At 65.9% G+C, this 55678-nt stretch carries 56 protein-coding genes and 1 tRNA gene (1 of these 57 running past the window's edge); 16 read left to right on the plus strand and 41 right to left on the minus strand.

Annotated features, from left to right (window positions below; all coding sequences use genetic code 11):
* Window positions 1-16: 16 nt before the first annotated feature.
* Window positions 17-943, minus strand: coding sequence for a 4-(cytidine 5'-diphospho)-2-C-methyl-D-erythritol kinase (locus tag AB0O71_RS05130; protein WP_363742833.1), 927 nt, complete (start codon window positions 941-943; stop codon window positions 17-19).
* Between the two features lie 170 nt (window positions 944-1113).
* On the opposite strand from AB0O71_RS05130, the gene AB0O71_RS05135 reads away from it, so the two are divergent.
* Entirely contained in the window at window positions 1114-2808 is a 1695-nt protein-coding gene (locus AB0O71_RS05135; protein ID WP_363742835.1) for an MDR family MFS transporter, read from the plus strand.
* A 4-nt stretch (window positions 2809-2812) separates the two neighbouring features.
* Window positions 2813-3262, plus strand: a complete 450-nt coding sequence (locus tag AB0O71_RS05140) for a MarR family transcriptional regulator (protein WP_363742838.1) — start codon at window positions 2813-2815, stop codon at window positions 3260-3262.
* Here AB0O71_RS05140 and rsmA read toward each other — a convergent pair.
* The 4 genes from rsmA to AB0O71_RS05160 are packed head-to-tail and all read right to left on the minus strand — an operon-like array spanning window position 3243 to window position 7187.
* On the minus strand, window positions 3243-4154 hold the full coding sequence (gene rsmA / locus AB0O71_RS05145; protein WP_363742840.1) for a 16S rRNA (adenine(1518)-N(6)/adenine(1519)-N(6))-dimethyltransferase RsmA: 912 nt from the start codon (window positions 4152-4154) through the stop codon (window positions 3243-3245). The two genes, AB0O71_RS05140 and rsmA, sit on opposite strands and share 20 nt — an antisense overlap.
* Window positions 4151-5071, minus strand: a complete 921-nt coding sequence (locus AB0O71_RS05150; protein ID WP_363742843.1) for a TatD family hydrolase — start codon at window positions 5069-5071, stop codon at window positions 4151-4153. Before AB0O71_RS05150 ends, rsmA begins: the two co-directional genes overlap by 4 nt.
* Window positions 5068-6654: a methionine--tRNA ligase gene (gene metG, locus AB0O71_RS05155; RefSeq protein ID WP_363742845.1), complete on the minus strand. Its 1587-nt coding sequence runs from the start codon at window positions 6652-6654 to the stop codon at window positions 5068-5070. Before metG ends, AB0O71_RS05150 begins: the two co-directional genes overlap by 4 nt.
* A 56-nt stretch (window positions 6655-6710) precedes the next feature.
* Window positions 6711-7187, minus strand: coding sequence for an OsmC family protein (locus tag AB0O71_RS05160; RefSeq protein ID WP_363742847.1), 477 nt, complete (start codon window positions 7185-7187; stop codon window positions 6711-6713).
* 49 nt (window positions 7188-7236) lie between these two features.
* Between AB0O71_RS05160 and AB0O71_RS05165 the strand changes: the two genes are divergently transcribed.
* Window positions 7237-8607, plus strand: coding sequence for an aminotransferase class III-fold pyridoxal phosphate-dependent enzyme (locus tag AB0O71_RS05165; RefSeq protein WP_363742850.1), 1371 nt, complete (start codon window positions 7237-7239; stop codon window positions 8605-8607).
* A gap of 4 nt (window positions 8608-8611) precedes the next feature.
* Here AB0O71_RS05165 and AB0O71_RS05170 read toward each other — a convergent pair whose 3' ends face one another.
* The 14 genes from AB0O71_RS05170 to prmC all read right to left on the minus strand — a co-directional run bounded on the left by AB0O71_RS05170 (window position 8612) and on the right by prmC (window position 20930).
* Entirely contained in the window at window positions 8612-9688 is a 1077-nt protein-coding gene (locus AB0O71_RS05170; RefSeq protein ID WP_363742852.1) for a protein phosphatase 2C domain-containing protein, read from the minus strand.
* Between the two features lie 30 nt (window positions 9689-9718).
* Complete coding sequence (gene yaaA, locus AB0O71_RS05175; protein WP_363742855.1) at window positions 9719-10519, minus strand: peroxide stress protein YaaA; 801 nt, start codon at window positions 10517-10519, stop codon at window positions 9719-9721.
* 83 nt (window positions 10520-10602) lie between these two features.
* Entirely contained in the window at window positions 10603-10860 is a 258-nt protein-coding gene (locus AB0O71_RS05180) for a F0F1 ATP synthase subunit epsilon (protein ID WP_363742858.1), read from the minus strand.
* Window positions 10861-10863: 3 nt separating this feature from the next.
* Window positions 10864-12324, minus strand: coding sequence for a F0F1 ATP synthase subunit beta (gene atpD, locus AB0O71_RS05185; protein ID WP_363742860.1), 1461 nt, complete (start codon window positions 12322-12324; stop codon window positions 10864-10866).
* A 22-nt stretch (window positions 12325-12346) separates the two neighbouring features.
* The gene (locus tag AB0O71_RS05190) at window positions 12347-13237 is read right to left on the minus strand and encodes a F0F1 ATP synthase subunit gamma (protein ID WP_363742863.1); all 891 of its coding nucleotides are present in this window, start codon (window positions 13235-13237) and stop codon (window positions 12347-12349) included.
* 79 nt (window positions 13238-13316) lie between these two features.
* Window positions 13317-14945, minus strand: a complete 1629-nt coding sequence (gene atpA, locus AB0O71_RS05195; protein ID WP_363742866.1) for a F0F1 ATP synthase subunit alpha — start codon at window positions 14943-14945, stop codon at window positions 13317-13319.
* Window positions 14946-14999: 54 nt separating this feature from the next.
* Complete coding sequence (locus AB0O71_RS05200) at window positions 15000-15776, minus strand: F0F1 ATP synthase subunit delta (RefSeq protein WP_363742868.1); 777 nt, start codon at window positions 15774-15776, stop codon at window positions 15000-15002.
* A complete protein-coding gene (locus AB0O71_RS05205) occupies window positions 15776-16327 on the minus strand; it encodes a F0F1 ATP synthase subunit B (RefSeq protein WP_363742872.1) in 552 nt (183 codons plus the stop codon). The genes AB0O71_RS05200 and AB0O71_RS05205 overlap by 1 nt, the downstream gene beginning before the upstream one ends.
* 39 nt (window positions 16328-16366) lie before the next feature.
* Window positions 16367-16594 carry an ATP synthase F0 subunit C gene (gene atpE / locus AB0O71_RS05210; RefSeq protein ID WP_010157574.1) on the minus strand — a complete coding sequence of 76 codons (228 nt, stop codon included), beginning with the start codon at window positions 16592-16594 and terminating at the stop codon, window positions 16367-16369.
* 51 nt (window positions 16595-16645) lie between these two features.
* Window positions 16646-17449 (minus strand): F0F1 ATP synthase subunit A, encoded by an 804-nt coding sequence (gene atpB / locus AB0O71_RS05215; RefSeq protein WP_363742877.1) that lies wholly within the window; start codon window positions 17447-17449, stop codon window positions 16646-16648.
* Window positions 17450-17627: 178 nt separating this feature from the next.
* The gene (locus tag AB0O71_RS05220) at window positions 17628-18098 is read right to left on the minus strand and encodes a 3-oxoacyl-ACP reductase (protein ID WP_363742880.1); all 471 of its coding nucleotides are present in this window, start codon (window positions 18096-18098) and stop codon (window positions 17628-17630) included.
* A complete protein-coding gene (locus AB0O71_RS05225; protein WP_363742883.1) occupies window positions 18091-19299 on the minus strand; it encodes an MraY family glycosyltransferase in 1209 nt (402 codons plus the stop codon). Before AB0O71_RS05225 ends, AB0O71_RS05220 begins: the two co-directional genes overlap by 8 nt.
* Before the next feature lies 1 nt (window position 19300).
* Complete coding sequence (locus tag AB0O71_RS05230; RefSeq protein WP_363742886.1) at window positions 19301-19966, minus strand: L-threonylcarbamoyladenylate synthase; 666 nt, start codon at window positions 19964-19966, stop codon at window positions 19301-19303.
* Window positions 19967-20024: 58 nt separating this feature from the next.
* Window positions 20025-20930, minus strand: coding sequence for a peptide chain release factor N(5)-glutamine methyltransferase (gene prmC / locus AB0O71_RS05235; protein ID WP_363742889.1), 906 nt, complete (start codon window positions 20928-20930; stop codon window positions 20025-20027).
* A gap of 185 nt (window positions 20931-21115) precedes the next feature.
* On the opposite strand from prmC, the gene cysK reads away from it, so the two are divergent.
* Window positions 21116-22051 carry a cysteine synthase A gene (gene cysK / locus AB0O71_RS05240; RefSeq protein ID WP_363742891.1) on the plus strand — a complete coding sequence of 312 codons (936 nt, stop codon included), beginning with the start codon at window positions 21116-21118 and terminating at the stop codon, window positions 22049-22051.
* 38 nt (window positions 22052-22089) lie between these two features.
* Window positions 22090-22656, plus strand: a complete 567-nt coding sequence (gene cysE, locus AB0O71_RS05245; RefSeq protein ID WP_363742893.1) for a serine O-acetyltransferase — start codon at window positions 22090-22092, stop codon at window positions 22654-22656.
* Between the two features lie 32 nt (window positions 22657-22688).
* Here the strand turns inward: cysE and AB0O71_RS05250 are convergent, their stop codons facing one another.
* The 9 genes from AB0O71_RS05250 to AB0O71_RS05290 all read right to left on the minus strand — a co-directional run bounded on the left by AB0O71_RS05250 (window position 22689) and on the right by AB0O71_RS05290 (window position 34865).
* Window positions 22689-24080, minus strand: a complete 1392-nt coding sequence (locus AB0O71_RS05250) for an MFS transporter (RefSeq protein WP_363742895.1) — start codon at window positions 24078-24080, stop codon at window positions 22689-22691.
* Window positions 24081-24108: 28 nt separating this feature from the next.
* Complete coding sequence (locus tag AB0O71_RS05255) at window positions 24109-24648, minus strand: GNAT family protein (RefSeq protein WP_363742898.1); 540 nt, start codon at window positions 24646-24648, stop codon at window positions 24109-24111.
* Between the two features lie 71 nt (window positions 24649-24719).
* Window positions 24720-25793: a peptide chain release factor 1 gene (gene prfA / locus AB0O71_RS05260; protein ID WP_363742900.1), complete on the minus strand. Its 1074-nt coding sequence runs from the start codon at window positions 25791-25793 to the stop codon at window positions 24720-24722.
* Window positions 25794-25901: 108 nt separating this feature from the next.
* Entirely contained in the window at window positions 25902-28079 is a 2178-nt protein-coding gene (locus AB0O71_RS05265; RefSeq protein WP_363742903.1) for a hypothetical protein, read from the minus strand.
* Window positions 28080-28231: 152 nt separating this feature from the next.
* Window positions 28232-29188: a homoserine kinase gene (gene thrB / locus AB0O71_RS05270; RefSeq protein WP_363742905.1), complete on the minus strand. Its 957-nt coding sequence runs from the start codon at window positions 29186-29188 to the stop codon at window positions 28232-28234.
* The gene (locus tag AB0O71_RS05275; RefSeq protein WP_363742907.1) at window positions 29185-30504 is read right to left on the minus strand and encodes a homoserine dehydrogenase; all 1320 of its coding nucleotides are present in this window, start codon (window positions 30502-30504) and stop codon (window positions 29185-29187) included. Before AB0O71_RS05275 ends, thrB begins: the two co-directional genes overlap by 4 nt.
* Window positions 30505-30574: 70 nt before the next feature.
* On the minus strand, window positions 30575-32026 hold the full coding sequence (gene lysA / locus AB0O71_RS05280; RefSeq protein ID WP_363742909.1) for a diaminopimelate decarboxylase: 1452 nt from the start codon (window positions 32024-32026) through the stop codon (window positions 30575-30577).
* Window positions 32027-32292: 266 nt separating this feature from the next.
* Window positions 32293-33717, minus strand: coding sequence for an APC family permease (locus AB0O71_RS05285; protein ID WP_363742912.1), 1425 nt, complete (start codon window positions 33715-33717; stop codon window positions 32293-32295).
* A 44-nt stretch (window positions 33718-33761) separates the two neighbouring features.
* On the minus strand, window positions 33762-34865 hold the full coding sequence (locus tag AB0O71_RS05290) for a Zn-dependent alcohol dehydrogenase (protein WP_363742914.1): 1104 nt from the start codon (window positions 34863-34865) through the stop codon (window positions 33762-33764).
* Between the two features lie 162 nt (window positions 34866-35027).
* On the opposite strand from AB0O71_RS05290, the gene AB0O71_RS05295 reads away from it, so the two are divergent.
* Window positions 35028-36464, plus strand: a complete 1437-nt coding sequence (locus AB0O71_RS05295) for a helix-turn-helix domain-containing protein (protein ID WP_363742916.1) — start codon at window positions 35028-35030, stop codon at window positions 36462-36464.
* Between the two features lies 1 nt (window position 36465).
* Here AB0O71_RS05295 and AB0O71_RS05300 read toward each other — a convergent pair whose 3' ends face one another.
* Window positions 36466-37236 carry a hypothetical protein gene (locus AB0O71_RS05300; RefSeq protein WP_363742919.1) on the minus strand — a complete coding sequence of 257 codons (771 nt, stop codon included), beginning with the start codon at window positions 37234-37236 and terminating at the stop codon, window positions 36466-36468.
* Window positions 37237-37247: 11 nt separating this feature from the next.
* The gene (gene argS, locus AB0O71_RS05305) at window positions 37248-38918 is read right to left on the minus strand and encodes an arginine--tRNA ligase (protein ID WP_363742922.1); all 1671 of its coding nucleotides are present in this window, start codon (window positions 38916-38918) and stop codon (window positions 37248-37250) included.
* Window positions 38919-39016: 98 nt separating this feature from the next.
* Here argS and AB0O71_RS05310 point away from each other — a divergent pair.
* Window positions 39017-39089 (plus strand) — tRNA-Arg (locus AB0O71_RS05310).
* A gap of 436 nt (window positions 39090-39525) precedes the next feature.
* Here AB0O71_RS05310 and AB0O71_RS05315 read toward each other — a convergent pair.
* Both AB0O71_RS05315 and AB0O71_RS05320 read right to left on the minus strand, forming a co-directional pair.
* Window positions 39526-41142 (minus strand): molybdopterin-dependent oxidoreductase, encoded by a 1617-nt coding sequence (locus tag AB0O71_RS05315; protein WP_363742924.1) that lies wholly within the window; start codon window positions 41140-41142, stop codon window positions 39526-39528.
* A 509-nt stretch (window positions 41143-41651) separates the two neighbouring features.
* Window positions 41652-41870 carry a hypothetical protein gene (locus AB0O71_RS05320; protein WP_363742926.1) on the minus strand — a complete coding sequence of 73 codons (219 nt, stop codon included), beginning with the start codon at window positions 41868-41870 and terminating at the stop codon, window positions 41652-41654.
* A 182-nt stretch (window positions 41871-42052) separates the two neighbouring features.
* Here AB0O71_RS05320 and AB0O71_RS05325 point away from each other — a divergent pair, with 182 nt between their 5' ends.
* Window positions 42053-42805, plus strand: a complete 753-nt coding sequence (locus AB0O71_RS05325) for a glucose 1-dehydrogenase (protein ID WP_363742928.1) — start codon at window positions 42053-42055, stop codon at window positions 42803-42805.
* Here AB0O71_RS05325 and AB0O71_RS05330 read toward each other — a convergent pair.
* A complete protein-coding gene (locus AB0O71_RS05330; protein WP_363742930.1) occupies window positions 42740-43672 on the minus strand; it encodes a DMT family transporter in 933 nt (310 codons plus the stop codon). The genes AB0O71_RS05325 and AB0O71_RS05330 overlap by 66 nt on opposite strands.
* Window positions 43673-43958: 286 nt before the next feature.
* A complete protein-coding gene (locus AB0O71_RS05335) occupies window positions 43959-44168 on the minus strand; it encodes an Rv0909 family putative TA system antitoxin (protein ID WP_363742932.1) in 210 nt (69 codons plus the stop codon).
* A 195-nt stretch (window positions 44169-44363) separates the two neighbouring features.
* Between AB0O71_RS05335 and AB0O71_RS05340 the strand changes: the two genes are divergently transcribed.
* Window positions 44364-44792 (plus strand): VOC family protein, encoded by a 429-nt coding sequence (locus AB0O71_RS05340; protein WP_363742935.1) that lies wholly within the window; start codon window positions 44364-44366, stop codon window positions 44790-44792.
* A gap of 66 nt (window positions 44793-44858) precedes the next feature.
* Here the strand turns inward: AB0O71_RS05340 and AB0O71_RS05345 are convergent, their stop codons facing one another.
* Window positions 44859-44939 carry a four-helix bundle copper-binding protein gene (locus AB0O71_RS05345; protein WP_363743117.1) on the minus strand — a complete coding sequence of 27 codons (81 nt, stop codon included), beginning with the start codon at window positions 44937-44939 and terminating at the stop codon, window positions 44859-44861.
* Window positions 44940-45054: 115 nt separating this feature from the next.
* On the opposite strand from AB0O71_RS05345, the gene AB0O71_RS05350 reads away from it, so the two are divergent.
* On the plus strand, window positions 45055-45468 hold the full coding sequence (locus tag AB0O71_RS05350; protein WP_363743119.1) for a DUF4188 domain-containing protein: 414 nt from the start codon (window positions 45055-45057) through the stop codon (window positions 45466-45468).
* A gap of 213 nt (window positions 45469-45681) precedes the next feature.
* Window positions 45682-46323 carry a type II CAAX endopeptidase family protein gene (locus AB0O71_RS05355; protein ID WP_363742937.1) on the plus strand — a complete coding sequence of 214 codons (642 nt, stop codon included), beginning with the start codon at window positions 45682-45684 and terminating at the stop codon, window positions 46321-46323.
* A 1318-nt stretch (window positions 46324-47641) separates the two neighbouring features.
* On the opposite strand, the gene AB0O71_RS05360 is transcribed toward AB0O71_RS05355, so the two are convergent.
* Complete coding sequence (locus AB0O71_RS05360) at window positions 47642-48214, minus strand: DUF6434 domain-containing protein (protein WP_363742939.1); 573 nt, start codon at window positions 48212-48214, stop codon at window positions 47642-47644.
* Between the two features lie 53 nt (window positions 48215-48267).
* Window positions 48268-48738: a hypothetical protein gene (locus AB0O71_RS05365; protein ID WP_363742941.1), complete on the minus strand. Its 471-nt coding sequence runs from the start codon at window positions 48736-48738 to the stop codon at window positions 48268-48270.
* Window positions 48739-49238: 500 nt separating this feature from the next.
* Between AB0O71_RS05365 and AB0O71_RS05370 the strand changes: the two genes are divergently transcribed.
* The 4 genes from AB0O71_RS05370 to AB0O71_RS05385 all read left to right on the plus strand — a co-directional run bounded on the left by AB0O71_RS05370 (window position 49239) and on the right by AB0O71_RS05385 (window position 52062).
* Complete coding sequence (locus tag AB0O71_RS05370; RefSeq protein ID WP_363742943.1) at window positions 49239-49598, plus strand: ATP-dependent DNA ligase; 360 nt, start codon at window positions 49239-49241, stop codon at window positions 49596-49598.
* Between the two features lie 85 nt (window positions 49599-49683).
* Window positions 49684-50013: a hypothetical protein gene (locus tag AB0O71_RS05375; protein ID WP_363742946.1), complete on the plus strand. Its 330-nt coding sequence runs from the start codon at window positions 49684-49686 to the stop codon at window positions 50011-50013.
* Between the two features lie 54 nt (window positions 50014-50067).
* Complete coding sequence (gene glsA, locus AB0O71_RS05380; RefSeq protein ID WP_363742949.1) at window positions 50068-51003, plus strand: glutaminase A; 936 nt, start codon at window positions 50068-50070, stop codon at window positions 51001-51003.
* A gap of 177 nt (window positions 51004-51180) precedes the next feature.
* The gene (locus tag AB0O71_RS05385; protein ID WP_363742951.1) at window positions 51181-52062 is read left to right on the plus strand and encodes a manganese catalase family protein; all 882 of its coding nucleotides are present in this window, start codon (window positions 51181-51183) and stop codon (window positions 52060-52062) included.
* 29 nt (window positions 52063-52091) lie between these two features.
* Here AB0O71_RS05385 and AB0O71_RS05390 read toward each other — a convergent pair whose 3' ends face one another.
* The 4 genes from AB0O71_RS05390 to AB0O71_RS05405 form a co-directional block, all read right to left on the minus strand.
* Window positions 52092-52757, minus strand: a complete 666-nt coding sequence (locus AB0O71_RS05390) for a Pr6Pr family membrane protein (RefSeq protein WP_363742954.1) — start codon at window positions 52755-52757, stop codon at window positions 52092-52094.
* Between the two features lie 35 nt (window positions 52758-52792).
* Window positions 52793-54139, minus strand: a complete 1347-nt coding sequence (locus AB0O71_RS05395) for an APC family permease (protein ID WP_363742957.1) — start codon at window positions 54137-54139, stop codon at window positions 52793-52795.
* Window positions 54140-54203: 64 nt separating this feature from the next.
* Window positions 54204-54617: a hypothetical protein gene (locus tag AB0O71_RS05400; RefSeq protein WP_363742960.1), complete on the minus strand. Its 414-nt coding sequence runs from the start codon at window positions 54615-54617 to the stop codon at window positions 54204-54206.
* 49 nt (window positions 54618-54666) lie between these two features.
* A complete protein-coding gene (locus tag AB0O71_RS05405; RefSeq protein WP_363742963.1) occupies window positions 54667-55086 on the minus strand; it encodes a GNAT family N-acetyltransferase in 420 nt (139 codons plus the stop codon).
* Window positions 55087-55153: 67 nt separating this feature from the next.
* Between AB0O71_RS05405 and AB0O71_RS05410 the strand changes: the two genes are divergently transcribed.
* On the plus strand, window positions 55154-55678 hold the 5' portion of the coding sequence (locus tag AB0O71_RS05410) for a DUF1206 domain-containing protein (RefSeq protein ID WP_363742965.1). The gene runs 282 nt beyond the window's last position; only the first 525 of its 807 coding nucleotides appear in the window; it begins with the start codon at window positions 55154-55156; its stop codon lies off the right edge, out of view.

Here is a 55678-nt window from a genome sequence, read left to right on the forward strand (position 1 = left end):
AGCTCTGCGATCTGGCTCAGATGACGCGCGCGCCTGGCACCGGTCCCGTTACGATGAGCGCCCGAAAGCCCCGTCGGCCGAGCACGGCGCGCACTTCTGCCGCTTCCTGCGGCGTGCCCACCAAGAACGCAATGGTCGGGCCCGAGCCCGAAACGATGCCGGCGAGCGCACCGCGCGATTCCCCGAGCTCGAGAATCTCGGTCAGATCGGGTGCGAGTTTGAGCGCGGCGACCTGCAGATCGTTATGCATCGCATCGGCGAGCGAATCCGCATCGCCGACGCGCACGGCCTGCAGCACAGCGGTCTCCACCTTCACGAGGTCGGGCTGCGGGCCCAGTGCACTGGCGTGGCGATCACGGTGCTCGTCGAGAGTTCGGTAGACGACCGGGGTGCTGAGTCCCGAATCGGAGAGCGCGAGCACCCAGTGGAAGTCGCCCTGGGCGAGCGCCGGGCTGAGCTCGTCGCCGCGCCCGGTGCCCACGGCGGTTCCACCCTCCAGCGCGAACGGCACGTCGGCGCCGAGTTCTGCGGCAAGCGGGAGCAGCCCTGCACGCCCGAGTCCGGTGCCCCACAGCTCATCGCACGCGACGAGCGTCGCAGCTGCATCAGCCGATCCCCCGCCCATGCCACCGGCGATCGGCACTCGCTTGAGCACTGTGAGCGCGACGCCGCCTGTGTACCCCGTGCGCTGCGCGAGCAGTCTCGCCGCCGCAATCGCGAGGTTCGATTCGTCGAGCGGCAGGTGCGAGGCGTCGACGGGGCCGACGAATTGAATGGAGAAGTCGTCGGCAGGCACTGCGGTGACCTCTTCGAAGAGCGACACGGCTTGGTAGAGCGAGGCGACATCGTGGTAGCCGTCGTGCTGCAGCGCTCCGACGCGAAAGAACACATTGATCTTTCCCGGCGCGCGCACCGTGACCGGGCCCCCTCGGCTCCTACCCATGGTCCTACGCTAGCGCACGCGGGGCCCGTGATCGGACGCGCGCGGAACACGTGTTCTTTAGTTGACACCCATCAACCAAGTGCTATGGTTGACCCTCGTCAACAGTTGACTTGCATCAACCGACGCCGGTATGGCTCCGCGTCACACGCAGCACACAGAATCAGGAACTCATGTCTCTCCCCGCATCCGCACCCACGGAACCGCCGAAGATGACGCATCGCCAGGTACTCGAGGCACTCTCGGGGCTCCTCCTCGGCATGTTCGTCTCGATGCTGGCCTCGACCGTCGTGTCGAGCTCGCTTCCCGTCATCATCCATGACCTCAAGGGCGACCAGGCCGCGTACACCTGGGTAGTCACGGCGACCCTGCTCACCACGGCGATCTCGACTCCGATCTGGGGCAAGCTCTCCGACCTGTTTAATCGCAAGCTGCTCTTCCAGCTCGCCATCGGCATTTTCGTGCTCGCCACGGCCGCAGCGGGTTTCTCGCAGGATCCCGGCACCATGATCGCCTTCCGCGCCGTGCAGGGCATCGGCGCTGGCGGCCTCGCCGCCCTCAGCCAGGTGATCATGGCCGACATCATCAGCCCGCGCGAACGCGGGCGCTACATGGGACTCTTCGGCGCCGTCATGGCGCTCTCGACCGTCGGCGGCCCGCTGCTGGGCGGCGTCATCACCGATTCCATCAACTGGCGCTGGAACTTCTTCGTTGCGCTCCCGTTCGCCGTCGCGGCGCTGTTCATCGTGCAGAAGACTCTGCATCTGCCGAAGCGCCCCCGCAAGCGCACGAGCATCGACTACTTCGGCATCGTCCTGCTCTCGGCCGCCGTCTCGCTCCTCCTCATCTGGGTGACCAACGCGGGCCGGGACTACGACTGGTGGAGCCTCACAACAATCCTCATGGTCGGCGGCGCCCTCGTCGCCGCGGTGCTGTTCATCATCGTGGAGGTGCGCTCGAAGGAACCGCTCGTCCCGCTGACACTGTTCCGCAGCCGCACATTCACTCTGGCGGTCATCGCGTCGATCGCCACCGGCATCGCCATGTTCGGCTCCTCGGTGTTCTTGAGCCAGTACATGCAGCTCTCGCGCGGCGCCACCCCGACGCAAGCCGGCGTCATGACGATACCGATGATCGCGGGCCTGCTGCTCGCGTCGATCGGCGTCGGCGGGCTCATCACGAAGTACGGCAAGTGGAAGCCGTACCTCATCGTCGGCGGGGTGCTGCTCATCGCGGGATCGACGATGCTCTCGACCATCCACTACGACACGAACTTCGCGCTCGTTTCGCTGTACATGTTCCTGCTCGGCGCTGGCGTCGGCATGACCATGCAGAACCTCGTGCTCGTGGTGCAGAACACGGCGGATCCGGCGCAGATCGGCGTCTCGAGCTCCGGCGTCGCATTCTTCCGCAGCCTTGGAGGCACCATTGGGGTGTCGGTGATGGGAGCCGCGCTGGCCACCCGTGTCAGCGATCTCATGGGATCCGAATCGATCATGCGCAAGATGGGTGCAGCGATCCAGTCGCTCGGCGATGAGGGCCTTGCCGTCGCAGAGCAGCTGAAGTCGGGCGCACTGCCCGAGGTCTCGTCGATGCCCGAAGCGATCCGCGTGATCGTAGAAGACGTCTATGCGCAGGGCATCTCCCACTCGTTCCTCATCGCTGTGCCGTTCGCGGTGCTCAGCCTCATCGCGATCATCTTCCTGCCGAACACCCCGCTCACGAGTATGACGAACAGCGAGCGGGCGCACGCGTCGGAAGCGGACCTCGCAACCGTCAGCACCGCGGAGGGAATGGCGGTGCTGACGGCCACCGGGAGCATTCCGGTGATCGACGATGACGCTCCCGACCGGTCCTCGGGGAGGTAGCGACGTGTCCTCGCGTGCGCAGGCCTTCGAAGCGCTCGAGCGCGAGTTCGAGCTCATCTTCAATCAGTTCCGCCGATCGGCGATGGCGAATGCGGCTCAGGTGAGCGAGGGGATGCTGCCCGGCGCCTACAAAGTACTGACGACCATCTCACGGTTGGGCAGCGCCACCCTCTCCGAGCTCACCGAGATCCTCGTCACCGACAAGGGCCAGATGAGCCGCACGATTCGCGAGCTCGACGAGCGCGGGCTCATCGACCGGTCGCCCGATCCGAGTGACGGTCGTTCGATCCGGATCTCACTGAGCGAGTTCGGCGCGACCCGTCTTGCCGTGACGCGGGGCGAGAAGGAGCACGAGCTCCGCGATGCGATGGGCCGCTGGACGGTCGAAGACATCGTGCGATTCACGGAGTTGCTGCACGCCCTCGCGTTGGGCCTTACTCCGCGGACTCCGTAGCGTCAGCCGCGGCGCGGGCGATCGCGAGGAACTCGTCGACGGCGAGCTGCTCGGCTCGCGCTTCGGGGTTCGCGCCCGCTGCGATGATCACCGCTACCGTCCGGTCGAACCCGCCGAGTACCGGCTGCAGCGCCTGGCGCAGCATTTTTCGGCGCTGCGCGAAGGCGGCGTTGATGAGCTCGAAGGTCAGGCGCCGTTCAGCCTCCGTGCCTCGCGGCGCGTCGCGGCGCTCGTACCCCACGAGCACGGAGTCGACACCAGGCACGGGCCAGAAGATCTTGCGACTCACGGTGCCCGCGATGCGCCACCGACCGTACCAAGCCGCTTTCGCGCTCGGCGATCCGTACTCTTTCGATCCGGACGGCGCCGCGATGCGATAGCCCACCTCGGCCTGCACCATCACGAGCCCGCCGCGCAGTGCGGGGAGCAGCTCGAGCAGATGCATGAGAATCGGCACCGAGACGTTGTACGGCAGATTCGCCACGAGCAGCGCTGGCGCATCGTCTTCGGCGAAGTCGGAAGCGCTGACGTCGAGGGCGTCACTGCGCACCACGCTCAGGCGCGGCCGCTCGGCATCGGCGAAGACTTCGGGCTGCATCGCAGCGACCGTCGCGGGCAGCTCCGCCGCGAGCCGATGATCGATCTCGACTGCGGTGACGGCGGCGCCGGCCTCGGTGAGCCCGAGCGTCAGCGACCCCAGACCGGGGCCGACCTCGACCACGCGCTCCCCGCGCTCTACGCCGGCGAGCCGTACGATCTTGCGCACCGTATTGGGATCGATCACGAAGTTCTGACCGAGCTTCTTGGTCGGCGAGACACCGAGACGCTCGGCGAGTTCGCGCACGTGCGCCGGGCCGAGCAGCGTCGAGGCCTCGCGATGCTCTTCGCTCACGCCCCGTTCTCCGCATCGTCGGGCTGCCAGGTGCCGTACACGCGCTCCGTATTGGCCGCGATGAGCGCGCACACCTCGTCCAGCGGACGGCTGAGCGTGTCGGCCAGGCGACGCACCGTATACGGCAGCAGGTACGGCGCGTTCGGTCGACCGCGGAAGGGTTCAGGCGTCAAGAACGGCGCATCGGTCTCCATCAGCAGCAGGTCGGGCTTTGTGACGACGATCGCATCGCGCAGCGCCGGAGCGTTCTTGAAGGTCGAAGGCCCCGCTACCGACACGTACCAGCCGTGGTCGTTGCAGATCTTCGCGAGGCGAGCGTCGCCCGAGAAACAATGGAACACCGTGCGCTCCGGGGCGCCCACGCGCAACAGCGTCGCCACGACTTCATCGTGGGCATCGCGGTCGTGGATCTGCAGGGCGATGCCGTTCGCTTTTGCAATCTCGATGTGCGCCTCGAACGATTCGATCTGCGCGTCGCGGCCGTCCTCCCCCGTTCTGAAGAAGTCGAGTCCCGTCTCGCCGACAGCGCGCACCCGCGGCTGCGCAGCGAGACGCGAGATCTCGGAGAGCTGCTCGTGCAGCACCCCCTGCTCGGCCACCCTTGGTGCTTCGTTCGGATGCAGCGCAACCGCCGCCAGCACTCGCGGGTCGCTCGCTGCCAGCTGCGCGCTCCAGCGGCTCGTCTCGAGATCCGTGCCCACCTGCACCACACCGCGCACACCAACCGCTTCGGCCCGGGTCAGGGAATCCCGCGGATCGAGCTGATCCACGCCGTCTTCGAACTCGAGATGCGTGTGGTTGTCGTAGATGGGCAGTGGGAGCGGTTCTGGCGCCTCTGGTCGGGTGAGGTCGCGCCCGTCGGACTGGGCACGTTTGCGCAGCCCTCCCGCAGGTACCGCAGCAGCAGCCTCGCTCACTTGCCCGTCTCGTCGGTCTCGATGCGCGGGAAGAGCACGGCCAGCGCCTGCTGCTCGGTGCCGGGCGCGAGCTTGCCCCACACGGCAGCATCGCGAAGCGGTTGCTCATCGAGCGCGCCCAGGGTCGCCTCCGCACCGAGCGCCGCCCACAGTTTGTTCGTCGCGAGCGGCACCACCGGCGCGAGCAGCTCGGCGAGCACGCGCAGCCCCTCGGTCGCCGTGTAGAGCACGGTGCCGAGACGCGCGCGCTGCGCCGGATCCTTCGCGAGCGCCCAGGGCTCCTGCTCGGTGATGTACCCGTTCAGCGCATCGACGAGCTCCCAAATCGCGGCGATGGCCTCGTGGATCGCGAACGCTTCCATGCGATCATCGGCTCGCGCCGCAGCCGACGCCGCGAGTTCGCGAATCGCCTCGTCAGCAGCGACTTCATCGGCCGCCTCAGGCACTCGCGACTCGAAGTACTTCGCATTCATGGCGAGGACCCGGCTGGCGAGGTTGCCGAAGCCGTTCGCGAGTTCGGCCTGGTACCGGGCCGCAAGATCTTCCCAACTGAACGAGCCATCGTGCCCGAAGGAGATCGCCCGCATGAAGTAGTAACGGAACGCGTCCGATCCGAACGTGTCGGTGATCTCGTTCGGTGCAATGCCGGTGAGCTTCGACTTCGACATCTTCTCGCCGCCCACGAGCAACCAGCCGTGCGCGAAGACGTGGTTCGGCACCTCGAGCCCGGCGGCCATGAGCATCGCCGGCCAGATCACCGCGTGGAAGCGGAGGATGTCTTTGCCCACGAGGTGGTTCGCCGGCCAGCGGCGACCGAACTCCTCATCGTCCAGCCCGTAACCGATCGCGGTCACGTAGTTCAGCAGCGCGTCGAACCAGACATAGGTGACGTGCGACGAATCCCACGGAATCGGAATGCCCCAGTCGAACGAGGTGCGCGAGATCGAGAGGTCTTCGAGCCCCTGCTGCACGAAGGCGATGACCTCGTTGCGCGCGCTCGCTGGCTGCACGAAATCGGGGCGCTCCTCGTACAGCGCGAGCAGGCGATCCTGAAACGCGCTCATCTTGAAGAAGTAGTTCTTCTCCTGCAGCAGCTCCAACGGCTTGGAGTGGATGGCGCAGACCTTCTGGCCCACGAATTCCCCGGTGCCGTCGACGATCTCGCTTTTCGGCTTGAACTCCTCGCAGCCGACGCAGTAGAGCGCCTCGAACTCGCCCGCATAGACATGGCCGTCGTCGTGCAGCTTCTGCAAGAATTTCGCGACGCCAGCTTCATGGCGCGCATCGGTGGTACGGATGAAGTCGTCGTTCGAGATATCGATCAGGTCGAGCAGCGGCTTCCATGCCGATTCGACGAGGCGATCTGCCCATTCCTTCGGAGCGACGCCGTTCGCAGTCGCGGTGCGCAAGATCTTCTGGCCGTGCTCGTCCGTGCCCGTGAGAAACCAGGTGTCGTCTCCGGCCTGACGATGCCAGCGAGCGAGCACATCGGCGGCTACCTCGGTGTAGGCGTGCCCGATGTGCGGGGCGTCGTTGACGTAGAAGATGGGCGTCGTCAAGTAGAACGAGGAGGGGTTGGCCATGGGTTCCATTGTATTGGGAACCGGGAGCTGAGCTGGTCGCGCAGCCGCGCTCGACGTCACTCCCCCGCGGCGACCACGATCTCCGGCTCGTGCCTCACCGGGAAGTTCACCGAGTTCGCGATGAAGCACGCTGCGAAAGCGTCTGCGTGCGCCGCCCGCGCCGCGTCGACCATGCCGGATGCGGCAACCGTGACGTGCGGACGCAGCACGACCTCTTCGAAGGCGCCGCCGATCCCACGCTGCCGCATCACCCCGGTCGCCGCATCCGTGTAGGCCGTCACCACGACTCCGGCGCGCACCGCCATGTGAAGATACGACAGCATGTGGCACTGCGCGAGCGCCGTGACGAGCAGCTCCTCCGGGTTCCACCGGTCGCGGTCTCCGTGGAATGTGGGATCAGCTGAACCCTCGAGCGCCGCCTTGCCCTCGGCCCGGATCAGCAGTTCACGACCGTACGCGCGATACCCGCTCGTTCCCGAGCCGCGATTGCCCGTCCACTCGATGCCGATGCGGTACTCGTGCAGATCTTTCATGACCCCACCCTAGACGCTGACTCAGAACGGCGAGAGTAGGATCGAGATCATGAGTTCAGCGACCAGCACCGCGGCAGTCAGCACCGAATCGTCCGTTCCCCAGGAGCGTCTCGTGCGTACCGAGATCCCCGGGCCCCGCTCGAAGGAAATCCACGAACGACGCCGCGCAGTGGTGCCCCCCGGCGTGCACAGCGTGCTGCCCGTCTACATCGAGCGGGCGCACGACTCGATCCTCGTCGATGTCGACGGCAACCAGATCATCGACGTCTGCGGTGGCATCGGCGTCACCACGATCGGCCACACCGACGACCGCGTGGTCGCTGCGGCAACGGCGCAGCTGCAGAACGTGACCCACACGCTGTTCACGATGACGCCGTACGAGCCATACGTACAGGTCGCCGAGCATCTCGCAAAACATGTGCCCGGGTCGACCGCATCGGCCCCCTACAAGACGCTGCTCATGAACTCGGGCGCTGAAGCGGTCGAGAACGGCGTCAAGATCGCGCGCAAGTTCACCGGCCGCCCCGGAGTGGCCGTGCTCGAGCACGCGTACCACGGGCGCACGCTCCTCACGAGCAGCATGAACCACAAGGCCGCGCCGTACGCGCTCGGCTACGGACCGCGCGTCGGCGACATTTACAAGGCGCCGAATTCGTATCCGCTGCACGACGGGCTCACCGGTGCCGAGGCGGCGGCTCGCACCATCGCCTATCTCGAGAAGCAGGCCGGCGCTGCCGACCTCGCCTGCCTCGTGGTCGAGCCGATTCAGGGCGAAGGCGGCTTCATCGTGCCTGCAGACGGGTTCCTTCCGGCCCTCGCCGAGTGGTGCCGCGCGAACGGCATCGTCTTCATCGCTGACGAGGTGCAGGCCGGAATGGCGCGCACCGGCGCCGTCTTCTCGATCGAGCAATTCGGCGTCGTTCCCGACATCGTGCTCTCGGCCAAGGGCATCGCCGGCGGTCTGCCGCTCGCAGGAATCACCGGGCGAGCAGACATTATGGACCAGTCGCAGCCCGGCGGTCTCGGCGGCACCTTCGGCGGCAACCCGGTGTCATGCGCCGCAGCGGTCGCCGTGTTCGAGCAGATCGAGACGCTCGGGCTGCTCGACGAGGCGCGCCGCATCGAGGCAGCGTTCGGCGACGGTCTGCGCGCACTCCAGGCCCGCTTCCCCGCGATCGCGGAGGTGCGCGGCGTCGGCGCGATGCTCGCCATCGAGGTGACGAAGCCCGGCACCCTCGAGCCCGACGCCGATCTCGTCGCCCGCGTAATGGATGAGGCCGCGCAGCGCGGCGTGCTGCTGCTGAGCAGCGGGGTGCACAATCAGGCGATCCGCTTCCTGCCGTCGCTCAAGATGACCGACGCGATCATCGCCGATGTGATGAGCGTGCTTGACGAGTCCTTCGCCGCCGCGAGCGCATAGCGTCTCAGCGGCGGTTCGGCCTCGGAGCGGTCGGCGCATCGGGCAGGATCATGGGCTCGACGTCGTCGAAGTCCTCGTCGATCGGATCCAGCTCGCTCATCGACCGCCGCGCGGCCTCGTCGCTCTCACGCGCTGACTCGCTCGCAGCGCCGCCCGCGCCGTCCGTACCGTTCGGCGTGTGCACGGGCGCCGAGGTCACGGCGGCGGCGGCTCGACTGCGATCCGCCTCTCCGCAGGAGCTGCCGATCGTGTCAGCGAGATCGATTCCCGATGCTCCAATACTCCCGGTGTCGACGACGTCTCCCACCGCATGCACATCGATCACGACGACGGTCACATTGTCGCGCCCCGCGTTCTCGAGTGCGTGGTGCACGAGCGAACGGGCAGCGGCTTCTGCAGTGACTTCCGTCGCGAGGAAGTGCTGGATCCCGACGTCGGTCAGCTCCTTCGTCAGCCCGTCAGAGCAGATCAGCAATCGCTGACCCGGGATGAGCGCGAGCGACGTGTAGTCGGGAATCGGAGCCTCGTTGAATCCGACCGCCCGGGTGATCACGTTCGCATGCGGGTGGACCTCGGCCTCTTCCTCGGTGATCGCACCCGTATCGATCAGGTGCTGCACCACCGAGTGGTCGACGGTGATCTGACTGAGCGCGCCCTTGAAGTACTGATAGACACGTGAGTCGCCGATGTTGAAGACTTTCCAGGTCGGCTCGGGATCGGTGCCGAGCACCACACCCGTCACCGTCGTTCCCGCACCGAGCTCGGTGTCGCCGGCATCGAGCTCGATATCGTCGACCGCGTCGCCGAGAGTCTCGTCGATGTCCTGCTCGCTCACCAGGTCTTTACCGCCGAGTTCAGCGAGACGCCGCACTACCGCGGCCGAAGCGATTTCGCCGGCGGAGTGCCCACCCATGCCGTCCGCGATCGCGAAGACCGGCGGAGCCGTCACGTAGCTGTCTTGGTTGTTCTCGCGTCGTCTTCCGACGTCGGTCACCGCGAACCACGAGAGTTCAAGCTCGAGATCGCCTCCGGCACGGTAGTTCAGGCGTCGCCGAACTCCGTTCTCTCCGCGAGCCGTCACAGCTTCCCTCTCTTCGACACCCGAGCCATATTACCCTGCATCCGCTTGCGGCAATTGCCGCGCGCCCGGAGCGCCCAGGTCGGTCACCAGCATCAGTGTCCGTTCGTCGGCGCGCACGCCGAGCTCGAGCCCGGCCTCAGCGCCCCACGCGAGGAACGCATCCACATCATCGATCGCGGCCTGCGACTGCGCGAGCCGACGCACCAGGTCGCCCTTCGCAGCCTTGTTGAAGTGATTGAGCGCGCGCATCTCCCCTTCGGGCCCGCGCTGCGCCACCTGCACGGACCACCCCAGACCCGCGGGCAGCGGCGCGAGAGCGCCGTAGTCCTTCGAGCGGAGATCCAGCACGAAGCTCTGAGCATCGGCCCAGGGAATCTCTGCGTGCGCGGTGCTCCAGAGCCGCTTCAACGGCATCGCGAGATCGGGCAGGCGCGAACTCGCAGACAGCCGGTACGCCGGGATCTCATCCCCGGCGCCGATGATGCCGAAGAGCGCGGACTGCACAGCGACGTGACGGTCGAGCCAGCTCCGGGAGGATGCATCAAGCGTCGCGACATCGAGCGCATCGTAGAGCACACCGGTGTAGCGCTCGATGGCGGGCATCACGCCGCTCTCTCCGAGCTGGCGGTTGTGCGCGAGTTCCCCACGGTTCTTCACCCCGAGTTTCAACGCCTTGGCAGCCGCTTCCTCATCACGGCTCAGCGTTTCGAGCGCGTCGCGAACGCGGCTTCTGAACGTCGTCAGCTCGTCGGCGAAGCGCAAACGCCCCGGGTCGAATGCGCCGGCGCCGCCGGATCGCTTCGTCTCGGAGGGAGGAAGGATGACAAGCATCAGTGCCTTTCGTACCGTGAGCAGACGAAAGGCCGATCAGTGCTCCCGAAGGAGCACGACCGGCCTCTCGTCGTTGCTGAGGACTACGCTACGGTTGCGTTGCCCGCGACGATGGTGATGGTGTCGTGGTCGACCGAGAGGAACCCGCCCTCTGCCTCGACCGCGACCTTGTCGCCGCCCGCGGTGGTCACGCGGACCTCGCCCTTCGCCAGAAGCGCAAGCAGGGGCTCGTGGCCGCTGAGGATGCCGATCTCGCCTTCGACCGTCTTCGCGATGACCTGGGAGGCTTCACCCGCCCAGACCTGCCGCTCGGCCGAGACGACGCTCACGTTCAGCGCCATCGCTTAGGCCAGATCCTTCTGCATCTTCGCCCAGTTCTCCTCGACATCGTTGATGCCGCCGACGTTGAAGAACGCCTGCTCGGCAACGTGGTCGAACTCCCCCTTGGCGATGGCGTCGAACGACTCGATGGTCTCCTTGAGGGGAACCGTCGATCCTTCAACACCGGTGAACTTCTTCGCCATATAGGTGTTCTGCGAGAGGAACTGCTGAATGCGGCGTGCGCGCGAGACGGTGATCTTGTCCTCTTCGGAGAGCTCGTCGACACCGAGGATCGCGATGATCTCCTGGAGCTCCTTGTTCTTCTGCAGAATCGCCTTGACCGTGGTCGCCACGCGGTAGTGATCCTCGCCCAAGTACCGGGGGTCGAGAATACGCGAGGTCGAGGTCAACGGATCGATCGCGGGGTACAGACCCTTCGATGCGATCTCACGCGACAGCTCGGTCGTCGCGTCGAGGTGCGCGAACGTCGTTGCCGGAGCCGGGTCGGTGTAGTCGTCGGCGGGAACGTAGATCGCCTGCAGCGAGGTGATCGAGTGTCCGCGAGTCGACGTGATGCGCTCCTGGAGCACACCCATCTCGTCCGCGAGGTTCGGCTGGTAGCCCACAGCGGAGGGCATACGGCCGAGCAGCGTCGAGACCTCGGAACCGGCCTGCGTGAAGCGGAAGATGTTGTCGATGAAGAGCAGCACGTCCTGCTTCTGCACATCGCGGAAGTACTCCGCCATGGTCAGTGCCGAGAGTGCGACGCGCAGACGCGTTCCCGGCGGCTCGTCCATCTGGCCGAACACGAGAGCGGTCTTGTCGAAGACGCCGGCCTCTTCCATCTCGTGGATGAGGTCGTTGCCCTCACGGGTGCGCTCGCCGACGCCGGCGAACACCGACACACCACCGTGATCCTGCGCAACACGCTGAATCATCTCCTGGATCAGCACGGTCTTGCCGACACCCGCACCGCCGAAGAGGCCGATCTTGCCACCCTGCACGTAGGGGGTCAAGAGGTCGATCGACTTGATGCCCGTCTCGAAGAGCTCAGTCTTCGACTCGAGCTGGTCGAAGGCCGGCGGGGTGCGGTGAATGCCCCAGCGCTCGGTGACCTCGATGGTCTCTCCCTCGGGGAGGTTGAGCACGTTGCCCGAGACGTCGAACACCTTGCCCTTGGTGATGTCGCCGACGGGCACGCTGATGGGGCCCGCCGTGTCGAAGACTTCCTGTCCACGGACGAGGCCGTCGGTGGGCTTCAGGGCGATGGCGCGCACGAGGTTGTCGCCGAGGTGCTGCGCAACCTCGAGGACGAGCTTCGACGACGCGGTGCCATCACCGAAGTCGACGCTCGTCTCGAGAGCGTTGTAGACGGCGGGAATAGCATCGTGGGGGAACTCGATGTCGACGACGGGCCCGGTGACTCGAGCGATCCGCCCGACAACCTTGGTGGCCTCAGTCGCCACTGCGGCGGTTTCGGTCATGATTCTCTCTCTTCGTGCTGAATTAACCGGACAGCGCGTCAGCGCCGCCCACGATCTCGGAAATCTGCTGGGTGATCTCCGCCTGGCGCGCGTTATTCGCGAGGCGGGTGTAATCCCGGATCAGCGAGTCGGCGTTATCACTTGCGGACTTCATCGCCTTCTGCGTCGCGGCATGCTTCGCAGCCGCCGACTCGAGCATCGCGTTGTAGATGCGCGACTCGATGTAGGCGGGAAGCAGGCGGTCGAGCACGGTATCTGCGTCCGGCTCGAACTCGTACAAGGCCTCCGGTGCATCGGTGGCCTCGGCGACGCCTTCGACGATCTGCAGGGGCAGCAAGCGGTGCACCTGCGGCACCTGGCTGACCATGCTGATGAGGCGGTTGTAGACGAGATGGATCTCCTGCGCGCCACCCTCTGCGGCGGGACGCCCGAAGATCTCGAGCAGCGCTTCTGCAACTTCGCTGCCGGTCTCGAACGTCGGGTTCTCGGTGTCGCCCGTCCAAACGCGCTCAGAAGCACGGCGGCGGAACGAGAAGTACCCCTGGGCCTTGCGACCGATCAGGTAGTACACGACGTCCTTGCCTTCGCTCCGGAGCAACTCGCTGAGCTCCTCCGCTTCGCGCAGCACCTGCGAGTTGAAGGCGCCTGCGAGACCGCGGTCCGAGGTGAAGATGACGACCGCAGCGCGCTCGACCTTCTCGGCCTCGGTGAGCAGCGGGTGGTCGGAATTCGAGTGCGTGGCGACGGCCGAAACCGCGCGGGTGATCGCAGTGGTGTACGGCGTCGAAGCTTCGACGCGCGCCTTCGCCTTCTGGATGCGAGATGCCGCGATCAGCTCCATCGCACGGGTGATCTTCTTGGTCGTCTGGGCAGAACGAATTTTCTGCCGGTAGACCCGAAGTTGCGCTCCCATGTCTCTCCTGTAGTGGTTGGGGCTGGCTGGTGATCAAGGTTCGGGGAGGGTGGGGGCCGAAACCCCCACCCTCGGTTCCCTACTTCTTGGTGACGACCAGCTGCTCCTGCTGGATCTCGGCTTCGTCGATCGCGTCGAACTGCTCGGCCAGGCTCTGGCCGCTCGACGTGCGGAACTCGCTCGTGAACTTGCCGATCTGGCTCTCGAGCTCAGCGACGGTGTCGTCGTCGAGCACGTTGGTCGCGCGAAGCGTGCTCAGCACCTCGGAGTTGCGTCCGAGGTAGTCGAGGAACTCGCGCTCGAAGCGGAGGATGTCTTCAACCGGAACGTCATCGAGGAAGCCCTTGGTGCCCGCCCAGATGGAAACGGTCTGCTCTTCAACCGGGTACGGGGTGTACTGCGGCTGCTTGAGGAGCTCGGTCAGACGCGCACCGCGCGCCAGCTGCCGACGGCTGGTCGGATCCAGATCGGATGCGAACATCGCGAAGGCCTCGAGCGCACGGTACTGCGCGAGCTCCAGCTTCAACGTTCCCGAGACCTTCTTGATCGACTTCACCTGAGCGTCGCCGCCCACGCGCGACACCGAGATGCCCACGTCGACTGCCGGACGCTGGTTCGAGTTGAACAGGTCGGACTGGAGGAAGATCTGGCCGTCGGTGATCGAGATCACGTTGGTCGGGATGTAGGCAGACACGTCGTTCGCCTTCGTCTCGATGATCGGCAGACCGGTCATCGAGCCTGCGCCGAGCTCGTCCGAGAGCTTCGCGCACCGCTCGAGCAGACGCGAGTGCAGGTAGAAGACGTCACCCGGGTAGGCCTCGCGCCCCGGCGGACGACGCAGCAGCAGCGATACGGCCCGGTAGGCCTCTGCCTGCTTCGACAGGTCGTCGAAGATCACGAGCACGTGCTTGCCCGCGTACATCCAGTGCTGGCCGATTGCCGAGCCGGTGTACGGTGCGAGGTACTTGTAGCCCGCGGGATCGGATGCCGGCGAAGCGACGATGGTGGTGTACTCCATCGCCCCTGCGTCTTCGAGCGCGCCCTTCACCGAAGCAATGGTGGAGCCCTTCTGGCCGATGGCCACGTAGATGCAGCGCACCTGCTTCGAGACGTCGCCCGACTCCCAGTTCGACCGCTGGTTGATGATGGTGTCGATCGCGATCGCGGTCTTGCCGGTCTGACGGTCGCCGATGATGAGCTGGCGCTGGCCGCGGCCGACGGGGATCATGGCGTCGATGGCCTTGATTCCGGTCTGCAGGGGCTCGTGCACCGACTTGCGCTGCATCACGCCGGGAGCCTGGAGCTCAAGGGCGCGACGGCCTTCGAGTCCGGTGATCTCGCCGAGACCATCGATGGGCTTGCCGAGCGGGTCGACCACGCGGCCGAGGTAGCCCTCGCCCACGGGGACGGAGAGAACCTCGCCGGTGCGAGTGACCTGCTGGCCCTCTTCGATGCCGGTGAACTCACCGAGCACCACGACGCCGATCTCGTTCTCTTCCAGGTTCTGCGCGAGGCCCAGGGTGCCGTCCGCGAAGCGAATCAGTTCGTTCGCCATCACGCCGGGGAGCCCCTCGACGTGCGCGATGCCGTCAGCGGCGTCGACGACCGTGCCGACCTCGGTCTTACCAGCCTCGGTCGGTTCGTACGACGCTGCGAAGTCTTTCAGCGCGTTACGGATCTCGTCCGGGCTGATTGAGAGTTCTGCCATTTCGTTTCCTCTGTCTGTTCCGGAAGCGCAGCCCCCGGTGGTGAAAAGTTGTCGCTATGCAGCGAGCTGCTGTCGGAGATCGTCCAGTCGCGCGCGAACGCTTCCATCGATCACGTCATCGGCGATCTGCACTCGAATACCGCCGACCAGGTTCGGGTCGACCACAGTCGTGATGCGCACGGGGCGCCCCGCAGACTGCTCGAGTGCGCGTGCCAGACGCTGCTGCTGCTCCGCCGTGAGCGGCGTCGCAACGGTAACGGTTGCGAGCTCGCTTCCGGCCTCATCTGCCGCGAGGCGCGCTGCCTGACGCAGCGTGGCGTCGAGACGCCGACCGCGCGGGCTTGCGACGAGATGCGAGAGGACGGTCAGGGCCGAAGCCGAGGTCTTCCCCTGGAAGAGACGCTGCACGAGGGCGAGCTTGCCGGCGGGATCTGCCAGCTTGCTGCCGAGGCTGAGTTGCAGTTCATGGTTGCGGTCGATCACATCGACCACAGCGAGAAGCTCGTCGGAGAGCGCAGCATTCACGGCGCCTTCCGCACGGATTCCGAGCTCTTCGACTCCCGAGACGAACTCGGCGACATTCGACCACCGGGCCTGAACGGCAGCGGTGAGTACGGAGCGCGCGCCAGCGGAGAGACCGCTGAAGAGTCGCTCGACCAGCTGCGACTTCGGCTGGGCCCCGGCCGAGGCGTCGCCGAGCGCCGCCGCGAGCGCAGGGCTCTCGGCGATACGGCTCGCCGCCTGCAGCAGCTCACCGCCGGCGTTCGTGTCGAGACCCGACCCGAGCGCGGATCGCGCCTGAGCCAGTGCTTCGCGTGACGCGCTTCCCATTACTGAGCCGCCTTCTCGGATGCTTCGAGATCGGCCAGGAAGCGATCGACGAGCGCCGAAGCCTTCTGGTCGTCAGTGAGCGTTTCGCCGACGACGCTCGAAGCGAGGTCGATGGCGAGCGAGCCGACGTCCTTGCGGAGCGACACGACTGCGCTTTGACGCTCTGCCTCGATCTGCGCCTGCGCGGCATGGGTGATGCGCGCCTGCTCGGTCACCGCATCCTCCTTCGCCTTCGCAACGATCTTGTTCGCGTCCAGACGTGCCGACTCGCGAATCTCACCGGCCTCCTGACGAGCGCTGGCGAGCTGAGCGGTGTACTCCTGCAGTGCGGCCTCGGCCTTCGCCTGAGCCTCGTCGGCCTTGGCGATGTTGCCTTCGATCGCCTCTGCACGCGCATCGAGCATCGTCTGCATCTTCGGAAGGAAGACCTTCCAGAATGCGACGAGGATGATGGCGAAGACGACCGCAGACCACACGATGTCGTACGTTGCGGGGAGTAGCGGATTGAGGTTCGCGCCCTCCTCCGCTGCAACGAAGACTGCGTTATTCATCGAGCCTCCCTTTCGAGACTAGGGAAAGGTGGAAGCGGATTACGCAGCGAAGATGAACGGCGTTGCGATCGCGATGAACGCGAGCGCCTCGGTGAACGCGATGCCGATCCACATGAGGACCTGGAGGCGGCCGGCGAGCTCGGGCTGGCGGGCGACACCCTCGATGGTCTTGCCGACGACGATACCCACGCCGATGGCGGGTCCGATGGCAGCGAGGCCGTAACCGACGGTTGCGATGTTGCCCGAGATTTCAGCGAGAACAGACACGGTATGTGTTTCCTTCCGTATGTGAGTGCGGCGGTTGCCGAACCCGATTGGTTAGTGCTCTTCAGCCAGCGCGAGCTGGATGTAGACGGCGGTGAGAAGTGCGAAGACGTAGGCCTGCAGAACAGCGACGAGGATCTCGAAGATTGTGAACGCCGCGCCGAATGCGAACGTGCCCACGCCGAAGAGCTTGAAGAAGCCCTCGCCCGAGAAGAGGAAGAACTGCGTCGCCGCGAAGAGCAGGACGAGGAGGAGGTGGCCCACCAGCATGTTCATCAGCAGTCGGAGCGTCAGCGTGACCGGCCGAATGATGAACGTCGAGACGAACTCGATCGGCGTCACGATGATGTAGATGGCCTTCGGCACACCCGACGGGAAGAGCGCGTTCTTGAAGAAGTTGCCCGGGCTCTTCTTGATTCCGGCGTAGATGAAGGTCACGTACGAGACGACCGCCAGCGTGAGCGGGAAGCCGATCACCGAGCTCGCGGCGATGTTCAAACCCGGAACGATACCCGTGATGTTGAACGCCAGAACGGTGAAGAATATGGCGGTGAGGATGGGAAGGAAGCGGCGGCCGTCTTTCTTTCCGAGCAGGTCCTCCGCGATGTTGACGCGCACGAAATCGAGCGCCATCTCGGTAAGGGACTGCCCGCGCGTCGGGATGACACGCATCCGGCGAGTGCCGAGCCAGAAGAGGAGCAGCAGTACCACCATCATGAGGACACGGATCAGCATGATCCGGTTCATCGCGAACGGCGTACCTTCGAAGAGCACGATGTCGGGGAAGAACTCGGCCATCGTCGGCGCGTGGAATTCACCCTCTTCGGCCGCGAAAAGTACGGGGGCCACGAGGTGCATAGCGTTAGCGAACAGCGCCATTCTCCTGACTTCGGTGCGGCATCAGCCTGCACGGTGTCGAACGGTGGTCGTGCCCCCGGGGCGGCGGTGGCACAGCGCAACCAGCCCAGCAGGGAACATATTTGAGTGTATCAACCTTTCCGCTCGAGAAGAAACTCGGAGCGTCGGTATCACAGGTTCAGGATCGCGGTGCGCCCGAGATGATCGGGATGCGCGACCGCGAGATGACGATCACATCGAGTACGAGCGACGCGAAGACGCTGGCGATCACTCCGAAGAACATGATTCGGGTGTCGAGCCAGGCCGCGTCGCGCAGCAGCACGACGGCCACGATGAAGACGATGAATTTCAGCACCCAGCTGCCGAGCACGATGCCGAAGAACGCCGTGATGTAGAAGTCGCGCTCGATGAAGCGGTTCGCAAAGGCGATGCTGCCGACCGTCATCATGAGGAACAGCCCGCCCAAAGCTGTTCCGATGATCCCGCCCCACAGACCGGGCTGGCCCGACGCGAGGTAGCCGATCACCGCGAAGATCACGATCAGTGCCGCGGTGACGACCAGCCCCCAGCGCAGGGCCCGCAAGAGCACGGGCTGGGATGAGGGCATCTGCCGCGGGTCGGTCTCGTTCGGCTGCGCGAGATCACTCACTCTGGGATCCTTTCGGGGGCGCCTGCTCCGCGAGCTGATCGACGCCGGCGGCGCCGGCTCGAGTGCGCCGTCCCGTCAACGGTATCAAGCCCCGCCGTGCCGCGGCTGCACGAACGCGCTTCGCAGGGTAGATCAGCAGCGCGAAGGTGCCGACTCCCCCGATGCCCAGCACGACGAGGGGCAGCACGAAGCTCTGCGTGGTGAAGACCAGCAGCACCGCGACCGAGAGCACGGCGGTTCCGGCGTAGAAGATGCAGACCGCCTGGAGCGGCGAGTGCCCCATATCGAGGAGGCGATGGTGCAGATGCAGGCGATCCGCCGTGAAGGGACTCTTGCCCGCGCGAAGCCGCCGCACGATCGCGAGCGAGAAGTCGGCGAGCGGGAGTGCGAGTACCGCGATCGGGAGGATGATGGGGATGTAGCTCGCGAGCACCAGCTTCTGATCGAGAGAGGCGGGGTTCAGCTGCCCGGTGACCGAGACGGTCGACGTCGCCATGAGCAACCCGACGAGCAGCGCCCCGGTATCCCCCATGAACATGCGAGCCCGGTGCCAGTTGAACGGCAGGAAGCCGGCGCAGATGCCGACGATCACGATGGCGATGAGGCTCGCGAGAATTACGGAGTCCACGCGGCCGATCTGCTCGCTGAGCAATCGGGTGTAGATGAAGAAGAGCGAGTTCGCGATGATCGCGACGCCGGCGACCAGCCCGTCGAGCCCGTCCACGAAGTTGACCGCGTTCATCACGAGCGTCATCAAGAACACCGTCAGCACGAAGTTGACGATCGGTGAACCGATGATCAGCGTATCGCCGAACGGCAATGAGACGATCTGGATGCCGCTCCAGGCGAGAATCCCCGATGCGACGAGCTGCGCCGCGAGCTTGATCATCCAGTCGAGATCGAGCAGGTCATCGAGCACGCCGACGACGGCGATGATGCCGCAGGCTCCGAGCAGCGCCCACATCTGGGTGCGCTGGGCGAACAGCGAGGCGAACTCCGGCTGAGCAGCAGCAGCGGCGAACGCCGCGATGATGCCCAAGAACATCGCGACCCCACCGAGCCGCGGCGTCGGCGCACTGTGCACATCGCGCGCGCGCACTTCTGGCGCCCACCGGAAGCGTCGGCTGAGCCGAAGCACTCCCCAGGAGGCGACCGCAGTGACGAGTGCCGCGACCGCGACCACCGTCACGTAGGCAAGCACGCTATTCCCCGAATGCGACCTGCGGCAACAGCTCCGCGATCAACTCACGCGAGACGCCGCCCTCACGAAGAATCCGGATCTCCCCGCCCTCCTCGGTGAGATGGGTGGCATCGACGATGGTCGATGCCACCCCAACGCCCGCGGCCTCTCCGGCCTCGAGGTAGACCGAGATGGAGTCTCCCAGCATCTCGCGCGCCTCTGCCGCTGTGCGCGCGGCAGGCTGACCGGTCAGATTCGCCGAGGAAACGGCCAGCGGCCCCGTTTCGCGCAGCAGTTCGAGCGCCAACGGCTGGTGCGGGATGCGAAGCGCGACCGTGCCGCCGGTCTCGCCGAGATCCCAACTCAACAGCGGATTCGCCGCCGTGATGATGGTGAGCGCCCCCGGCCAGAACGCATCGGCCAGAGCACGGACGGGCTCGACGACCTCTGCCGCGAGCGCTGCGAGCGTCTCCGTGTTCGGTATCAGCACAGGGGGCGGCGACTGCCGGCCGCGCCCCTTCGCATCGAGCAAACGCTGCACGGCCTCGGGGGTGAAGGCGTCGGCTGCCACGCCGTATACGGTGTCGGTCGGCATGACGATGAGTTCGCCTCGCCCGATCGCCTGCCTCGCGGTGCGCGTTCCGGCGAGCAGTTGCGAACTGTCGGAGCAATCGAAGAACTCGGCCATAGCTCGCCAGTCTACTCCTGTTGGGCACGGGACCGACGGGATCGCTCGGCCCGGTCTCTCAGCGCAGCGCGGTCGTCGCCCGATCCCGGCCCGTGAGATCCGGATGCGTTGCGGCCGCACGCCACCCGTCTGCAGACAGCAGTTCTCTGATCGCACGCCCCTGCGTCTCCGCGTGTTCGAGCACGATCGCGCCGCCGGGTGCGACGAGGTCGCGAGCGGAGCGGCTGATGCTCCGCACGATGTCCAGTCCGTCCGCTCCCCCGTAGAGCGCGAGCTGCGGGTCGTGCTCGCGAACCTCGGGATCGCGCGGCACCATACCGCTCGGCACGTACGGCGGATTCGACACGAGCACATGCACGCGACCGGCAAGCGGTGCGAGTTCGGCAATCGCCTCGAGCGCGGTGACGTCGCCGCGCACGAGCGACACGCGGCCGTCGCCCCACTCCGCGACATTGCGCTCCGCCCAGGCGATCGCCTCGCGGCTCATCTCGACTGCCCATACCCGTGCCTGCGGCACCTCATGCGCGAGCGCGAGCGCGAGCGCCCCGCTCCCCGTGCAGAGATCGACAGCGATGGGTTCGGGATCAGGCACCTGCTGCAGGGCGTCGATCGCGAACTGCGCGACGATCTCCGTCTCGGGCCGAGGCACGAACACTCCCGGTCCGACCGCGAGTTCGAGTGACCGGAAGGGCGCCCGTCCCATGAGGTGCTGCAGCGGTACTCGCCGGGCGCGCTCCTCCGTGAGCTCCACGGCAGCCCCTGCGAGCGGCGCCGGGATCTCCTCGCGCATCACGGCGAGCGCCTGCACCCGACCGCGGGACTCCCCGAGCACGTGTCCGAGAATCAGCTCGGCGTCAGCCGCCGGATCCTCGATGCCGCCCGCGCTCATTCGCTGACGCATCGCCTCCAGCAGTACGTCGGCCCGTGCAGTATCCGTCGTCGCCGCGTGCGGTTCGTCATGCATGACTCCAGCCTCCCATATCGGCACGGTGCTGCGGGCGCAGGGACGCACACGCGGGGCGAGGCGGTGTCACACGGCGACTTGCTGCATAACGTCTGCGAACGCGACCGATAACTGATCGATATAGTTTGAAGAGGCCTCGGCGCCCCGGCGCCCGCAACGATTCGATCCCAGGAGGATGCAGCACCATGGCACGGACCTACGACAACATCACGCAGGCTTTCGGCAACACTCCCCTCGTGCGGTTGAACCGCGTGACGGAGAATGCGGGCGCAGAAGTGCTCGCGAAGCTCGAGTTCTACAATCCCGCTGGCTCCGTGAAGGATCGCATCGGCATCGCCATCATCGACGCGGCTGAGCAGTCGGGCGACCTGCAGCCCGGTGGCACCATCGTCGAGGGCACGAGCGGCAACACGGGCATCGCGCTGGCGTTCGTCGGCGCTGCACGCGGTTATCGCGTGATCCTCACCATGCCGGAGACCATGAGCATCGAGCGCCGCAAGATGCTGCGCGCTTACGGTGCGGAGATCGTGCTCACCGAGGGCCCGCTGGGCATGAAGGGCGCCGTCGCGAAGGCCGAGGAGATCGCCGCGAACACGCCGGGCGCCGTACTCGCGAAGCAGTTCGCGAACCCCGCGAACCCGGCCGTGCACCGCGCCACCACCGGCCCGGAAGTGTGGAACGACACCGACGGCACCATCGATATCTTCATCGCAGGCATCGGCACCGGCGGCACGATCACCGGCGCCGGCGGGTACTTGAAGGAGCAGAACCCGAACGTGCAGATCATCGCCGTCGAGCCGATCGATTCGCCGCTGCTCACCGAGGGCACCGCGGGGCCGCACAAGATCCAGGGGCTCGGCGCCAACTTTGTTCCGCCGATTCTCGATCGCGAGGTGTACGACGAGGTCATCGATGTGACGCTCGCAGACTCGATCGCGAAGGCGCGAGCACTCGCGACCGATGAGGGCATTCTCGCCGGCATCTCGGGCGGCTCGGCTGTGTGGGCTGCGACCGAGGTGGCCAAGCGCCCCGAGAACGCCGGCAAGAAGATCGTCGTCATCGTGCCCGACTTCGGCGAGCGCTACTTCTCGACCGTGCTGTTCGAGGACCTCGATGCCTGAGGCGGTCTGAGCACGACACCGCAGACACCCGATACGAAATGAGCGTATTCTCCCGCATTCGCGAAGACATCTCCGCCGCACGCGCGCATGATCCTGCAGCGCGCAGTGCGACGGAGGTGTTTTTCGTGTACTCCGGCCTGCATGCGGTGTGGTGGCACCGCATTTCGCACGCGCTCTGGAAGCGCGGGCTGCGCTTCGTTCCTCGAGCCATCTCGCAGATCTCACGGTTCTGCTCCGGCATCGAGATCCACCCCGGCGCCACCATCGGGCGCCGTTTGTTCATCGATCACGGTATGGGGGTCGTGATCGGCGAGACCGCAGTGATCGGCGACGACGTGCTCATCTACCACGGGGTCACCCTCGGCGGCACCGGCCACGATCGGGGAAAACGGCATCCGACGGTGGGCAACCGCGTGATCATCGGCGCCGGAGCCAAGCTGCTCGGCGACATCGAGATCGAGCACGACAGCGCGATCGGATCGAACGCGGTCGTCGTGCGCTCGGCACCGCCCTGGACCACGCTCACCGGCATTCCGGCCCAGGGTCGGCCTCGGCGCGGGGCGCCGATCGAGCAGCCCGACATGGCCGACTTCTACGTGATCTGAGCGCCGTGCCGAAACTCGGTGCAGTCTTCGGCTCAGCGCAGCGTGCGCCCGTTCTCATCCATCCAGCGCTTCGTGCGACGCTGCTCCACGATGATCATCACGATTCCGAGCGCCCAGAACGGGATCTGCACGGCGAACGCCACCTGGAACGCGTGCAGGGAGTAATCCTCGGGTGATCCCGCGCCCTGCACGTCGAGCGCGAGCCCGATCAGCAGGATCACGAGCAACGACGCGGTGAATCCGCCCGTGTTGACGAGACCGGTGCCGAACCCGGCGTAACTGCGCGGCGTGTGGGAGCGGGCCACTTCGAAGGCGATCATCGACGCCGGCCCGCCGAGCGGCAGAATCAGCAGCAGCACCAGCACCAGGCCGAGCGGCGGCGTGCCCGGCCAGACGATCACCGAGGTCCACACCAGCGCGATGGCGATCGTGATGCCGAGATTGAACCAGACGCGTCGCTCGATGAACCGAGAGCTCAGCGGCCCCAGCACCACGCTCGCCACCATCGACGAGATGACCGTCAGGCTCAGCAGCCCGCGCGCCGCAGCTTCATCGAGCCCGAGACCGCCGACCAGGAACGGGGTTCCCCAGAGCAGCAGGAAGACGTTCGCGGCGAACGGCGAGGCGAAGTGCACCCAATAGGCCAACCTGACGCCAGGCAGACGGAGAAGACGGCGGGCACGGTTCCAGAATCCCAGCCCGCGCACTCGCACCTCTGAGATCACCGGAATCATCTCGGTCGCCGGCGGCTGCACCGCAGCCATCGCGGCCGTGGGAGTATCTGCGAAGGATCGCGCATTCTCGGTCGTGCGACCGCGCTTGCCGGTCACTCGTTCGAGCAGGGTCGATTCGCCCGGCCCGTCGCGCAGTACCACCACGCCGAGGATCACGACGAGCAGACCGACGGCCGCGAGCCCGAGGAAGCCGCCCATCCACCCTGCGGCACCGACGAGCACGGCGAGCGGCACGACCGACACGAGCTGCCCCGATTGGCCGATCAGCCCCGTGACCTGACTGATTGTCGGCAACTGCCGCAGTGAGAACCACTCCGGAAGCATGCGCATCACGCTGATGAAGGTGCAGGCGTCGCCGGCGCCGACGAGCACGCGGGCGACGATGGCGAGCGACACCTCAGGCACCGTTGCCATCGCTGCTTGGCCGATGATCATCAGAGTGCCGCCGATGAGGATCATCGCCCGCGGTCCGATCCGATCGAGCAGCACGCCCACGGGTATCTGCAGACCCGCGTAGACGAGCAGTTGGATCACCGGGAACGCCGCGAGCGTTGTCGCGTCGATGCCGAAATGCTCCTGCGCGGCGGGGCCGAGCGCCGAGAGCGAGGAGCGGTTGACGATGGCGACCGCGTACGCCAGGGCTGCGGTTCCCCAGACGACCCAGGGCAGGATCGGTCGGGCGGAGCGCATGGTGCCATGCTACCGCCGCGCGCGGCGCTCAGTCGCGCGGAGGGAGCGGCGGGCCGTCGGGGAAGTCTGAGCGCGTGAGGTCGAGGAACATCGCATCCTCGAGCGCACCACCGGGTCGCACCTGGTAGTCGCGAAGCACACCGATGCGGCGGAAGCCGAGTCGTTCGTAGCTGCGGATCGCTCCGGCGTTGTTCACGTTCGGGTCGAGGGTGACGCGCGTGACCCCCTCGGCGAACTCGGAGCGGATCGCGAGCGCCAGCGCCTCTTCACCGACGCGGCGCCCTCGAAAGGCGGTGCCGATGAACAGGTGCATGACCGTCGTCGGATACTCGGGGTCCTCGCCGCGCAGCACGAACATCGCGCCCGCGGTCTGGCCCTCGACCTCGATGATGCGCGTCACATCGGGCGCATCGATGAACTCGGCTTGCACGCGTTGCGGGGTGTAGCCCACCCACCAGAGTGATACCTCCGGCTCGTCGAGGATGGCGACGAGCGGATCGAGGTCCGCAGCCCCGGGGGCGCGGAGCGTGACCAGGGGACCTACGAGCGGCAGCACTGCATCTGACATAGGTTCAGCGTACCGGCTTCCGGCACTCCCCCGCCGGTCCGGTACCGAGCCGACGCCGCGAGCCGACGCCGCTACTGCCCCAGTTCTGCGAGGCGCGCTTCCTCGTCGGCGCGGATGCACGACTCGATGACGGCGTCGAGCGATCCGTTCATCACGTGGTCGAGGTTGTAGGCCTTGTACCCGGTACGGTGATCGGCGATGCGGTTCTCCGGGAAGTTGTACGTGCGAATGCGCTCCGAGCGATCCATCGTGCGGATCTGACTCGATCGGTGCGCGCTCGCCTCGGCCGCGACCTCCTCCTGCTGACGCGCGAGCAACCGGGCGCGCAGCACGCGCATTGCCGCCTCGCGGTTCTGCAGCTGGCTCTTCTCGTTCTGCATCGCCACGACGATGCCCGTCGGAAGGTGCGTGATGCGCACGGCCGAATCCGTCGTGTTCACCGACTGCCCGCCCGGGCCAGACGAGCGGTAGACGTCGATCTTGAGGTCGTTCTGGTTGATGCCGACCTCTTCGGGCTCATCGACCTCCGGGTACACCAGCACGCCCGTCGTGGAGGTGTGGATGCGCCCCTGCGACTCGGTCACGGGCACGCGCTGCACGCGGTGCACGCCACCCTCGTACTTCAGGTGCGCCCAGGCGCCCTGCGATGGGTCAGACGGATTCGCCTTGATCGCGATCTGCACGTTCTTGTACCCGCCGAGATCGCTCTCGTCGGCCTCGATCATCTCCGTCTTCCAGCCCTTGGACTCGGCGTAGTGCATGTACATGCGCAGCAGGTCAGCACCGAAGAGCGCAGACTCGGCTCCGCCCTCTCCGCCCTTGATCTCGAGGATCACATCTCGGGCGTCGTCGGGGTCTCGCGGAATGAGCAACCGTCGCACGCGCTCCTGCGCTTCGGCGAGACCAGCCTCGAGCTCCGGGACCTCCTCGGCGAACGCTTCGTCTTCTTTGGCGAGTTCGCGCGCCGCCTCGAGGTCGTCGGCCACCTGCTGCCAATGCTCATGGGCCGACTTGATCTTGCTGAGCTCGGCGTAGCGCCGATTCACTTTCTTCGCACGCGACGCGTCAGCATGCAGTGCGGGATCGGCGAGCTCGTTCTGCAGCCGCGCGTGTTCCGCAATCAGCCCTTCGACCTGTTCGAACATGTATCTTCCTTACGTCTCGCGGCTGCGATGGTGTCGCCGCTCCCAATGTACCGCCGCATCCGGCGACGACTGAGCCCGCCCCGGATCACCGGGGCGGGCTCGTGCGTGCTACGCCAGGCCGCCTGCGCGCTGCACCTCTGCGAGGAGGGCGGCGTTCGATGCGGTGTCGCGCAGGCGCTCGCGCAGTCGATCCTGCGCTTCCTCGGAGCCGAGCTCTGCGCGGAGCTTCGCGAGCGCCGCAGCCTCATCGGCAGCGAGCACCGACTCAGCGTTGCGTGTGCGAGACGCTGCGAGGTCGACCACCGGCGCGAGACCCGGCGCCGTCTTCTCGAATCGAACTTCGCTGTTGACGACGGCGAGCACTTCGCGCAGCAGCAGCTTGTCTGCCGCACGTCCGCTCTTCGACTGCACCGTCGCGAGTACGGTCAGCGAACCACCGTTCTCGACGTTGCGAGCGGAGGCGAGCAGACGCTTGATCTGACCGAGCGCGAGCTCGTCGATCTCGTCGAGTGCCGGCCGGCTCTGCGTGTGCTGGGCCTGAGCGTAGGCTCGAGCGAACCGGTTCAGCGAGTCGACGAGCACGACCACATCGTGGCCCAGCTCGACGAGGCGCTTGGCGCGGTCGACGGCGAGCTCGGCGATGATCGCCTGATCCTCTGCGCCGCGATCGAAGCTCGCTGCAACGACCTCGCCGCGCACCGAACGCTGCAAGCGGGTGATCTCCTCCGGCTGCGCGTCGGCGAGCAGCAGCACGAGGTGGGCGTCGGGCCGGTTCGCACTGATCGCCTCGGCGAGCTCACCGAGCACCGCGGTGCCGTCGGTGTGCGCGGGAAGCACGAGTGCTGCGCGCTGGCCAAGGCCCGCGGGGGCCACGAGATCGATCGCACGCCCGAGCACGCCCTGCTGAGTCGTCTCGAAGCGCAACCGCTCCTCGGGGTAGATCGCCGTCAGGTCGGCGATATCGACTCGCTCTTCCGGCTGCTCGTCGACCGGTCGACCGTTCACCGTATCGATCTTGACGATCGCGTTGTACTTCTGACGGCTCGCACCGTCATTGTCCCGCGGCTGTCGGATCGCCCCGACGACCGCGTCGCCGCGGCGCAGGTTGTACTTCTTGACCTGACCGAGTGAGACGTAGACGTCGCTGGTGCCGGGAAGGTAGCCACTCGTACGCACGAACGCGTAGTTGTCGAGCACGTCGAGAATGCCTGCGATCGGGAGCAGCACATCGTCTTCGGTGATCTCGGGCTCGAGGTCATCGCCCTGGCCGCGGCGCTTGCGGTCGCGCTGGCGGGTACGGCTCGAACGGTTCGAGTTCTCGCCGTTCTTCGCGTCCCCGTTCTTCGGGCCGTTCTGCGACCCGTTCCCGTTCTGCCCCGAACCGCGCGACTTGCTCTCGTCCTCCGAAGCCGCTGCAGCTTCGGTCTGCTCACTGGCATCGGCGTTCTCGTTCTTCTGCCCACGGCCGCGGCCGCGACGGTTGCGCCCCGAACGCTCGTTGTCGGTGTTCTCCGACTTCTCAGTTCGCTCCGACGACTCCGAGGCATCGGCCTTCCGGCCATCGCGCTGACGGGCATCTCCGGTCGACGCCGCAGCGTCATCGGTCGATGGCGACTGCGCAGGCTCTGCGGCGCGCGCTTCTGCAGCGTCTGCCTGGGGTGCGGCGGTCGCGGCCGTCGCCCGGCGGCTGCGCGTGCGCTTCGCCGGGGTCTCCTGGGCCGGGGTCTCCTGGGCCGGGGTCTCCTGGCTCGCCGTCTCCGGAGCCGAGGTCTCCCGCGACGAAGCCTCGGTCACGGGCTCCGACGACTGCGCCGGAGCCGCGTCGGTTGCGGCTGCCACGGACTCGTCCGAGGCGTCGCCGGTGGGCGCCACGGCTGCCGTTTCGGCCTTCTTGCGGCTTCGCGTCGCGCGCTTCTTGGGCGCAGCCGCAGCAGGCTTCTCGTCGCTCTGGGCATCGGATGCGGAAGCCGCAGACGACGATGCGTCTGCTGCCGCCGACTCGGTCGACGCTTCTGCGGCAGGCGCCTCAGCCTTCTTGCGGCTCCGCGTAGCGCGCTTCTTTGGCGCCTCAGCAGCGGGCGCCTCAGCAGCCGGCGTCTCGGCCGCAGGTGCCTGAGCAGCCGGCGCCTCAGCAGCCGGCGCGGCGCCTGAAGCCGCATCGGAGCGGTTGGTGTCTGGGGCAGCAGCCCCAGCAGCGGCACTCACGCGACGAGAAGCACGGCGACGCGTCGGCGCGGCGGCTTCCTCGGGTGCGGGAGTGGTGTTGTCTTCAACGTTGGATTCCACGTTCTTCCTTTCGGAACGCCGTCGGAACTGCGCGCGCAAATAGGCGCGCCTTCCCGCGGTGATGCACGTTTGTGCTTCGGGATCACCGTGCGATGTGTTCACGGTGCGATAACGACCCACGGTTCCGCATGAGCGGACATCGACGAGTGTGGCTAGAGCGCCGCGCCCGCAGGGGTCGTTTCAACTGTAGCACCCTTGGTATCGACGGCCAGGGTGAGCACGCGCCAATCCGGGTGTTGCGCCGCGACGAAATCGGCGGCCTGCATCCGGTCAAGCGGCCCGTTCGAGAGCACGAGCACCGAGGGCCCGGCTCCCGAAACCACAGCAGCGTGCCCCGCGGAGCGCAGCTCGCCAATGAGGTCGCGCGTGGCGGGCATTGCGGCACCGCGATAGTTCTGGTGCAGGCGATCCTCGGTCGCTTCGAGGAGCAGTTCGGGGCTCTGCGTGAGCGCGGCGATGAGCAGCGCCGAGCGCGAGACGTTGAAGACTGCGTCCTCGTGCGGCACCTGCTTCGGCTGGAGACTGCGCGCGAGCTCCGTCGACATGGTGAAGCTCGGCACGAGCACGAGCGGGGCGACCCCGCGGTGCACCATGAGTCGCTTGAAGCGCGGACCCTGTTCGGTGGTCCACGCGATGGTGAGCCCGCCGAAGAGCGCCGGAGCGACGTTGTCGGGATGCCCCTCGAGTTCGGTGGCGAAGGCGAGCAGCTGCTCCTCGGTCAGCACGAGGGGCGCTTCGGGGTCGCTCTGCAGCAAGCCCGCCGCGATCATCACTCCGGCGACGATGGCGGAACCCGAGGATCCCATGCCGCGACCGTGGGGAATGCGGTTCGTGGCCGAAACGTCGATGCCCGGCATCTCGCGCGCCAGCTGCGAGTAGACATGAGCCGTGGAGCGAACGACGAGATTCGTCTCGTCGGTGGGCACCTCGCCGGCTCCCACCCCCGTGACGGTGACGGTCGCTCCGGGCGCGTCGCGCACGACGACCGTCAACTCATCGCCGTACGCGAGGGCGATGCCGAGCGTATCGAAGCCCGGCCCGAGGTTCGCGCTGGTCGCGGGTACGCGCACCTTGACGGTGCGACCGACTCCGCTTCCGACCGCGCTCACGCCTGGCCCTCGAGTCGCAGCACGCTGGTCACGGCCGTGACGACGTCCGCCGCACGCAGGGCTTCGACCGTCGCCGCCAGATCGGACTCGCGCGCGCGGTGCGTTCCGATGACGAGAGCCGCGCTCGGCTCATCACCCTCGGCGCCGCGGGCGGCCGTCTGCTCCACGCTCGCCGCCGACACTCCGCGCTCGGCGAGAATACCGGCGATGCTCGCCAGCACGCCGGGCTGGTCGCGCACCTCGAGCATGATCTGGTACGCCGTCGTCACTTCGCCGACGGGCAGGATCGGCAGTTCTGCGTGCAGCGACCCCGGGATGCCCGGGCCGCCGACAACGTGCCTGCGAGCAGCAGAGACGAGATCGCCCAGCACCGCCGAGGCCGTTTCTGCACCGCCGGCACCCGCGCCGTAGAACATCAGTTCGCCCGCAGCCTCAGCCTCGACGAACACCGCGTTCTTCCCCTCGTACACGGCAGCGAGCGGATGGTCGCGTCGAATGAGCGCGGGGTAGACGCGCGCCGACACCCCATCGGTGCCGTCAGCGGCCTGCAAACGCTCCGCGATCGCGAGCAGCTTGATGACATACCCTGCGCTCTTCGCCGCGTCGATCTGCTCCGCGGTGATCTGCGTGATGCCTTCGCGGTGCACCGCATCGACCGGCACTTCGGTGTGGAACGCGATGCTCGCGAGGATCGTCGCCTTCTGGGCCGCGTCATAGCCTTCGACGTCGAGCGTCGGATCGGCTTCGAGGAACCCGAGTTCGCTCGCCACGCGCGAGGCGTCTTCTGCACTGTCGCCGAAGCGATCCATGCGATCGAGAATGTAGTTGGTCGACCCGTTCACGATGCCGAGCACCCGAGTGATGTGGTCGCCGGCCAGGCTCTCGCGCAGCGGGCGGAGGATCGGGATCGCCGCGGCCACGGCCGCCTCGTACGAGAGCTGCGCGCCGACCTGTTCGGCAGCTTCGGAGAGCTCGGGACCGTGCGCCGCGATGAGCGCCTTGTTCGCGGTGACCACGTCGGCGCCGCCCTGCAGTGCCTGCGTGATCAGCGTGCGGGCCGGTTCGATTCCGCCCATCAGCTCGATGACGATGTCGGAGCCCTGGACGAGGCGTTCGGCGTCGGTCGTGAACAGTTCCCTCGGCAGCTCGACATCGCGAGGCGCGTCGACGTTGCGGACGGCGATGCCTGCGAGCGTCAGACGCGCTCCAATGCGCGCGGCCAGCTCGTCTCCGTGTTCCAGGATCAGCCGGGCCACCTGTGCGCCGACCGAGCCGCAGCCGAGCAGCCCGATGCGGAGGTCACGATAACCATTCATGTTCGTCTCCTTGATAGTGCGTCGTGTTCGATCCGCCGAGAACGGCGGGAAAATTCAGGGCCGGCGATCCTCAGCCCGCGTGCGCCGGGGCCACCGGCGTCGGAATCACGGACTTCGCGAGCAGCTCGTCCTCTGACTCGCCCCGCACGATCACGCGCGAGGAGCCGTTCGACACGGCAACGACCGGTGGTCGCGGCACATAGTTGTAGTTGCTGGAGAGCGACCAGCAATACGCCCCCGTAGCCGCCACCGCGAGCGTGTCACCCGGCCGCACGTCGCCCGGAAGCACGTCGCGCGGCACGACGATGTCGCCCGATTCGCAGTGCTTGCCCACCACGCGCACGAGTGCCGGAGCAGCGTCGCTCTCACGGTTCGCAATGCGCACCTGGTAGTCGGCGCCGTAGAGGGCGGGCCGTGCGTTGTCGCTCATGCCGCCGTCGACGCTCACGTAGAGCCGTTCGGGGAAGCCGAGATCCGCGGGGTCGGCCGCGGCATCGGACCCGGCGAGCTGCACGGGCTTCGTCGTGCCCACCGTGTACAGCGTGACCCCGGCTTGCCCGATGACGGAGCGCCCCGGTTCGAAGGCGAGGCGGGGAATCGCGACGCCCGTCTCCGCGCACGTCTCGGCGACGATGTCGGCGAGCTGGCGGGCGATCACGGCCACATCCGGAGCCTGGTCAGCCTGCGCCGACGTGTAGGCGATGCCGAAGCCGCCGCCCAGGTTCAGCTCGGGAATCGGTGTGCCGGCGAGGCGTTCGAGTTCGGGATAGACGCCCAGCAGACGCCGAGCAGACTCGCGGAAGCCATCGGTCGCGAAGATCTGCGAGCCGATATGGCAGTGGAGCCCGACGAAGTCGAGGCTGTCATGGGCGAGGATCGCCGCCACGAGTCGCGGGGCCTCGTTCAGAGGCTGGCCGAACTTCTGATCCTCATGCGAGGTCGCCAGAAAATCGTGGGTGGAGGCGTGCACCCCGCTATTGACGCGCAGCCGTACTCGCTGGCGGCGATCCGCCGCCGCTGCCGCCCGGGCGATGCGCTCGGTCTCGAGCTCGCTGTCGATGATGATCGTGCCGACCCCGGCCTCGACCGCGCGCGCGATCTCCCGCTCCGACTTGTTGTTGCCGTGGAAGCCGATGCGCGCCGGGTCCACACCCGCGGCGAGCGCGACGGCGAGCTCTCCCCCGCTTGCGACGTCGATGGCGAGGCCCTCTTCGGCCATCCACTGCGCCACCTCGACGCAGAGGAACGCCTTGCCGGCGTAATACACGGTCGCACTCGTTCCGATGCGCTCGGCCTCGGATTCGAGAGCGACGCGCACCTCGCGGGCCCGATCGCGGGCGGCGGATTCGTCGACCACGTACAGCGGCGAGCCGTACTGCTCCACCAGCTCGGTTGCGCGCACCCCTCCGAGCTTCACCTGGCGGCACTCGCTCCCGCGACGCGCCGATGGCGGGAAGACGCGCGGGTCGATGCTGTTCGGGTCGGCGGCTGGTGTCGCACCAGCGGGGTTCACCTGTGCCATCGTCGCTCCTGGGGTCGATCTGCCTCGGGTCGGTCTGCCTGGGGTCCGTCGTGCTCGCGGGCTGCGAACGAGCAGCCGATGGCGAGCGGACCCGGATTGGCCCCTGAAGCCGTGCGCACGGAGACCCTGTCTCTGAACGAACCCGTCCAGCTTACCCGGTGGCGCACCCGCGCCGGAATGCCGCGGGTGCCGAATGCGACGAGGCCGGGCGCGTCCCCTCAACAGATGGATCTCGCCCGGCCCGGTCATCACGGAAGGTCTCCCCCTCAGCCGACGCCCTCGAGCATGTCGGTGTGCGTGTTTCCGATCCGCTGCAGTACTTCGGGGCGCTGCGCGCGCAGCCACCAGAAGCGGATGAACGCGAGCAGCATGGTGGCGGCGAAGAGGTACGGCAGGATGTTGATGGGGAATGCCGGTACCGGCCACACGTTGGCGAAGAAGACGTACGCCATCGCGACGACCGCGACGACTGCGGTCACGGTGATCATTGCGCTCTTCATCCCGCGGCGACGGGTGTAGACCACGCCCGCGACCGCCACGAGGGCGTAGGCGACCATGTAGCCGTAAGTGGCGTACGTGTCGACCCACACCACGATGTCCATGGGGTGGGTGCCCGATACCAGCAGGATCACGTCGAGCACGATGGCCGCGGGGCCCGCGATGAGCAGCACGCGGTGCGGGGTGAGGTGCGTCTCGTGCGTCCGACCGAAGCGCTCGGGCACGACCCCCTCCTTGCCCATCACGTACAGGATGCGCCCGACGACGTTCAGCGGTGCGACGACGACCGCGAAGAAGGAAGCCGCGACACCGAACACGAGCACGGGAGCGAACCAGACGGGCATGCCGATGCGATCGTTGATCGCCTGCAGCGGGCTGGCGACTTCACCGAGCTCATCGCCGAGCACGGCGATCTGGGTGTACGCCGCGAACACGTACAGCACTCCGACGGCGACCGCGCTCCACATGATGGCACGGGGAATGGCGGTGTGCGGATTGCGCGCCTCGCGCCCCAGCGCGTCGGCTGAGGAGAATCCGACGAACCCGAGGATGCCAAGCACCATGCCGGCTGCGACGCCCTGGAACGGCACGCCCTCGAACGAGAACTGCGTCGGATCCCACGCCTCGGGTCCGAGCCAGACCAGTGCGGCGACGAGGAGCACCAGGATGATGAAGACCGAGAGCAGCTCGAGCACGAGCGAGATGCGTGCCGAGATGCGAATGCCGCGGATCGTGAAGAACGTCGCGAGCCCGCCGATGACGACGGCGAGCACGACGAGCCAGACGGTGCCGGTTGCGGGAACGCCGAACAGCTGGAGCAGGTCGGCGGCGTACGAGACCGCGCCGCCGAGCGAACCGGCGGCGATGCCCCAGGATCCGATGAGCAGAGCGACGCCGGCTGCGAAGGCGCCGGTGGGCCCGAGCCCCTTCGCCACGTACGTGTAGAGCGAGCCGGCGGAAGCGTGCTGGCGGGCGAACATCGACACGATGTAGCCCACGCACAGAATGACGACGGTGGCGAGCAGGAATGCGAAGATCGTGCCGCTGCCGGCTCCGAGGAAGATGGAGGCGGCGGTGAACGCGATGACGGCGCTCGGGGCGATGCTGGCGATGGCTTGTGCCGCCAGTTCGGGCCCCGACATCACCCCTTCTCGCAGGCCGGCGTCGGCCTTCCGTGCTGCGGTTTGAGTCATGAGTACTCTCCTATGAGTGCGTGGTGCGAAGGGTGAACGGGGCCTTACGGAATGAGCAGCGTGCGCAGCACGCCGCCGGTCTCGAGATCATCGAGCGCCTCGGCCGCTTCGGCCAGGGGTCGTCGGCCAGAGATCAGCGGATCGAGCTTCAGCTGGCCGTCCATGTACCGATCGACGAGTGCCGGGATGTCGATCGAGGGGCGCACGGACCCGTAGTTGGAGCCGAGGATGCGCTGGTCCGCTTCGGCGAGCACGAGCGGCTCGAATGAGGCCTTCGCGCCGGTCGGCGGCAGACCCACGATCACCGCTGCCCCACCGAGGCCGAGCATGCGGATCGCCTGCTCCGTCGTCGAGGTGCGGCCGATCGCATCGAAGACGTAATCGGCACCGTCGGGGATGAGTTCGAAGAGCTGCTCAACCGCGTCGCGCTCCGATGCGTCGATGCGATCCGTGGCGCCGAACTGCAGCGCCATGGCGGTCTTCTCGGGAACGATATCGACGGCGATGATGCGCTCGGCACCCGCCAGCTTGGCGCCCTGCACCACATTCAACCCGACGCCTCCGCACCCGATGACGGCGACGGTGGCGCCCGGCTCGACGCCAGCGGTGTTGAGCACCGCGCCGACACCGGTGGCCACCGCGCACCCGACGACCGCGATGACGTCGAGCGGCGCGTCGTCGCGCACCTTGATGGCGCCCGAGACGGGCACGACGACCTCTTCGGCGAACGAGGAGACGCTCAGGTAGTGGCGCAGAGGTTCGCCGTCTTCGGTGCGGCTGAGGCGAGAGGTGCCGTCGAACAGCGACCCGTGCGCGTTGTTGACCTCGACGACCTTCTGGCAGCGGGCCTCATGACCCTGCAGGCAGTAGCGGCACTCACCGCACGGCGGCACCCAGCTGAGCACGACGTGGTCGCCTACGGCCAGCGACGTGACGTCTTCTCCGAGTTCGACGACGACGCCCGAGCCCTCGTGCCCCATGATCATCGGCGCGGGCGCATCCCATTCACCGCGCTTCACATGGAGATCGGAATGGCACACGCCTGCGGCAGCGATCTTCACCCGCACCTCGCCCCGCTTGGGGGCGTCCAGGGTGACTTCGGTGACCTCTGCGCGGGTCTCGGGGTTACGGAACACGACAGCCTGCATGCTGCACTCCTTCGTTCGTTCGCTTCGTCGGATGGCCGGGGCGCGGTGCACAGGTTCGACCACGCCGGCGACGTAAGGATGCTACGGACCCGATCGGGTGCCTGTCATCGCACCATGTGTCGATTTCGATATCGCGCCATCGACACTTGGTACGCTCTTCCTGTGGCCCTTGATCTCTCCGCCGTCAGGCGCGCCGTCGGCGGCACCTGCGTGACGGCTCGTCTGCCGGAACGCACCCCCGTCGACGGCGTCGCCCGTGTCGAGGCGTTGGTTGTGATCGGCAATCCGGATTACGCGACACTCGTGACGGGTGACCGCGAGGTCCTCCTCACCGCTCTCACGACACCGGGTCCGGCCTCGAACGCGCTGCCGGGCGCGGTGTTCGTCTCACCGGAAGACGACACCGAGCTCCGGTCGGCCCTCGCTCGTCACGGCATGACGGCGATCCTCGGAACCCGCCTCTCCGGCACCGCACTGCACAGCGGCCTGCTCGCGCTCATCGCGGATGACCGCGCTGCAGCCGACCGTCTCGTGACGGCGGGGATGAACGTACTCACGCAGGTCGCCCGGCGTGGCGGCGTGACGGCGGTCATCGCCGAGCTCGCGCGCCGCATCGACGGGTGGGCGGTGCTCCTCGATGCGCATGGCCAGGTCATCGCGAGCGCCGGAGCCGGAAGACTCCACGTGTCGGACGCGGCGGCGTTCGCGCTCGGGCGCCCCGTACGCGTGCGTCACGACGGGCTGCAACTGCACCGCGTGGGTTCGGAGCAGGATCTCGCAGGATCGCTCGTGATCGCGACCCGCTCGAGCCGCACGAGCCACGCACGCGATCTCTCATCGCTCGCAGCGGCGCTCTTCGACCTGCTGCTGCGCAGTCACGATCCCACGCTGACCGAGCACCTGGGACGCGGCGCACTCATCGACATCCTCGTCGACGGCGGCCAGCGCGCCGAGGCTCTGCTGCATCGATGGGGCGTGCACGAGCGCACGCTCACAGCATTCGAGGTGGGTACGCGAACGCGCACGATCGACCTCGAGCGACTGCTCCGCCGCTGGTTCGACGAACTCGGTGCAGAGCATGTGTTCGCAGCCGACCACGGGCACATTCGCGGGTTCGTTCGCAATGAGCTCGCGCCGCAACTGACCGACCGCGTGCGCTCCTTCGCCCCGATCGCGGGGCTGCGCGTACACATTGGAGTCGGCGACCCGGCCCCGGTGCACTCGCTCTCCAGCACGGCGAAACAGGCGCACCAGGCGCTGGACGCCGCACTCGAAGACAGCAGGCCCGCCGTTCGCTATGCCGAGCTGCCCTCGGTCGATCTCGTACTCTCCGCTCTGGGCACAGCTGCGGCAGCTCAGCTCACCGGCCTGCTCGAGCCTCTCAGAGAGTCGTCAGGCCAGCACGGAGCGCTCACCCGCGCGCTGCGAGTGTTTCTCGCCGAGAACGGGGCGCACCGCGCCAGCGCCGCACGACTCGGCATTCACCGGCAGACCCTCGTCGCGCGCATCCGACGCGTGGAGGAACTCACCGGTCTCGTGCTCGATCGCGCAGACGACCGCTCCGCAGCCTGGCTCGCGCTGCGCGCGAGCGGGCTCTGACTCAGCCGCAGACGCCCTTCGCCTGCTGATCGGGATCGGACAAGATTCCCGGAGCGAGGTCAGCGCGAATCGTGACGGCTCCCGTGCTCGAGAGCTCGATGTCGGTCAGCGTCACACCCGCGGGCAACTGATCTGCGATGCACACCGTCTGCGGCTGCAGAATCGGATCGAGCAGCGTTCCCGTGGCCTGCGCCAGCTGCTCAGCCGAGAAGTCGAATCCCGCAGCCTGCAGCCCGAGCGGATTGATCTCGACCGCGCCGTCGACAGCCTGCACACCAAGTCGTGCCGAAAGGTTGACCTGCTGACCGAAGGCATCGAGCGCGCGGCCCACCACGAGTTCTCCGTCTCGCACCTCTCCCGACTGGGCGACACCCTGCGTCACGGTCTCGATGACGGGTCCGAGCTGCTCCTTATCGAGGCGCAGCTCGATCACCGCATCGGAGATCTCACCCGAAGTCGGGTTGAACGGCACCAGATCTGCGTGCAGTGTGGCATCCGCCTGCACGCCCTCGACGAGCGGGGCGTCAGGCACGTCGACGGTCACATCGCCGACACCGCCCCGGAACGCATTCAGCAATGCGGATCCGCCGAGTGCGACATCGACCGGGTGATCGTCTGTGAGATCCAGCTGCGTGCGCACCGCACCAGCAACCACCCCGGGAATGATCAGCCTGAGCGCCAGCTCAGCAGCTCCCGCGAGCAATCCGACCACGACCACTACGATGATCAGCCTGGTCCACCAGCGTGACCCGTTCCGCTCCGCATCCACCATGAGTCGGCCCGTCAGAGGCGCTCAGGCGCAGAAACACCCAGGAGGTCGAGTCCGTTGCGCAGCACCTGGCCCGCAGCGTCGTTCAGCCACAGTCGCGTGCGGTGCAGATCTTCGACCGGCTCGTCTCCGAGCGGGATCACGCGGCAGTTGTCGTACCAGCGGTGATAGGCGGCAGCAAGCTCTTCGAGGTATCGAGCGACGCGGTGCGGTTCGCGCAGCTCTGCCGCTCCCGCAACGATGCCCGGATACTGCTGCAGCTTGCCGAGCAGGTCCGTCTCGGTCGCGTGCGTCAGCAGCTCCGGCGCGAACGCGCTCCGGTCGATGCCGGCGGCTGCGGCGTTGCGATCCACCGCGCAGGTGCGGGCGTGAGCGTACTGCACGTAGAACACCGGGTTGTCGTTCGTGCGGCTGCGCACCTTCTCGCCATCGAGCGCGAGCGGAGAATCGGCCGGGTAGCGCGCGAGCCAGTAGCGCAGCGCGTCTGCGCCGAGCCACTCGAGCAGATCATCGAGCTCGATGATGTTGCCGGCGCGCTTCGAGAGACGTGCGCCGTCGAGGTTCACCAGCTGGCCGATGAGCACCGAGACGTCGGTCTCGATGTTGTCGCCCGCCGCACCGGCGATCGCGGTCAAGCGGCCGATGTACCCGTGGTGATCGGCGCCGAGCAGGTAGATCTTCTCGCCGAACCCGCGGTCCATCTTCGACAGGTAGTATGCGGCATCGGCAGCGAAGTAGGTGTAAATGCCGTTGCCGCGCGTGAAGACGCGATCCTTGTCATCGCCGAAGGCCGTGGTGCGCACCCAGATCGCATCGTCTTCCTCGAAGACGTACCCCTGCTCGCGCAAGCGGTCGACGGCGGCCGAGATCGGGCTCGGCGATCCGTCTGCGCCTGGTTCGTGCAGTGAGCGCTCCGAGAAGAAGACGTCGAAGTGCACGTTGAAGCGCTCGAGTGAATCCTTGATCTCGGCGAGCTGAATCTGGTAGGCGGCCTCCTGCACCTCTTCGAGCGCCGCGTCGCGATCCCGTGCGGCCAGCTCCACGACATGGGGCAGCTGCTCGCGCACCTTTCGTCCGAGCTCCTGAATGTAGGCGCCGGGGTACGCGTCTTCCGGGGCCGGCTCACCGAGCACTGCCGCGAGCACCGAGCGCCCGAACTTGTTCATCTGCGATCCGGCATCGTTGATGTAGTACTCGCTCGTCACCCGCGCACCGGCCGCGCGCAGCACGCGAGCCGTCGAATCTCCCAGAGCGGCCCATCGCGTGTGGCCCATGTGCAGAGGGCCGGTCGGGTTCGCCGAGACGAACTCAAGATTGATGTTCTGACCTGCGAGGGTGTCGGTGCGACCGTAGGTCTCGCCCTGCTCGACGACGCGGCGAGCGGTCTCCCCCGCGCTCGCAGCGTCGAGCGTGAGGTTGATGAACCCGGGGCCTGCGACCTCGGCCTTCGCAATGCCGTCGATCTCGAGCGCGCGCGCCACGATCTCCTCGGCAAGCTCGCGCGGGTTCGCTCGCACGCGCTTCGCGAACTTCATCGCCGCGTTCGACGCCCAGTCGCCGTGGTCGCGATTCTTCGGTCGCTCCACCTGCGTGTCCTGCTCCGTCACGACGATGTCGGATCCGCGAGCGGCAACGAGGTCGGCGAGAATAGCGGCGAGAGCTTGGGAGAGTTCTTGTGGCGTCACGAGGATCAATTCTACTCGGCGCATGAGCAAGGCTCGTCCACCGTGCACGTGCGAACGGTGTCTCGAATTGCGCTAGGCTGGTGGGGTTGCACATGCTCGCCTCCGTAGCTCAGGGGATAGAGCGCCGGTTTCCGGTACCGTAGGTCGGGGGTTCGATTCCCTCCGGGGGCACTGCAACATTGGCTTCCATCGCATCAGCGGTGGGAGCCTTTTTCATGCTCCGGAGATGTTCGGGGCGGCGATCGTCGTCGGTCTCACCAATCAGGTAACCGACTGTCGTATCTAGGGCAACGGCAACAGCCTTCATGTCATCGAGGCTCCACTTACGGTGCCCGTTCAGTTTGAGACTCATACTCGCTGCGTCTTTTCCAACGAGCCTCCCCAGAGCAGCCGCGCTGAGGCGGTGCCTCGGTGCCTCCGCCCCGCCGATGACGCCTGCTGCTGGTGCTGCGAGACCTGCGAAGTGGGGGGCGAGCAGCACGTCTTGCGTGGCCTGTTCGCGGGCGCGTGCGTTCACATGCGGACATGTTGCGTTTCCGCTCAAAGCTGGCATTCGGTGATCGCCAAGTATGGCTGACATGTCGATCTGACGGTGAGGAGGAGACGGTCAGGCGCTGACCGTCACGAGTACCCGCTGCCAACCGCTCGACCCGTCGGGGGCAATCGGTGCGCGCTCCTCGGTCTGGGTCTCGCCGTTCTTGTTGATGGCCCGCACCTCGACGTAATGGGTTCCGGCGGTGGCCTCCCACGGCATCATCCACTGCACCCAGGTGTCGGAGTTGATGGGATTCGAGAGGGTGGCGGACTGCCAGTCACCGTCGTCGATCCGCACCTCGACGCGATCGATGCCGACGGTCTGGGCCCACGCGACACCCGCAACGGCGACTGTGCCCGCCACGACCGGCTTTCCGGTACGAGGCGTGTCGATGCGCGAGGCGAACTTGATGGGCGCCTGCGCGGAGTATCCGCGAGGTGTCCAGTACGCCTCGTCGGCGTCGAACGTCGTGACCTTCAGCTCGGTGACCCACTTGGTCGCCGAGACGTAGCCGTAGAGGCCGGGCACGACCATGCGCACGGGGAAGCCGTGCTCAAGGGGCAGCGGCTCGCCGTTCATCGCGACAGCGAAGATCGCGTCGAGCCCGTCGTCGGTGAGCGATTCGAGCGGGGTGGATGCCGTGTAGCCGTCGACGCTGCGCGAGAGCACCATGTCGGCTCCTGTTTGAGGCCCGGCCATCTTCAGGATGTCGCGGATGGGGACGCCCTGCCAGATCGCGTTGCCGACGAGCCCGCCGCCGACCTCGTTCGAAACGCACGTGAGCGTGACCGAATACTCGTCGAGCCCCATGCCGACGAGGTCGTCGAAACTCAGTTCCACCCGCTTGCGGACCATCCCGTCGATCACGAGCCGCCATGTGGAGGGGTCGACCGCGGGCACCGTCAAAGCCGTGTCGACGCGGTAGAAGTCGGCGTTGGGGGTGATGAGCGGTGACAGACCATCGACCTCGAACTCGGCGCCTTGGGGGATCGCGACGGTCGTCCGCGGCTCAGGCAGCCGCAACTCGCGGCGGGCGGCGTCAATGGAGGCGCTCGTGGCGTTGAGCAGGCGAGCCCCGATGCCGACAACCACGGCCGACAGGCCCACAGCGCCAGTGACGATCAGGAACGACCGTCGGCCGACTTCGCGTGCTGCGGGTGCCTCGGCGTCAGGCGACCCGGTCCGAGCCGCGGAACCCGCGACCGCGTCACCCGACCACACGCGCAGCCGGGTGATGAGCAGGATGAGCATGGCGCAGCCGACTAGGGTTCCCAGGACCGGCGGGGCGGCGGCGAGCACCGATGCACCGGCACGGGTGACGGTCGCGGCGGTCGAGAGCGCTCCGGCGATGACGAGGACGACGAGCCCGAACGGGCGAGCGAAGAACTGCAGGATGCCGCCGATTGCGGCGGCGACGGTGACCGCCAGGCCGAGACTGCAGAGCAGCACGACCTTGTCGGCTTCACCGAAGGTCGCGATCGCGAACTCTTTGATCGGTTGCGGCACGATGTCGATCACGAACGACCCGACCGCGAGGATCGGGCTGCTCTCAGGGGCGACGAGCAGAGTGACGAGTTCAGCGACGGCAAGGAACGCCGCAGCGCTCACAACGCCGGCGAGCGCGCTCCACAGGGCCCAGACCCAGCGGCGGTTCTTCGACTTGGTCGTTGGTGCGGTCGATTTCGCCATCGTCGTCGCCTCTCAATCGGCAGATCATTTTTTGCCGTGCATAGTGTGTTCGTCGCCGAGCACGCAACGGATGGATTTTCCGCCGCGCACGCTATCGCGAGAACGCACCGACCAGGCGAGAGGGGACGCTGCGCGGCACACCCTAAGCATGCGGAACAGTTGGACCTTCTCATACTCCACATCCGTGGCATCAAACCTTGCTGTGATGCTCCGGGGTCGTTCAGCCCGTTAAGAAGATGTGAGTAGTCGAAGTCAGGAACGGGCATAAATGCACCTGACAATCGGATCCGTCGCGTTATCGATGTTCTGTCGGCGCACTTCAGAGAACGTCAAGATGTCCTCTGGGGTAATCGGAATTTCTGAGATCACACCACCACGGCCAGTGAGGAAATGAACAACGGGATTCGCCGAAGTCCTAACGATGTCGATCGCAGGCTCGATGTCATGAGTCAGTAGCAGGCAAGTGACCTCCCGGAAGCTCCTCTCAGCGTGAAACAGCTTTTCCTGAGTCAGGCGAACGCGCCGGCGATACTCATGGCCGTAGCGGCCAATACTGCAAACAGGATCGGGGTCGCAATGATGAGCCCCATTGTCCAAGCCGCCCAAGCCGGCCGCTCGCGGCGTGCCAGCGATACCACGGCCAGCACGAGCCCTGCGATCAACGACGCCCAGAACACGACGAATGCAATACCGGCCGGGACACGAACGAACCCAGCCACGATCAACATGGACCAGCCGATCGCCACAGTCCGCATAGCCCATTTCCCGACCGATGGTGTCCGGTTCCCGAACCATGGCGTCCGGTCGAGCCGATCCTCATTAAGCTGGGTGCAGCGATCCATGCTGGCGAACACAGTCTCGCGATCCGACGCGCAGGCGGTCCGTGGATCGGGACGTAGAGGAGCAACACATGGCATTTGCAGACAAGGTTGCGATCGTTACGGGTGGCGGATCCGGCATTGGAGAGGCCACCGCGAAGGAGCTTGCGGCGCACGGCGTGAAGGTCGTCATCACGGACATCAAGCTCGACGCGGCTCAGCGCGTCGCCGACGAGATCACGGCCGCTGACGGGACCGCGGTGGCAATCCAGGGCGACACCGCGAACGCCGAGGACAGCCGCAAGGCTGTGGAGTTCGCCGTCGAGACGTACGGGAAGCTCAACTACGCGTTCAACAACGCGGGCATCGGCGGACCTGCCGCACCGACTGGCGAGCTCGATCTCGACGGGTGGGACACCGTGGTGGGGATCAACCTGAATGGGGTTGCATACGGCTTGCGCTACCAGATTCCGGCGATTCTGGAAGCTGGAGCAGGCGAGGGTGCGATCGTCAACATGGCCTCGATTCACGGCACAGTTGCAGCGCCCGGCAACTCCGCATACACCGCCACGAAGCACGCGGTTGTCGGCCTGACGAAGAACGCTGCGGCCGAGTACGGCCCGGCCGGCCTGCGCATCAACGCTGTCGGCCCCGGCTACATCGATACGCCGCTCCTGGCCGGAGCCCCGGCCGAGGTCAAGGAAGGACTGGTCGCCAAGCACCCGCTCGGCCGCCTCGGTCGCTCCGAAGAGATTGCCAGGGTCGTGCGGTTCCTACTGTCAGACGACGCCTCGTTCGTCACGGGCGCCTACTACCTCATCGACGGCGGCTACACGGCTGTCTGAACCAGTCGCGCGAGTCACGAGGGGTATCGACGCAGCAGTGAGAATGAGCACGAGCCCCGCGATGTCGGCGATTGTGGGAATTTCTCCGAGAAGCACGAAGGATGCCGCCACGCCGAAGAGCGGCACCAAGAGACTGCCGAGGCCTGCGGCTCCGGCAGAAATGCGCTGGAGAAGACCGAACCAGATCACGTAGGCGACCACGGTCCCGAGGAGCGCGTTGTACGTCAATCCGACGAGAGCGCTTCCGGTCATCTCAAACGGTGAGTCTCTGGGGTCGAGAACGAGCCCGACCAATGACACGGCCGTCGCAGCGACGAGCTGCCACGTCGTCGTGGTGATCGGCGGAGCGTCCACGTCGATGCGTTTCAGATACACGGTACCCACGGCCCAGCTCACTGCAGCAGCCAGTGCGAAAAGTGGACCGAGCCATTCGCCACCACCGAGCAGCGGCCACGCGAGTATCGCCAGACCCACCGCTCCGAGGACAAGAGAGCACATCCGTTTCGCCGTGAGCGGTTCGTGCAGCACGAACCGCGCCAGAAGCACCACCCAGAGCGGCATGGTGTACACGCAGATCGTTGCGCGACCCGCGGTGGTGTGAAGCAGCGCGAGCGCCGAGAACAACCCGAATCCGCCGATCCCGAACGTCCCCGCAACGAGCAAACGGATCAAGTCGCGGGGTGAACCGATGCGAAGCCTGGCGCGCGTGCACAGCGCGACGACGAACAGAAGCACAGCGGCTCCCCCGAAGGTGATGACCCGCAGTTCCCACAGCGTGAAGGCTTCAAGCGCGGCTTTGGCGGCGACAAAGTTCACGCCCCACAGCAGTGCGACGAAGATCAGGGCACCGCGATCCGCAGCCCTCATCGGTTCGCGGGGCTCTTGCGATGCTGGTGAAGCTTCGTGCGTCGTCCGCCTTCCGAGACGGGTGCAGTTTCGGTCATCGTGGACCTGGTTCTTCTGGGAAATGTGTCACAACTCAGCGTAGAGTCTTTTCCGGCCCGCACATCAGTCCAGAATGACCATACTTCCATAGACCAGTATTCTTGCCGGTCTCGATGACGCGTCTCCTATTGGCGCGCCCTCTCGCGAAGAGCCTGCCTCGCTCGAAAGAGCTCGGGACGCGCCAGCGTGGCCGCGTCCCGAGCATTGTTTATTCGTTTCCGATCGCCTTATCCGCAGCGTCGCGGGCGTCTGCAATCTTGTCCTCGAACTTGCCGCCGGTGGCCTTGTTCGCGGCGTCGGCGACGCTGTCGAGCAGCTTGTCGCTGACATCTTCGGCCTGCTCGCTCTTCAAGGCCTCCGAAACACGGTTGTCGGCAAGAAACTCTTTTGCCTTTGCGGTGAGATCATCGATGCCCATGCGTCCTCCTCGTTCAGCCCGTGGCACACACCAAGGGTTCTCCTATGATGCCTCTCCGGTGAAGCCAGGCATAGCGTTTCGATCAATGACATGATCACCCGTTGATTGCTGTTCATCTGTGGTTGCCCCGCACGCTTCTGCCTGCAACTCAAGGTGCTGTTGCGGTATCCCCACCTCGCCTTAGAATTCGGGAGCATGACGATCACATTGGCGAATGTCGGCATCGCGGTCCGCGACATCGAGGCAGCGGTCTCGTTCTTCACCGACCTCGGACTCGAACTCGTCGGCCGAGACACCATCAGTGGCGCGTGGGCGGACACCGCAGTCGGGCTCGATGGCAATCACGCGAGGATCGCCGTACTGAGAACGCCCGGCAGCGATGGCGAGATCGAGCTCTTCGAATATCTGCACCCAGATGCGATCGAGACGGAGCCCACGCAACCCAACGAAATCGGTATGCACCGGGTCGCGTTCTCAGTCGACGACATCGATTCGGCACTCGAGATCGCGGCAAGACACGACTGCCACCCGCTTCGCGGGGTCGCAACTTACGAAGACCTCTACAAGGTCACCTACCTGCGGGGGCCCAGCGGCATCATCGTCATGCTCGCTCAGAAGCTGTAACGCCCCTGAAATTCTGCGCTCTGCTTCTCGACGCAGGATCGCCACCGTGAGCGGTCCTCGAGTGACTCACAGCGATTCCAGCAATACGGCGCACGCCTGTTCGCACCGTCGGCAGACCTCGGCGCAGACCCTGCAGTGCTCGTGCATGGAGCCGATCTTGTCGCGAATACTGAAGGGGCGGGTGACTCACCGACACGAGGGTGAACTCGTCGTATTCCACATTGGAATGCAGATCAACCGCTGGTAGCGCCCGGACCTCTGGATCCCCGTGTTCAGCGCAATGCCCCGAATGCTGCGCGAGCTCAGCGCCGATCCCGACTCGGGTCTGCTCGGGTTCTCCCTCAACTTCGGCGCTGGCGGGCCCTCAGTCGTGCAGTATTGGTCGTCAGTCGAGAAGCTGTACGCATACGCTTCCGTATCATCGCAGGAGCACCTGCCTGCTTGGACGCGCTTCAATCGCACGGCGCGAAAGGCGCCCGAAGCCGTCGGAATCTGGCACGAGACGTTTGTCGTGGATCGAGCCGAGAGCATGTACGTGTCGACCCGACCGATGGGCCTGGCGAAGGCCACCGAACTCGTCGAGGTGTCGCGCGGGAGTAACCGAGCTCAAGCTCGGCTCGCCGACGGACGAACCGCCAGGTCTCACCCCAGGCCCTCTCCTCAGGCTGAGGAGTGAATTGAGCCGCCCGGACGGCTACCCAAATTTCACTGACAAGTACCTCAACGATCTGCGTTTGTTCACCTGACGAAGCGCGCGGCCGTAATCTCGCAGAGGAGCTCGGGAGGGACCTTCGAGCGCAGTCAGATTGGGATTGAAGTTCTTATGCAGCATGCTTCGCCGAGGGTCCCAGCCAGGGTCGAAGCACGACGAATCACTCTGTTCTTCGCCTTGTACGTCGCTGCAACGACCTGGTTGTTCGTTGCTCCTGGGCTCGTCGATGCCCAGCTCTTCCTCGACGTCAAGAACTTCATGTATGTCGGGCTCTGCTTAGTCGGCATCTGGGCCTGTAGAAAAACGATTGTGCACGGGTGGCGAGAGATGCGGGCCCGCCCAGTCGCCGCAGGAGCGTGGGTCATCGGCGGACTCGTCTTGTCGGGCCTCGCATCCGGCCTCTACGGCATTGCGCTCCTTATCACCGGAAAATCGATGAACGGAGAAAACCAAGCGGCAATCGATGCGGAATTGCTCGATGTGTCTGCGTCCCTGCCTGCAAGCTTGTACTTTCTCGGGGTCGTCGGCGTCTTCGCTCCGGTAGTCGAGGAGCTTGTGTTCCGCGAGATCCCTCTGGGAACACTGCAGCACAAGCTCTCGACTCCCCTGGCATTCGCCCTGTCGAGCATCACGTTCGGGGTGCTGCACCTGCGGGGTGTGCACGAGTGGCCGCTCGCCGTGTATTACATCGGTAGCGGTGCAGCGCTTGCGATCGCCTACCTCAAATCGAATCGCAATATTCTTGTTCCGATCGCCGCGCACATGCTCTGGAATGGGATCGGGACCGCATTTCAGCTGCTCACCACCGTTCTCCGATGACGCGACTTTTCGAGTGCAGGCCCGATGACTTTCCCATTCGAGACCACACAGGAATGATCCGCGCCAGCACCTGGCACGCAAGAGCCGCTGGATTGCACCCCTGATCGACTGGCTCCCGCCACGAGAAGCCCCATGAGACTGATTGCCGCCCACGACTGGGTCCGGTTCAACCGGAGGACGTCGAGACCCGTCGTCTTCGACAGCTCGTCGCACTCCGTCGGAAAGGCGAGCGCTTCTTCAACATCGTGCAGCGCCCGCGCCGCGAATAGCACGATTGGGCCGTGAGATCTCCGTGAGGATTTCCCCCGGTCAAGCACTGTCGGGTTCGTTGCGCGACTCCTGTTCATGCGCTGACGAGCTTCGCAACTTGTCGGTGGGGATCAGGCTGTATTTTCGCGTGCTTATTCTTCGTCCCACGATCTGACGGCCCGAACTGCCCCTGCAGTGCCGCAACGTCACCATCGATCGTGGAGAGGCGACTCGCGAAGCGGTGTCGAAGCGAGTGCAGCGTCCACGTCCCACCCAGCGCCCGGGCTGCGAGAACACTGATCCAGCGGGGCGAGAGGTGGCCGCCGTCGTTGCCTGGAAACGCCCACCCGGGTCGCAATGCCCACAGTTCATTCGCTACGTCAGCCGGCAAGGGGACGTACCGCTTCCGCCCTCCTGCGCTTCTCACCGCAAGCAGCCATCCGCCGGCGACCTGCACCAGGTCTCGTTCCGTGTGCACCTGCGCGATCTCTGCGCGGCACAATCCCGCTTCCGCAGCAAGTCGCAGGATCAGTCGGGTTCGCGCACTCGATTGATGCAGTGCGTGCAAGTACACGAGATCTGGCGTAGGCCTGGGAATCATTCGTTGCTGATGCACCACGGGGAGCTTCTCGGCGACGTTGTCGAGACGACCGCCGCTCGCTGCCCAGCGCCAAAATTGGCGAAAGCTGGTGTGGCGCCCGCGACGAGACTCGGGTGCCCACGACTGCTCCGCACACCACCGGAGCAGCCTCTCTTCAGTCACATCAGCCGGGTCCGCATTGATATGCCGAGCGAGACACTCAAGGTGTTGCCGTCGCGTGTCAATGGTGGAAGTCGGAGAGCCTCCAGCTCGGAGCTCGGCAAGATACGGCCGAATGAGTTGGATCCACTCTGCTGGGACCGGCATGACGTTCGAGTGTCTGGCGCTCACGCGACCCAATTCTCAGCCCAGCACGAGACGCCAGCGCCCGAATCGAGTGCGTCGAGTAGGGGCGTTCATCGAATGCAGTAGCGAGTCTGACCTGACTCAGCAGCGTGAGCGTCCCGTCCACCGGATCGCCCGAGTCGATCACACGCGGCCGCGCTGATCGACTGGTTGGCTGCGGTACTCGCGCCAGGCCGACATCAACTCGCCGCGCGTACCTTCCGGGTGCTGTTCGTGCCATGCACGTGTGAAGCGGTTGTACTCGAACTGCGGTTCGATGTCACTCGCGCCGCGATCTCGACTCGCAAGGTAGTGGTCGAGTGCATCTTGCAAGGTGTGCGTGCCGTCTGCGGCCGCGAAGAAGGCGCGCATCGGCTCATCGAAACGAAAACGATCGCCCACCTGCTGCACGAACCACTGACGAATGTGCTGACTGCACCTCTGCCCTGGCGGAATCACAGTTGCGGCCTCAAGCGGCCCGGAGAGTTGCCTCCCACTTCCCGTGCGTCGCCGTGCTGGTTCGGTAAACGGTTCGCCGTCCAAAGCTGCGGCGAGACGCTGTGTGAGAAGTTGCTTGCTTCCGCTCGCTCGCACACCAAGGCCGCGCGCAAACACGGCCAGTTCCTCTCGCAACCAGTACCAGCGCATGAGCTCCTGCCCGGTGAGTTCACGGGTCAATGCGGGGCGCTGCGAAGCAGTTGGGGTACTTCCATCCATTGCAGCGCTCTCCTCTGACCTCGCTGGGCAGTCGCGCGGGGGAATCTCGATACTCATCTCACGAGCTGTGTCACTGCTGCCGTGATGAACGGGCTTACCAGGATAGCCAAATACACGAGGGTGATCCATGGCTGGTAGTCGATGTAGAACTCGCGCCACGTCAACGACCAGGGGTGCTTGATCAGGATCCACCCGGGAATATCGACGAGGATGATGATAACCGTCCAAGAGATCCCGACAAGCGCCGCCGCAATCCAGATATTTGTGGGTTGAGTGGCTTGGAAGTATCCCCAAGCAACGAACGGCCACACCACGATGTTGTACAAAGGATGAAACGGCAACGTGGCCGTGTACGCGGGAACATCCCACTCGGACTTCTTCTCCACCCCTTCGGGCGTGTCCATTCCCAGAATGAGCCAGTTGAAGCATGTATGGCCGATCCCGATCAGCGTCACGACGACGTAGCCGATCAGCAACCATAGGGCCATGGGGCCGAACTCGCTCCAAAAATCCGTGAGATCCATTTTCTTCCTCGTTCCGTAGGTGCACAATCGCCGCGATACAACTACGTCGCACCGTGGAGATGTGAGGCACGATTCGAAGCAGTGCAGTGCCTGCAATCCAACATGCAGTAGACGGAGCCGCCTGTGACTTCTGGCGCGCGGATGGCATCGACGAGAGGCGAACTCCTGCAGCCCTCCTCAACAACGCTCGCACGAACAGTCGAGGCGCACCGAAGCGTGCGGGGCCCACTCTTCTGCCGCCGAACGCGGCAGCGCCGAGCAGGCCTCCCGAGCGCGGCCCGGCCGACACGATACTGACGCCCGACGGACGAGTGTTTCAGGCCTGCCGGTCTTCGACGCACCCTCACCATCTCGACTGGTGCGTGCAGCCTCACCAGTGACGGGAGATATTCGGATATTGCAATGCCTGCGCCCGAACATGTTTGTGGAGCGATTTCCTGAGACACTAATCGGGCCCCCTTCGACCATCAGCGGTCGCAGGATGAAGGAACGAGGAACTCATGGGATCGATCCGCTACGACGGTTTGACGACACATTTCGACGATCGGTTGCTCGCTCATCTGCAGATCGTCATCGTGCAAAAGCTCATGCGCGAGGAAGCGTTCCTGATGTCGTGGAAGGACAGCATGTCCGCGGGCGACGGGCGCACCGCGATTTGGGTGTCACCCGAGACTTCTCTGACGTTCAAATTCCTGGGGAGCCGTGTGCCCGAAATCAACAAGGAGTGGTTGCAGCGTCTCGGGGAGTCGGCGAGTTCGACCACCGGCCTGATCGTCACGAAAGAAGACGGATCGCTCGCAGTCGCCGAAGCGACTGGAAACCAGTACCCCGGAAACCTCCGCGCCGATCGAACGAAGTAGGCCGACGTAGCCGGAGGATAATACCACTCAAAAAGATGAAAAGATAGCACTCCCGCACATTGTTTTCGCTGCCAGTATTTTGTTTATGGGGAATTTGATACACGGGGGACGAGAATACGAGTTCGAAGATCGACTGCTGGCGCACCTGCAGTTCGTCATCGGACAGAAGCTGAAGAAGCAGGAGTGCTTTTTTCTCAGCTGGCACAAGCCGCACGATCAAGGCGACGGGCGTACGTCGGTCTGGCTGACACCGTACGTGACCGTTGCGTTTCGCTTCTCGGGGAGCCGCGAACCGGAACTCAGCAAGGTGTGGGTTCGAGCGTTGAACGCGCTTGCGCACACGCCGCGAGGGCTCATCGCCATCAGCGAGGATGAGGCCGAACGGTACGTGAAGAAGAATCCCGACCTGATCTGAGGTGTTGCCGCGCGGGACTTCGTCGATGCACGGCCGCTCCCCCAAGCTAGGAGCATGAACTTCGCGGCTGATGCGCTCTCCTATGACCTCGACGCTCTTCGCGAGCGCGTGCTGCCCGAATCGGGAGGCGCCGTCACTGAGAGCATCCCGCAGCTTGCCGAAGCAGATGCTGGTCAATGCGGAATCGCGCTGATGACGGTGGACGGTGATTCTCGTTCGAGCCGCGAGGGTGATGTGGAGTTCAGCATCCAATCGGCAGTGAAGCCGTTCTTGTTCGCGCTCGCATTGCAAGATACGGATCGCGCCGCTCTCACTCGGGTCGGCATCGAGCCGACGGGTGAGGCTTTCGACGCCATCAAGCTCGAAAGCGGAACCGGTCGGCCTCCGAACCCGATGGTGAATGCCGGAGCGCTCTTGACGAGTTCGATCGTCGACGGCGGGAATGCCGATGCTCGATCGGCGCGTATCGCCGAAGGCCTGTCGGCATTCGCAGGGCGCGAGCTGCGCGTCGACGAAGAGATCGCGGAGTCGGAGCAGCGACTCGGCGACCGCAATCGTGCGCTCGCGCACCTCATGCGCTCTGAAGAGACGTTGCGAGTCGAGACGGATGACGCGATCGCTGTGTACGGTCGCGCGTGCGCAACGCTCGTCACTGCCGAGACGCTCGCCGCGATGGGGGCGACGCTCGCGGCTGGCGGCCTGAATCCTCGCACCGGCGAGCGCGTCGTTTCGCGCGAGGTGGCTCGAGACGTCATTTCGGTGATGGCGACCTGCGGCGTGTACGACGGCTCGGGCCGGTGGATGCGAGAGGTCGGCGTGCCCGCCAAGTCGAGCGTGTCGGGTGCGATCGTACTCGCGGCCCCCGGCGTGCTCGGTGCCGCAGTCTTCAGCCCCCCGCTCGATGAGCAGGGCACCAGCGTGCGAGGCCATCGGGCGAGTGCGCGCCTCAGCGAAGACCTGTCATTGCATGCGTTCGGTGTGCCGCGCTGATCTTTTCGACGCGGAGCGATCGGGAGTGCTCAGCCGTCTCAGTCGCCACTTTTACGTCACGTTTCTCGCGATTGCAACCCCGTCGTGGTGACGCCGCAAGCGGTGTGGGCTTGCCGCATCACCGATCGCAGCAGTGCCGAAACGCGGCCTCCGACCGGTGGAAAAGGGAAGCGCATCATGTACTTTCACCGGCAGGAACTCCAGCACAAGGCCAGCCCTGATAAGCCCGACGCGGTCTATGCGCGGAAGCTGCAGGAGGTGCTCGGCGGGCAGTACGGCGAGATCACCGTCGCCATGCAGTACCAGTTCCAGGCGTGGAACATGCATATTCCAGGCAAGTACCGCGATCTCGTCTTCGGCATCGGCGCCGAAGAGATGGGGCACGTCGAGATGCTGGCCGTGATGATCGCGCAGCTTCTGGAGAAATCACCGCTCGGCATCGCCGACGAAGCCGTGCAGAACGACCCGACGGTGGCCGCGGTCATCGGGGGCACAGACGTGCAGCAGGGCATCGTCGCCGGCGCGGGAGCGCGCCCGGTCGACAGCAATGGCAACCCATGGATGGGCAGTTACATCACGAGCAGCGGCAACCTGCTCGCAGACTTCCAGGCGAACGCGAACGCCGAGATGCAAGGTCGCGTGCAGGTCGCACGTCTGTACCACATGACCGACGATCACGGCGTGCGCGACCTTCTCGGCTTTCTGCTCGCCCGAGACACGATGCACCAGAATCAGTGGCTGGCAGCGGCAGCCGAGCTGCAGGCGGAGGGGGTCGAGTCGCTGCCGGTGCCGAGCAACTTCCCGATCGGCAAGGAGGAGCGCGACGTGTCGTACCAGTACATCAACTTCTCAGACGGGGCAGCGGCAAGCGAGGGGAGCTGGGCATCGGGTCCGACCCCGGATGGGCTGGGGGAGTTCAGTTACCACGAGGCACCGGAGGCCGGAGTGCCGATGCCGCCGCCGACGCACCCTGACGCCCGTTTCTACGGCACCACCGACGTGCCGAACCTCGCGGAGAAGATCGCGGGACGGGCGCAGGACGCATTGAAGAAGGAGTGAGTGAGTAAGCCGCTGTCGTCGGCTGGGCCTCAGGAACGCTCACGCCTCCTGCGGCTCAGCCAGACGATGAGGGCGTCAGCGCCGACGATGAGTGCCGCGATCCCGCACATGTAGAGCAGCACCGCGCCGTACCCGCCCGGTTGGGCGGGGTTCATGAATGGATACGGATACCAGTCGACCAGGGCACCGCGAATTACGGTGTACACCCCCCACACGAGCGGGAACACCGCGGCGAGCCACAGATGCCTCCAGGGAAGCGGCCTGCGCCCCGGCGCGGCCCACCACAGTGCCGCAACGAGGATCGGGCCGACCAGGTGCAGTACCTCGTTGGACCAACCGAGCGTCGACTCCTGGTCGAGCGAGATTCCGCGCAGGAGAACGTTGTACACGACCCCCGTCGTCACCATGTAGGTCGTCACCGCCGCGAAGGATCCCCAGAACCAGCTCGGCACTGGCCTAGGAACCGCGAAGAACCAGGTGGCACCGGCGAGCGTCACTGCCGCGAGCACGTTCGAGAGAATGGTGAAGAAACTGAAGAAGTTCGTGAAGAAGAAGGCCGTGTCGTCGGGGTCGAAGCTCAGGCTGTACACCAGCTGACCGATCACCGCTGCCGCGATCAGCAGCGCAGTGCACGCGGTCGCCGGCGCGAACCACCGAGCCGAACGGGCTTGGGTTGCGGTCTCCGTCGACGTCATCGTTGTTCTTCTACTCCGTGATCGCGGTCACCCGATCATGCACCACGACCAGCCGCCCGGTCGCCTCGACGCGCGTTCCATCGGGCGAGCAGATGCAGCAGCACGCCGACGGCGATGAGTGCAGCGCCGAACAGCCAGACCGTTCCGCTCTGCTGTGTCATCAGCACGACGCACGAGACGATGCCGAGCACGGGCACGAAGGTCCACACCCGGAAGTGCCGGTGCTCGACGCGATCGCGCCGAAGCACGAGCACCGAGACGTTCGCGCTCAAGAACACGAACAGCAGCAGCAGCACGACCGTCTCGGCGAGGGTGGCCAGATCCCCGACCAGTGTGAGCAGGGCAGCGACGAGTGTCGTCGCCAGAATCGCCACCCACGGAGTCTTGCGGTTCGGCAGCACCCGTCCGAGCTGCGCGGGAAGCAGCCCCTGCTCCGCCATGCCGAACGCGAGTCGGCTCGTCATGATCATCGTCAGCAGAGCGCCGTTCGCCACCGCGATCAGCGCGATCGCGCTGAAGACCCACGACGGCACGTGTGATCCCGAGGCCTCGACCACAGCCAGCAATGGGCCGCTCGATTCAGCGAGCTCGTCGGCTGGCAGCGCGATTGCGCTGGCGAGACCGACCAACACATACACGACACCCGCGACCGCCAAGGACGCGAACAGCGCCCTCGGGTAGGTGCGGGTCGGATTGCGCACTTCTTCGATCATGTTCGCAGAGGTCTCGAACCCGACGAACGAATAGAACGCAATAATGGCACCACCGAGAACGGCAGCTGCAGTGCCGACGCCCTCCGGCCCCTCCACCACTCGAGAGATATCGCCGCCGCCGCTGCCGAGCAGCAGTCCGACAACGACCACGACAATGACGAGTCCGCTCACTTCGATCGCCGTCATCACCAGATTCGCGCCGAGCGACTCGCGAATACCGCGCGCGTTGAGCAGGGCGACGATGACGAGGAAGAGGATAGCCACAAGCGTTGTGGGCAGTTGCACGAACGTCTGCAGGTACTCCCCCGCGAACGCGATCGACAGGCCCGCGGCACTCGTCACACCCGCGGCGAGCATGCAGAACCCCACGAGAAACGAGATCACGGGCCTCTTGAACGCGCGTTCCGCGAAGACGGCGGCGCCGCCCGCCTTCGGATACTTCGTCACCAGCTCTGCGTAGGAGCCGGCGGTGAGCAGAGCGAGTAGTAGGGCCAGCAGCAGAGGAGCCCACAGCATGCCGCCGACCTCGGCGGAGAGCACTCCCATAAGCGCGTACACGCCTGCCCCGAGTACATCGCCGAGAATGAAGGCGAATAGCAGGAGCCCTGAGACCGATCGACGCAGCTTGGTATCGGTGGGCGGTGCGACCGCATCTGTTTCGCGCTTCATAACGTCAGGCTATGGGAGCGCTGTGTTCTGCCGCATGCCCCTTGACACTCGACGGTTCGAATCGTTATTCGCTGTGCTCGGTTTCGTCGCCCGACGCGTCCACGATCAGTATCGTGCCGAGAGCGTCGGTCTCGCTCTTCTCGAAGACCTCCGACGCCAGCGCTTCGCGCTCGGACTGCGTCAGGTCGCCCTCCACCATCACGCGGATCGTGTCGGTCGACACGTTTTCGTACTCGTCGATCATTTCCAGGAGCGATGGCGCGTCATCCGTACCCGCTTCAGGATCGTCGTCGCCGGTCGACAGGCGGTCGTCAATCCGATCCTCGACTTCATCGGCGAGACCATTCGGGGCATCGTGCTGATCGCGGACCTCACCCGAGCCCTCTGTGGGCAGCACGCCGCCGCATCCGGCGGTTGCTCCGAGAAGCGCGAGGGAGAGAACTCCAGTGGCCGCAAGTTTGAGCTTGTTCACTGACATGGTGCGAGCTTAGAAAATGTGTCGATCGCCGACGAGGGGGTTGCGCTCCTCATGAAGCCGCACCACGCAGCTTGCGGTGCATGCCCACCGCTTCGTCGCTGCTGAAGCCGAGCGATTCGTAGACACCGACGGCGGCGTCACTCGCGAACAGGCCGACGAAGAGTTCGATGTCGTCGTCCGGTTGCAGCAGCTCGATGAGGCGCGAGACCAGGTCAGTGGCGATTCCCAATCCCTCGCATCGAGGATCGACGATGACGTCTTGCACGTACGCGTACTGCAGTCCGTCGCCGACCGCGCGCGCCATACCGACGACCGTACCGTGCTCGTCGACGCAGACGACGCCTGCCAGTGACGCGGCCAGTGAGGCACCGCGCACCTCGTCGTCGAAGTGCGACTGCCACCCCACCGCGGCGGCGAGCGCGGCGTGTTCGACGGTTGAAGGAACGCGGTCGAGTATGCGGTAGTTCATACGAGTACGATACGTCGGGCGCGCGGAGCGGTGCGGTCGGCATGCCCGGATCCGCTAGCCTCAAGCCATGGACGACAGACTGCAATCCGCCGCTCGTAAAACCGAGCGCACGACCACGTTCCGCGCGTTGGCGCGGGGAGGATACGTGGCAAGTGGCATCGTTCACGGCCTCATCGGCGTGCTCGCGATCACGGTCGTCGTGCGCCGGGGGCGCGCTGAGGCCGATCAGGTCGGTGCGCTCACATCCATCGCTGAAGCGCCGTTCGGCCTCGCGCTGCTCTGGTCCATCGCGCTGCTGCTATTCGCACTGGGCATCTTCCACGTGGTACACGGCTTCGCCCTGACCCGCGACTCGCGCAAGCAGCGGTGGGGGCGGCGTATTGCCGAATGGGGTCAGGGCATCGCGTTCTGCGTCATGGGCGGCATCGCGACTGCGATCGCGGTCGGCGCCCGCCCCGACCCCGACCGCACCACCCGGGATGCGAGCCGGGGCCTGCTCACGCTCCCCGGGGGCACGGTACTGCTGATCCTCGTCGGCATCGGAGTGGCGGCGGTCGGGATCGCTTGGATATCGATGGGCATCACGCGCAGC

It is taken from the genome of Leucobacter sp. NPDC077196, assembly GCF_040687075.1.
Lineage (GTDB): Bacteria > Actinomycetota > Actinomycetes > Actinomycetales > Microbacteriaceae > Leucobacter.

What these genes read in the sequence shown, in the direction of transcription:
- AB0O71_RS05340 (WP_363742935.1), top strand. Translation starts at nt 44,364, where the DNA reads ATGACGATCACATTGGCGAATGTCGGCATCGCGGTCCGCGACATCGAG.
- AB0O71_RS05405 (WP_363742963.1), bottom strand. Translation starts at nt 55,086, where the DNA reads ATGAACTACCGCATACTCGACCGCGTTCCTTCAACCGTCGAACACGCC.
- AB0O71_RS05375 (WP_363742946.1), top strand. Translation starts at nt 49,684, where the DNA reads ATGGGGAATTTGATACACGGGGGACGAGAATACGAGTTCGAAGATCGA.
- AB0O71_RS05330 (WP_363742930.1), bottom strand. Translation starts at nt 43,672, where the DNA reads ATGAGGGCTGCGGATCGCGGTGCCCTGATCTTCGTCGCACTGCTGTGG.
- cysE (WP_363742893.1), top strand. Translation starts at nt 22,090, where the DNA reads ATGAGCGTATTCTCCCGCATTCGCGAAGACATCTCCGCCGCACGCGCG.
- AB0O71_RS05300 (WP_363742919.1), bottom strand. Translation starts at nt 37,236, where the DNA reads ATGGTGGATGCGGAGCGGAACGGGTCACGCTGGTGGACCAGGCTGATC.
- prmC (WP_363742889.1), bottom strand. Translation starts at nt 20,930, where the DNA reads ATGCATGACGAACCGCACGCGGCGACGACGGATACTGCACGGGCCGAC.
- AB0O71_RS05285 (WP_363742912.1), bottom strand. Translation starts at nt 33,717, where the DNA reads ATGACTCAAACCGCAGCACGGAAGGCCGACGCCGGCCTGCGAGAAGGG.
- AB0O71_RS05385 (WP_363742951.1), top strand. Translation starts at nt 51,181, where the DNA reads ATGTACTTTCACCGGCAGGAACTCCAGCACAAGGCCAGCCCTGATAAG.
- metG (WP_363742845.1), bottom strand. Translation starts at nt 6,654, where the DNA reads ATGGCCAACCCCTCCTCGTTCTACTTGACGACGCCCATCTTCTACGTC.
- atpA (WP_363742866.1), bottom strand. Translation starts at nt 14,945, where the DNA reads ATGGCAGAACTCTCAATCAGCCCGGACGAGATCCGTAACGCGCTGAAA.
- atpB (WP_363742877.1), bottom strand. Translation starts at nt 17,449, where the DNA reads ATGCACCTCGTGGCCCCCGTACTTTTCGCGGCCGAAGAGGGTGAATTC.
- AB0O71_RS05160 (WP_363742847.1), bottom strand. Translation starts at nt 7,187, where the DNA reads ATGAAAGATCTGCACGAGTACCGCATCGGCATCGAGTGGACGGGCAAT.
- AB0O71_RS05345 (WP_363743117.1), bottom strand. Translation starts at nt 44,939, where the DNA reads ATGCACGAGCACTGCAGGGTCTGCGCCGAGGTCTGCCGACGGTGCGAA.
- AB0O71_RS05320 (WP_363742926.1), bottom strand. Translation starts at nt 41,870, where the DNA reads ATGTTGATCGTGGCTGGGTTCGTTCGTGTCCCGGCCGGTATTGCATTC.
- AB0O71_RS05180 (WP_363742858.1), bottom strand. Translation starts at nt 10,860, where the DNA reads ATGGCGCTGAACGTGAGCGTCGTCTCGGCCGAGCGGCAGGTCTGGGCG.
- AB0O71_RS05130 (WP_363742833.1), bottom strand. Translation starts at nt 943, where the DNA reads ATGGGTAGGAGCCGAGGGGGCCCGGTCACGGTGCGCGCGCCGGGAAAG.
- cysK (WP_363742891.1), top strand. Translation starts at nt 21,116, where the DNA reads ATGGCACGGACCTACGACAACATCACGCAGGCTTTCGGCAACACTCCC.
- AB0O71_RS05335 (WP_363742932.1), bottom strand. Translation starts at nt 44,168, where the DNA reads ATGGGCATCGATGATCTCACCGCAAAGGCAAAAGAGTTTCTTGCCGAC.
- AB0O71_RS05325 (WP_363742928.1), top strand. Translation starts at nt 42,053, where the DNA reads ATGGCATTTGCAGACAAGGTTGCGATCGTTACGGGTGGCGGATCCGGC.
- AB0O71_RS05390 (WP_363742954.1), bottom strand. Translation starts at nt 52,757, where the DNA reads ATGACGTCGACGGAGACCGCAACCCAAGCCCGTTCGGCTCGGTGGTTC.
- prfA (WP_363742900.1), bottom strand. Translation starts at nt 25,793, where the DNA reads ATGTTCGAACAGGTCGAAGGGCTGATTGCGGAACACGCGCGGCTGCAG.
- yaaA (WP_363742855.1), bottom strand. Translation starts at nt 10,519, where the DNA reads ATGCTTGTCATCCTTCCTCCCTCCGAGACGAAGCGATCCGGCGGCGCC.
- lysA (WP_363742909.1), bottom strand. Translation starts at nt 32,026, where the DNA reads ATGGCACAGGTGAACCCCGCTGGTGCGACACCAGCCGCCGACCCGAAC.
- AB0O71_RS05165 (WP_363742850.1), top strand. Translation starts at nt 7,237, where the DNA reads ATGAGTTCAGCGACCAGCACCGCGGCAGTCAGCACCGAATCGTCCGTT.
- AB0O71_RS05250 (WP_363742895.1), bottom strand. Translation starts at nt 24,080, where the DNA reads ATGCGCTCCGCCCGACCGATCCTGCCCTGGGTCGTCTGGGGAACCGCA.
- AB0O71_RS05290 (WP_363742914.1), bottom strand. Translation starts at nt 34,865, where the DNA reads ATGCAGGCTGTCGTGTTCCGTAACCCCGAGACCCGCGCAGAGGTCACC.
- glsA (WP_363742949.1), top strand. Translation starts at nt 50,068, where the DNA reads ATGAACTTCGCGGCTGATGCGCTCTCCTATGACCTCGACGCTCTTCGC.
- AB0O71_RS05205 (WP_363742872.1), bottom strand. Translation starts at nt 16,327, where the DNA reads ATGAATAACGCAGTCTTCGTTGCAGCGGAGGAGGGCGCGAACCTCAAT.
- AB0O71_RS05370 (WP_363742943.1), top strand. Translation starts at nt 49,239, where the DNA reads ATGGGATCGATCCGCTACGACGGTTTGACGACACATTTCGACGATCGG.
- AB0O71_RS05190 (WP_363742863.1), bottom strand. Translation starts at nt 13,237, where the DNA reads ATGGGAGCGCAACTTCGGGTCTACCGGCAGAAAATTCGTTCTGCCCAG.
- AB0O71_RS05200 (WP_363742868.1), bottom strand. Translation starts at nt 15,776, where the DNA reads ATGGGAAGCGCGTCACGCGAAGCACTGGCTCAGGCGCGATCCGCGCTC.
- AB0O71_RS05400 (WP_363742960.1), bottom strand. Translation starts at nt 54,617, where the DNA reads ATGTCAGTGAACAAGCTCAAACTTGCGGCCACTGGAGTTCTCTCCCTC.
- AB0O71_RS05315 (WP_363742924.1), bottom strand. Translation starts at nt 41,142, where the DNA reads ATGGCGAAATCGACCGCACCAACGACCAAGTCGAAGAACCGCCGCTGG.
- atpD (WP_363742860.1), bottom strand. Translation starts at nt 12,324, where the DNA reads ATGACCGAAACCGCCGCAGTGGCGACTGAGGCCACCAAGGTTGTCGGG.
- AB0O71_RS05275 (WP_363742907.1), bottom strand. Translation starts at nt 30,504, where the DNA reads ATGAATGGTTATCGTGACCTCCGCATCGGGCTGCTCGGCTGCGGCTCG.
- AB0O71_RS05135 (WP_363742835.1), top strand. Translation starts at nt 1,114, where the DNA reads ATGTCTCTCCCCGCATCCGCACCCACGGAACCGCCGAAGATGACGCAT.
- AB0O71_RS05395 (WP_363742957.1), bottom strand. Translation starts at nt 54,139, where the DNA reads ATGAAGCGCGAAACAGATGCGGTCGCACCGCCCACCGATACCAAGCTG.
- AB0O71_RS05360 (WP_363742939.1), bottom strand. Translation starts at nt 48,214, where the DNA reads ATGGATGGAAGTACCCCAACTGCTTCGCAGCGCCCCGCATTGACCCGT.
- AB0O71_RS05365 (WP_363742941.1), bottom strand. Translation starts at nt 48,738, where the DNA reads ATGGATCTCACGGATTTTTGGAGCGAGTTCGGCCCCATGGCCCTATGG.
- AB0O71_RS05255 (WP_363742898.1), bottom strand. Translation starts at nt 24,648, where the DNA reads ATGTCAGATGCAGTGCTGCCGCTCGTAGGTCCCCTGGTCACGCTCCGC.
- AB0O71_RS05230 (WP_363742886.1), bottom strand. Translation starts at nt 19,966, where the DNA reads ATGGCCGAGTTCTTCGATTGCTCCGACAGTTCGCAACTGCTCGCCGGA.